Raw genomic sequence first — 57,523 nt, forward strand, 5'->3', positions numbered from 1 at the left:
GTCTGACATAGTGCGGGAATCGACGCATCATGCGAGAACGAGCCGGGGCGAGAACGAGCCGGGGCGAGGGCGGGAGGGGCTAGTCCGCGGCGGTAACGGAACTGACGAGTCCCGCGAGGGAGGGCAGGGCTCCGACGAAGATGGCGATGAGTTCGTCACGGGAGACGACGGGATTTTCCAGCCAGCGAACAAGCATCTCTTCGACGAATGCCACCCACCCGGCGACGGCCAATTCGACGGCCGGAGTGCGTTCAAGACCGAGGAGTCCGGCTCGGGACAGGATCCGCTCAGACATCGCCGCACGCGTGCGTTCGGCGACTTCCCGAATCGCATCGTCGGCGCTCGCCGATCCCCTAATGACGCTGATAAATCCGCGCCCGTTCGCCGCTACGTAGTCGACGTAGGAGCCAACCGAGGCGTACAGCATCGCGATCGGGTCACCGAGATCTTCCTGCGGCTCGGTGCGCGCCAGCATCTCCTGGGCCTGCTCCGAAATCAGGCACAGGTGAAAGTCGGCTTTCGACTCAAAATAGTGAAAGAGCAGGCCTTTTGAAACGCCCGCAGCTTCGGCGACAGTCTCCATCGTAATGAGTTCCAGGGGCTGGTCCCGCGCCATTTCCACACCGAGGTCGATGAGCTGACGGCGCCGTGCAGCGGGGCTCATTCGCGTTCGAGGAGTGGTCATGTCTTCCAACCTATGCCCTTATTGACCAAGATTCAATTACCTATTGACTCATGGTCAACACGCCCTTATCGTGGTGACTATGACAACGCATGATGTAGAGATCGCGATCATCGGAGCCGGCTTCTCCGGCCTCGGCGCAGCTATCAAGCTGAGCCAGGACGGTATCGACGACTTCGTTCTGTTCGACCGCGGCGCCGACTTCGGCGGCACCTGGCGCGACAATGTGTACCCCGGTGCAGCGTGCGACGTCCCGTCACATCTGTACTCGTACTCGTTTGCCCTCAACCCCGACTGGTCCCGGTCGTATTCACACCAGCCGGAGATTCATCGCTACATCAACGACGTCGCCGACCAGTACGGCGTCCGTGACAAGGCGCGGTTCGGCAGTGACGTCACCCACGCGGAATGGGATGAGGCCGCCGGACATTGGCGCATCGACTACGTTCGCGACGGACAGAAGCAGTCCATCACGGCACGGACCGTGGTCGGCGGCATCGGCCCCCTGTGCGAACCAAACCTCCCCGACATTGACGGGATCGATTCGTTCCAGGGCAAAATCGTTCACACCTCCCGGTGGGACACCGACTTCGATTACTCCGGCAAGAACGTCGCCGTCATCGGAACCGGCGCCTCGGCCATCCAAGTGGTCCCGCAGCTCGGCAAGGTCGTGAACCACATGGATGTCTACCAGCGCACCGCGCCGTGGATCATCCCCCGCAACGAACGACCCTATCTCGGCGCCGAAAAGTGGGCCTTTAAGCACGTCCCCGGCCTGCAGTCCGCCATCCGCGGCACCATCTACTCCGGCAGCGAGTTTGTTGCCGCCGGCATGACCTACGCCCCGAAGGCACTCAAGCCCGTCGAGTTTCTCTCCCGCGGCAACATCTTCCGCGGCATCCGCGACCCGGAACTCCGCAAGGCGGTAACCCCAAAGTTCGCGGTCGGCTGCAAACGAATTCTGAAGTCAAACGACTGGTACCCGACCCTCGATCAGGACAACGTCGAGTTGGTGACCGACGGTATCGACCGCATCACTCCCACCGGTGTCGTAACCAAAGACGGTACCGCCCGCGACGTTGACGTTCTCGTCGTTGCCACCGGGTTCCATGTCACTGACTCACCGGTCTTCGACACCATCGTTGGCGCCAACGGACAGAGCCTCGCCCAGGTCTGGGCCCAGGACGGTATGCAGGCCTACAAGGGTTCGTTCGTTCACGGCTTCCCGAACCTGATGTTGCTGATTGGCCCGTCGACCGGTCTCGGCCACAGCTCGATGGTCTACATGATCGAATCTCAACTCAACTATCTCATCGACTATGTCCGCAAGACGCACGCACGCGGCATTGTTCGTACCGACGTGAAGCACGACGTCCAAGACGCGTACAACAGCGGCTTGCAGCGCACCCTCCGCAACAGCGTGTGGGTTACCGGCGGCTGCGCGTCCTGGTACAAGGATCACACCGGCAAGATCACCGCCCTGTGGCCGGGATTCACGTTCAGTTTCCGCAATGCAACACGGTCTTTCGACCTTGACGCCTACGAGACCGTGACTGCAGAGCAGCCCGCGGCGCCAGCCAAAGAATCTTCCGAGCCGGCCATCGCGACCGTCTAACTACTAACCTCAGGAGACAATTCATGAAGGACTTCAAGAACAAGGTCGTCGTCATCACCGGTGCGGGCTCAGGCATGGGCCGCGACCTCGCGGTGCAACTCGCCGAACGAGGCGCCAAGGTCGCCATCTCCGACGTCGACCCCGCTGGTCTCGCCGAAACCGAACGCCTCGTTGCCGCCACCGGCGCCCAGGTACACAGTCAGATTCTCAACGTCGCTGAGCGCGAAGCAATGCTCGAGTACGCCGACACTGTTGCCGCACACTTCGGCACGGTCAACGCCATTTTCAACAACGCCGGTATCGCTCATCATGGCGAGGTCGAAACCATGGAGTTCAAGGACATTGAACGCGTCATGGACATCGACTACTGGGGCGTCGTCAACGGCACCAAGGCCTTCCTCCCGTACTTGATTGCCTCCGGTGACGGGCATGTCGTCAATACCTCGTCACTGTTTGGCCTCCTGGCCGAGCCCGGTCAGGCCGCCTACAATTCGGCGAAGTTCGCGGTACGCGGTTTCACCGAGGCCCTCAACCAGGAAATGATCATCGCCAAACATCCGGTGAAAGTGACGTGCGTGCACCCCGGCGGCATCAAGACTGCCATCGCCCGCAACGCCACGACCTCCGGTGATCACGACCAGGCGAAAACCGCCGAATTGTTCGACAAGTACCTGGCCAACACCAGTTCCGAGAAGGCTGCCCAGATCATCATCAAGGCCGTCGAACGTGAGCACGCCCGCGTCCTCGTCGGTGCCGACGCCAAGGTCCTCGACCTCGCGGTTCGTGTTGTCGCCTCGAGTTACCAGGGCATCAGTGCCCGACTGACGGGCTGGGCCCTCAAGAAGGCCTAACCGCGCACAATCGACTGCGGCCCGCCGACGACGATTTCTTGTCGGGCGGGCCGCAGTTTTTCGTTTCAGCCTCCGGAATTCCGCACTCCGACCGTAAGTAAGTCGCCCGGGGCGCGCAGCCTTAGACGCCGTGCGTACTAACCCACTCGCTAGCGACGACAGCGGGATCAGCACCCTTCGCGACACGATTTGACATCGCAACCACATCGGCGGTCGTCAACTCGCCCGCGACGCGGCTCAACGCCTTCATCTGCGACTTTCCGATGCTCCCGCTCCGGAACACCGGCACCAGATCTTCGGCCATCGGTCCGGCATCGGCCGACCGGACGGCGACAACGGCGTCTTGGCCGGCCAGCGTACCCGCCGCCTCCAAGCCGGTCAGCGTCCCCAACGCACGCGAGTCGCGGACTGCGGCAAGCACCTGCGCGGGAGACTGCTGGTCGACAATCGACCCAAAGCGACATACCTCGAACGACCGTCGTTCCTCCGATGTCAGGATCCCGGTCGTCACTAGAGGTAGCCCGGCTGGCAGTACCGCGCAGTCGGAAAGGTCAGCCAAGCCGGAGGTACCGATGAGGTTCTCTGCGACGACGAGTTGCCGCCGGTTGCTGACCGATGCCGGATCGCCAATCGTGACTCCCTGCGGCAGTGCACGATTGACGGCCGTCGCTACGTCGTCCCCCGTGACGGCAGTCGGTGCGGGCGTCAGCGTCGTCAGCAGGTCCCCGGTGAAGGCCGGGAACAGATCCACCTCGCCTTCGGCAGCACGCTCCAGCAGTCGACGGTCTCCCGCGACCTCATCGGTGACGTCGACCCGAACACCGGTCCGCGCCAACGCCTTGGCGTACACCTGCGCCGCGACCCGCATGGAGACGGTGCCGTCGCTGCTGACACGCAAGGGCACTTGGTTATCGGACCCGCATGCGCTCAGCAGCGTTGCCGCGGTCGCGGCCGTCGCCACTAGTACGGCGGTACGTCGAAAGAATCCTCGAATAGCCATCACAGCCAGAATAGTCACCGACGGGGCAACCCCACGCACTCAAGCCGTCGCTGCGAAACCGATAACTGACGTGGCGATCAATTGGACGGCGATCGCTGCCAGCAGCAGGCCAGCAATCTTCGCCAGCAGGGTAATGCCACCAATTTTCAACACGCGAATCAACGTCGTCGAATAGAACAGCGCTAACGCGACCACCACGTGCGCGGTCAAGATGGCTGCGGCGATCGCGATGTAGGCACCCACATCGCCGTGACTCTCACTGACGGCCACGATCACCGCAGCGATCGCCCCCGGCCCGGCAAGGAGCGGAGTGCCGAGCGGCACGAGTGCGACGTTCACGTCGTCGGAGGCCTGACCAGCCGTCGAGACGCCCATACCCGTCAACAATTGCAACGCCACGAGCAGCAACAGGAGCCCACCGGCTCCCTGCAACGCGGGGATGCCGATGTGCAGGTAGCCGAGGATGGCACGACCACCAACGGCGAACAGACTGATCACGAACAACGACACCAGCGGCGCCTGCCACGCCGCCTTTCTCCGGTACTCCACCGAGCGTCGTCCCACCAGCGACAAGAACACGGGCACTTGGCCTGGCGGGTCCATAATCACGATCAGCGTGATCGCTGTCGCTGCATAGACGGTCATGTCGAAAGGCACGATGTCGAGTGTAAAGGCGCGGGTTAACACCGGTACACGCGTGCAGTAGCTATGGTCGATGGGTGCCATCGATGCCGAGAATGCTGCAGCCCGGAAACCGCGGGCCGGGAAAGGTCCCGCCAGCCAAGGGACCGGACTTCCCGACGCCCCCGGTACCGGTCTCGCAGGCAGTCGTCGACTGCGCCGTGTACGTCGACGGAGTGCGCCGCACCGAGTCGCATGATTTCCGCCAAGCCCTTGCCTGGGTTCGAGCCGAAGGAAGAGGCTTCGTGTGGCTGGGCCTGCATCACCCCAGCGACCAGCAGATGACCGACGTCGGCGAAGCATTCGGCCTGCACCCCTTGATGGTGGAGGACGCCGTCCACGCCCACCAGCGTCCGAAACTTGAACTGTACGACGACACCCGGTTCATGGTGCTTCGAACGCTCACCTACGTCGACCACGAGGACGACGATGTCGCCAATGACATTGTGGAAACCGGCGAAATCATGGTTCTCGCCGGCGACAACTTCGTCATCACCGTCCGGCACGGTGAACACACCCACCTCGCCGGTGTGCGACGCCTGCTGGAACACCGTCCCGAGCAGTTGAAGTTGGGTCCCGCGGCCGTGATGCACGCCGTCGCAGACCATGTGGTCGACGCATACCTGCGGGTCGTCGGTGAAATGGAATCCGATGTCGACGACTTGGAGGAGCGCGTCTTCGACGCACCGTCCGGCGACGTCGACATCGACGTGGTTTACCTGTTTAAGCGGGAAGTGCTGGAAATGCGGCGGGCGGTCCACCCGCTCGGTTTGCCGCTGCTGCAACTGTCGGACAACAAGTCGCCGATCGAATGGTCGAACCTCACCCAGGGCGGCAAGGAAATTCGCCGACACTTCCGCGACGTCGCCGACCACTTGACCACCGTCAACGACATGGTCACCGAATACGATGAGCGGTTGACTGCCCTGTTAAATGCCGCCGCCACCAAAGTCAGCATCCAAATGAACACCGACATGCGCAAGATCTCCGCGTGGGCCGCCATAGCGGCAGTACCAACGGCAGCTGCGGGCATCTATGGCATGAACTTCGATCACATGCCCGAATTGCATTGGCAGTACAGCTATCCGGTGCTTGTCGCCCTGCTGCTTACCGTCTGCTTCACGCTGTGGCGCGTGTTCCACCGCCACGACTGGTTGTAATCGTCAAGCTGGAGTGACTGCCGTTCGCTGCGGGTCCGTTGGGTCAGTGCCCGCCTCGGCCCACGCTTCGCGCAGTGCTCCGGCACCCTTAAGGCGGACCCACGCCGCCTCATTGGCAGTGATGGGGATGGCGCGGAGAAACTGCACGGGATCGTAGGGGTCGGCCAACTCGAGGTTCGCCACGTCCGGGTCTGCTTCCAAGAGGAACGCGGTACAGATGGCACCGACCCACAACGGGGCCTGGAGATCCACGAGCGAATCCTCGGCGAGGATCAGCCCCTCGATCGACGGGGCCGCAGCCAAGGTCGCCAGAGACTTGTGCAGTCCCTGCAATCCGGCCGTTGCCCGCATCGTCACGGTCACCTCCGCACGAGGTCCGCGCTGCGGATCCGGCGCGAAGTCGGACGGGTCGTGCATGGGATGCCGCGCACAACCGACCGTCGCGAATACCACGTCACGTTGGCGAACAAACCGCAACACGTCGATGGGTTCCACACCGAGGAACGTGACAGAGGCACGTTGAGGGTCGGACCCGAAGGTCCCCGTCAGGTGCTCGGCAACCTGATCGATGATAGAGCCGGCGGGCTTGGATCCGAAAGGCAAACTCACCTGTCCAGTCAAGCACGTCGGTTCGTCAGCCTTCGAGTAAGCCGGGCGCACTCAGTACGCCCGAGTCACCGAGAAGCACTATCGCAGGCTCTGACCGCTCGCGGTGTCGAAGACGTGGACGTGGCTCGGATCGAATCCCAAATTGATCGCTTCGCCGCGAATGACGCGTGACGCTGGCGACAGCCGAGCCACCTTCTGCCCGCCCTCGGTGGTGCTGCCAAGGTCGGCGGCAAGCTCGTTGAGCACGCCCATCGCCTGCCCCGGCGCATCGAGGCGGAAGTAGGCGAACTTGTCCGACCCCATCGATTCCATGACGTCCACGGTCACCGGGAACTCGACGGTTCCGCCGGGGTGCCCGGGCGGCAGTAGCGCGACATCCTCAAGGTGCTCGGGACGGATTCCCACCAGGACCTCGCCGTTACTGTTGATCTGCTGGGCACGGGCGGTGACGTTCGGAGCGTCAGCCAACGGGATGGGACCAATTACCGAGTCAATGCCATTGGCCGTCAGGCGACCGGGGATGAAGTTCATCGCGGGCGAGCCGATAAAACCCGCGACGAACAGGTTGACGGGATGGTCGTACAGGTCCTGCGGTGCACCGACCTGCTGAACGTCGCCAGCCCGCATCACGACGACGCGGTCGCCGAGCGTCATAGCTTCAGTCTGATCGTGGGTCACGTACACGGTTGTGGTGCCCAGTCGCTTCTGCAGCAACGCGATCTCGGTACGCATCTGCACACGCAGCTTGGCGTCAAGGTTCGACAGCGGCTCATCCATCAGGAATGCGTTCGGCGTGCGCACAATCGCGCGTCCCATCGCGACACGCTGCCGCTGACCACCGGACAGGTTCGCCGGCTTGCGATCGAGGTACTCGGTGAGGTCAAGCATCGTCGCCGCATCGTTGACACGGCGAGCGATCTCCGCCTTGTCGACCTTAGCCAAGCTCAGTGGGAACGCAATGTTCTCACGGACCGTCATGTGCGGATACAGCGCGTAACTCTGGAAGACCATCGCGATATCGCGGTCTTTCGGAGCCGTCTCGTTCATCCGCGTGCCGCCGATGCGCAATTCACCGCTGCTGATGTCTTCCAGACCGGCAATCATGTTGAGGGTCGTCGACTTACCGCACCCCGAGGGCCCCACCAAGATGATGAACTCGCCCTCGGAAATGGTGAGGTCGAAGTCGTGCACGGCTGTCGAGCCGTCCGGGTACTGCTTGGAAACGTTCTCCAGAACGATGTCGGCCATGGGTTATCCCTTCACCGCGCCGGAGGTGAGCCCGGCGACGATACGACGTTGGAAGAAGAGCACGAAGATGATGATCGGAATGGTGATGACGACGGCGGCGGCCGCGATAGCACCCGTTGGTTCCTCAAACTGAGAGCTACCGGTGAACTGCGAGATCGCCACGGGGGCGGTCATCGCATTCTCCGTCGACGTCAGAGACAAGGCGAGCAGCAGGTCGTTCCAGGCGAAAATAAAGACCAGAATTGCTGCGGTGACCACACCGGGCGCAGCCAGCGGCACGATAACGCGACGGAAGGCTTGCACGGGTGAAGCGCCGTCCATTTGCGCCGCTTTCTCCAGGTCCCACGGGATCTCGCGGAAAAATGCCGACAACGTGTAGATCGCCAGCGGCAACGCGAACGCAATGTACGGCAGGATCAAGCCCAACCACGTATCGAATAGGCCGAGGCGTCGCTCGATGTTGAACAGCGGTGTCACCAGTGAAATCTGCGGGAACATCGCGATCAGCAGGGCGGCACCGACCAGCAGCTTTTTGCCGCGAAATTCCAGGCGGGCAATAGCGTAAGCCGCCATGGTTCCCAGGATCACGGCGATGACGGTGGTGATGAGACCAATACCGATCGAGTTGATAAGCGCCGACGTGAACATATTGGTGTCGAAGATGCCCTTGTAGTTATCAAGGGTCCATTGCTTCGGAATGAAGTTGCCATCGGTAACACTGCCGGTCGGTTTAAAAGACAGGCTAATAATCCACCAGAGCGGAATAATCGCGTAGAGCACCACCAAAACATTGGCGATGGTCCAACCAACTTTGCGGCGAGAGTTTGCAGCCATGAGTGGTTACCTCCCCTCGTCGTCGGAACCGGGAGCGGCCGCGCCGAATCCCTTAATGAACAAGAACGCGATGATCGCCACGCAAATGAAGATCAAGATGCTGATCGCCGAACCAACGCCCAAGTTGAACGCCTTGAACAGGTTGTCGTAACCGAGCATCGACACCGACCCGGTTCCGTTCGACCCCGCGGTCAGCACGTAGATGTTGTCGAAGATGCGGAAAGCGTCAAGCGTGCGGAACAGCAAAGCCACCAGGATTGCGGGCTTCATCAGCGGCAAAATCACACGGAACAGTCGCGTCCATGGCCCCGCACCGTCGAGTTGTGCGGCCTTCAGGAGGTCGTCCGGGACCAGGGCCAGGCCCGCAAGGAGCAGCAGCGCCATGAACGGCGTCGTCTTCCAGACCTCGGCCAAGATGATGATGAACAGCGACGGCCACTGCTGGGTGAGCGGTGCCGACCCGTCGGGCAGCAGATTCGCGAGGTAACCGGTACCCGGCGTCCAGGCGTAGTACCAGGAGAAAGCCGCCGCGACAGTGACGATGCCGTACGGAATCAGCACGACCGTTCGGATCGTTCCGCGGCCAAAAATCGTGCGGTGCATGACCAAGGCAATGGCCATACCGAGCGCCAACTCGATGGCAACCGACACGACGGTGATAAACAGGGTGACGCCGAGCGCCGACCACCAGTAGCCGTCAGAAAGCACGGTTCCGTAGTTCGAGAGTCCGACGAACTTCTGCTCGCCGGGCGCGCTCAGCGTCGCATTGTTCAACGACAGCCAGAACGCGTAAATGATCGGGTAGCCGGTCACCAGCGCCATGACGATCGCGGCGGGGGCGATCAACCAATACGCAAGCTTCCGTTCGGAAGACTTGCGTCCCGATGCTCTTGCCTTGCCCGACTTTGGCACCGGCAGAGCAGGCGCCGGGCCGGTGTCGAGGATGTCCGACATGGAACCTCCATTCGTTGCAAGCCCGGCCGACGCCGCGCCGACTGCCACCGGTTCAGCTACTGGTGGTCGTGACACTTGCCTGATTGGTTCGGTCAACTGCTCCCGACTGGGCGCAGGTGACTGGATAGGAACGGTTTCCGGATGGTCAGCCTCCGGATAAAACGCCGGGGGTTCGTTGACCGGCGGTTCGACCGCTGGCGAACTTTCCGGGGCCTGCCAGACGTCCGAGTGGACGGACGGACTCGGGTCCGAAACAGTACCCGGTGCTGGCGTCGGAACCTCAGTGTCCTCGGCGCGGGCATGCTTGCCCGGCGATGGATCCGGGGCGGGCTGATTTGGCGTCAGACCGTAGTGGTCGCCACCGGGGGTTTCCGGATCGTCTGCTGCATCCCCGCCCGGGGTGTCGCCGGTCACGGGATAATTCCTTCACCGTCGATAGCCCGCTGGACCTGCTCGGCCAACTTGTCGACCATCGTCTCCGGATCCCATTCGCCGACAGGTGCCAGCGTGGCGGTCACCAGCGTCGAAATCGCCTGATACTGCGGGGACGCCGGGCGCGGCGCGGCCGCATCAGCTTCGAGTTGGTCGCGGATCACATTGCCCATCGGATAGGCCAGCTTGAAGTCGGGGTCGTCGTACAGTGACGCGATTGTCGGCGGCGTGCCACCGGAAATTGCGTACACCTTCTGCGCTTGCTCGCTGGTCATGCACTTGGCTGCTTCGATCGCCAACTCCGGCTGCTGCGAGGTGGTCGCCACACCAATGTTCAATCCGCCAAGGGTCGACTTGGCCGGCTTGTCGGGGAAGATGCCCGGGTAGCGGCTGAAGTTGAAGCGGGCGCGCATTTTCTTGTTGATCGGCGCCAGTTGGGCATCGGTTGGTGGGTTGTCTTCGTTCGTCAACAGATCCGCGTACGGCGCGAGGGTGTCCTTCAGGAAGGCCACATCGCCGGTTGCGCCGTTGGTCCGGGCCGACGCCCACACGAACGGCCAGTTGATCTCGAAGGCTGCCTTGCCTTCTTCCATTCCAAGACGAGCCGTACCTTCGTCGGACTGCGTGACGGACGGATCCTGCCCCGGAGCCTTCGCCACCGCCTTCATGACTTGAAGCGCCTTCAACGTCGCCGCCCGGTGTTCGGGGGTGTCGTTCAGAGTGACCTTCGATGCGTCGTCGGGGTCGAGCACTGAACCGCCAGCACTCGCGAGCAACGAGTTAAACCACACCATCAGGCCCTCGTACTGCTTGGCCTGCACCATGATCCAGCTCGGGCCACCGGCCTTTGCGATGGCCGCGGTATCGCTCAGGACTTCGTCCCACGTCGTCGGGGGCTTACGAGTGCCGATCGTCTTTTTCATCATGTCCGGGCGCGACCACAGCAGCTGGGTGTTGGTCCAGATCGGCATGGCGTACATGCGCTTGGCGGCATCGTCGGGTCGCTGCCACATTGCGGTTGCCACCGGGCCGGCGAGATTCGTCTGGTCAATCCCGGCTGCAATGTCGTCCGGAATCGGAACGAGCCAACCAGCATTCGCGAACTCGGCCGTCCACACCACATCCATGCCCATGAGGTCGAGCGTGCGGTCGTTGCCCGCCAATCGACGAGCCAACTGCAGTCGTTGGTCGTCGGCACCCTTCGGGAGGACGTTGGCTTTCAAGGTGTACTTGCCGCCCGACTCGTTGCTGCAGGTCTCGGCGAACTGCTTAATGAAATCGAAGCCGTCGGTCGGGGCGTAAATGTTGAGCACGCCCTTTTCGTAGCCCGTCGAGCAGGCCGCAAATAGGGGCACTGCGACCGCGGCCGCCATCGCTGCGGCCGTAACCCGCCTGACCAGTGACCGCCCCTGCCAAAGTGGTGATTTGCCTACGCGTTTACGTGGCGCGGAATAACCCTTGCTCATCTCGCTGCCAGCCTCCTGCCGTTCACCCACGTCTAAGAACCAGCTGTGAAAGCTGATGCGTCGCTTAGGTTATCCCACGACTGGGTGACACAGCGCACAGCTTCAAAGAATGCGTGTTGCGCGTGACTCAGAGGCGACGAACGCCCCTACTGAATGGCGAGGCGAGCGAGCATGTCGCGCGCCTGTTCCGCCGACCGCGGATCACAAAGAACGTCGTAGCGGCCCGCGACCAATTGCATCGTCGAGGTGAAATCACGCTGGCCGCGGGTCGCGGCATACGGGATGCTGGCGCTAACGAGCCCAAACACCATGCCTGCGATGACACCGAACAGGATGGGGGTCCATGTGGTTCCGACCACCAACGACACCAGCGCACCGAAGAAGAGGCCAAGCCAGGCACCCGAGCCGATACCGCCGGCGATCACCTTGCCCCAGGTGAGCCGACCCAGGACCTTCTCAACCTGCATCAGGTCAACGCCGACGATTGTCAGGTCTTCCACTTTGAACTGGTTATCGGAAAGGTGGTCGACTGCGCGCTGCGCCTGCGCGTAAGTGTCGTACGAGCCAACCGGCCACCCTTTGGGAGGTGTCGGCATGCCCGGCATTGGTCGCATTGGGTTCGTCACTTCTGCTCCTGAGGTCTGTTCGCTTTAGGCTTGGGGGCATGACGCCCGCCCTCAAGGTCTATGTGGCCAGACTAGTCGGACTTGCCGTGCTTGGGCCCGACGGCGAATCGATTGGCCGTGTCCGCGACGTCGTCATCTCGATGCCCATGCCCGGAAAGCAGCCGCGAGCCCTCGGCCTCGCCGTCGAGTTGACCACCCGCCGTCGGATCTTCGTCCCCATGCTGCGTGTGACACGCATTGAGCCCGACGCTGTCACCCTCACCACCGGACACGTCAACCTACGCCGTATCAGCCTGCGCCCCAACGAAGCCCTCGCCGTCGGCCAGATCCTCGACACGCAGGTCCGGACCGACGACCCGGACTGCGTTGAATTACACAACACCGACCTCGTCGTGGTGGACCTCGCCATCGAGCAGAACCGCAGTCGCGACTGGATGGTCAGCCGGGTTGCCCTCCGAACCACCCGCAAGGGCCTGCGGCGACGGGGCGAAACCGTCGTCGTGGAATGGCGTCACGTGCTCGGCCTCAACCACTTGGAATTGGCGCGGTCAGGTCAAGGAGTCGAGATGGCGCTCGCCCAGTTCGAGGACATGCGTGCCCCCGACGTCGCGAACGCCCTGCGCGAGCTGCCGATAAAGCGGCGCGACGAGATCGCCGCCGCCATGCACAATGAGCGGCTCGCCGACGTTCTGCAGGAAATGCCGACGGACGACCAAACCGCCATCCTCGGCAGCATGGATCCCGAGCGTGCCGCCGACGTCCTCGAGGCCATGGATCCCGACGACGTCGCCGACCTCATGGGCGAACTGCCCCAAGCTGAGGCCGAGGCATTTCTGGCTCGCATGGATCCCGAAGATTCCGAGTCGGTCCGACGCCTGCTCATGCACTCCCCCGATACCGCTGGCGGTGTCATGACGCCCGAACCCGTGATTGTGACCGCGAATGCCACGGTTTCCGAGGCCCTCGCTCGACTCCGCGACCCCGACATCAATTCGGCTGCGGCGAGCATGGTGTTCGTGGTGCGCCCACCGACAAATACGCCAACCGGCAAGTTTCTCGGCGCCGTCCACATCCAAGCGCTTTTGCGGGAGCCGCCCGCCAACTTGGTGGGTGGCATCCTTGACAAAGAAATGCCGCGGCTGCATCCCGACGATTCCCTTGAGGTAATGACGCGGTTCTTCGCCACCTACAATCTGGTGTGCGCGCCCGTCATCGACGACGCCAAGCATTTGCTTGGCGCAGTCGTTGTTGACGACCTCCTTGATGCCCTACTTCCTCGCGACTGGCGTGAGACCGACCCGGAAGGCAACGCTGTATGAGCCCAGCCGGCCGACACCTAGATACGCCCAGCTCGCGCCGCGGCCTCAACTTCAACCTCGACTCCGACGTTATCGGTGTCTATAGCGAACGCATCGCCCGTTTCCTCGGAACCGGCCGGTACCTGGCTATCCAAACCGTGCTCGTCGTGGTGTGGATCTTCCTCAACGTTGGCATTTTTGCTTTTGAATGGGATCCCTACCCGTTCATTTTGTTGAACCTCGCGTTCTCGACCCAGGCCGCCTACGCCGCACCACTGATCTTGCTGGCGCAGAATCGTCAGGAGAATCGCGACCGCGTCTCCCTTGAGGAAGACCGTGCACGTGCAGCCCAGACCAAAGATGACACCGAGTTCTTGGCGCGCGAACTAGCAGCTGTCCGGATTGCCGTGGGCGATACGGTCACACGCGACTACCTTCGTCACGAACTTGAGGATCTGGTAGACGAACTCGCCAAACGGCTCGCTGCTGCGCCTGGAAAATCCCAAGATACAGATCCAACATGACCGAAGGAATCGTGCCATGTATGCTGGCTCACAGTCACCCGGGGGGATGATCGCAAAGTCTCCCTGCAATTTGTCGGACCGACACGCGAGTTAAGTAGAGAAGGCTTATGGGGATGTCTTTCTGGCGGAATCACCCGAATCGGGTTCACATTCCGCGCCACGGCATGGCCGTCGGAACGACCGCCGTGGCTTTGGGGGCACTCGTACTTGGTGGCGCCGCTTCGAGCGTGGCTCCTGAACCGTCATCGACTACCGCATCCGGCCAAGCTGCCGTCGCCCTGAGCGGCGATCACACTTCGGTCATCGCCGCCGACCAACAGACCGTCCCGACGCGCAGCACCCCCCTCATTGGTTTTGCTCCACCCGCCGATCCCGCCGTGTCCGGCGATGACGCTGCCCAATTCCGGCTCGCAGCCAACCTGCCGCCCGGCCCGCTCGGCATTCCCGGCATGGTCTTGAAGGCCTACAAGCTAGCGGCAACACGCGTGGCGGCCGAGACTCCCCAGTGCAAGCTCCCCTGGTTCCTGCTCGCAGGCATTGGCCGTATCGAATCCGGGCACGCTGGCAACGGCAACGTCGATGCATCCGGCAACACTCGCACGGCGATCCGCGGACCGGTGCTGGACGGTTCGCTCGCCGGTAATGCGGTCATCCACGACTCCGACGGCGGCAAACTCGATGGCGACCTCGGCCACGACCGTGCCATGGGTCCGATGCAATTCATTCCGAGCACGTGGGCCTCGTGGGGTTCGGACGGCAACGGCGACGGTCAGGCCAATCCGGACAACATCTTTGACGCCACCTACTCCGCGGGTCGCTACCTGTGTGCGGGTGTCAGCGACATCATGTCGGCCCAAAACCGAGTGAATGCGGTGCTGCGCTATAACCGCTCGGTGGCGTATGCGAACAACGTCCTCGGCTGGGCGGGCGCCTACTCGACCGGTGTCATGCCGACGACCCCGATCCCGGAAATGTCGAACGCACCGGCTGATGACAAACCGGACAAGAACAAGACGAAGAAGAAGGACGAGGCCGACAGGACCAAGCCGTCGACCCCGAAGTCCACTGCGCCGTCAACGCCAAAGACTTCCAAGCCTGCACCGAAGCCGCCGCAGAATTGCCTCGGCGTCATTTGCTTGCCTCCGGGAGTTGGTCCGGCACCGGCCCCGACCCCCAAGCCGCAGCCGACTCAGCCAAAGCCTAAGCAGCAGGCGCCGACCGCCAAACCGACTGCACGCTAGTCGTTGTCGCGGCTCGAACGGCTAAGCCGATCGGCCGGGACTGTCGTCGCAAGGATATGGTGGAGGCGTGAGCACCGTCGCCAGTCCCACTGAATCCGCTGTCCGCTCCGCGTTGAGCAAGGTTATGGACCCGGAGATCGGGAAACCGATCACCGACCTCGGCATGGTGAAATCCGTTGCCGTCGCCGATAACGGCAGCGTTGACGTCGGCATCTATTTGACGACCGCCGGTTGCCCGATGAAAACCAAGATCTCCGAGAGTGTGGAGAACGCGGTCGCCGATGTTCCCGGTGTCGGCACCGTGCGCGTCGAACTCGACGTCATGAACGACGAACAGCGCACCGAACTCCGCAAGAGCCTCCGCGGCGATCGAGCGGAGCCGGAAATCCCGTTCGCCAAGCCCGGCAACCTAACTCGCGTGTACGCAATTGCCTCGGGCAAGGGCGGGGTCGGCAAATCGAGCGTCACCGTCAACCTCGCTGCGGCCCTCGCCGCCCGCGGTCTGTCGGTCGGCGTGTTGGACGCCGACATTTACGGTCACAGCATTCCTCGCATGCTCGGCAGCGACGCGAAGCCGACCCAAGTTGAGTCGATGATCATGCCGCCGCAGAACCACGGCGTGAAGTTCATTTCGATCGGCCAGTTCACCGACGGGAACACCCCGGTCACGTGGCGCGGCCCCATGCTGCACCGAGCGCTGCAACAGTTCTTGGCGGATGTCTACTGGGGCGATTTGGATGTCCTCCTCCTAGACCTCCCGCCCGGCACCGGTGACGTCGCAATCTCGATCGCACAGCTGATTCCCGGTGCGGAGATCCTTGTTGTCACGACGCCCCAGCAGGCTGCAGCAGAGGTGGCAGAGCGTGCCGGTGCGATTGCGTTGCAGACACGCCAGAAGATCCTCGGCGTCGTCGAGAATATGTCGTGGATGGACCTGCCCGACGGCACCCGGATGGAGCCTTTCGGTTCCGGCGGCGGGCAACTCGTCGCCGACCGGTTGACGCGTGCAGTCGGCGCGACCGTCGAACTTCTGGGTCAGGTTCCGTTGGAGCAGGACCTGCGTGAAGGTGGCGACGCTGGCACTCCCGTCGTGCTGTCTGGCCCGGAAACGGGTTCCGGCGCGGCACTGTTGAAGATTGCCGATAAGCTCGCTGTCCGCCGCCGCGGCCTAGCGGGAATGAACCTCGGCATCGACACCACCCGCCACCAGTAGGCCCCGAATCCTGCCGCCCGCTCGGTCGGCCCCGGATTTCCCCCATTTCTGTCACATTTGACGACCGCAGACCGACCAGACCATCACCGGAAGCCTCAATCGGTGATGGTTTGGTCGTTTCGTGACGGAAAAGGGCCGGGCCGGAGGCCCAAAAGATTGTGGAAAAGCCGGGCGCGGGGCGCGGGGCTAGGTGGCGTCCCAGTCGGTGACGTCGTTGGCTCGGGGGGCCTTGGGCTCCTCCGGCGAAGTCGACGAGGTCGGCGGGGTCGGGGCAACTGGGCTGTCCCGGTTCGTCAACGACGATTTACCGAGGTCCAAGGTATCGCGAACGTTCTTCGTCATACCGTCAATCGCCGACGAGTCCCCGTCGAACAAGTGCTTGGTGACCACCGACTTCGGGGTCATCTGTCGCAGTTCGTTGAGTTGGCTCAGCGGCTCACGGATCTGATCGAACTCCGGGCCCAATTCATCGCGCAGTTGCGAACTCGCCCCCGTGGCGTAGTCGCGGGCCTTGCGAATGGAACCCATTACCCACGACACCGCACCCGGCAGCCGCTCGGGACCAAGGATGATCAGCGCAGCAAGCAACAGGATGAGCAACTCGCCCCAACCCACACTGGCAAACATGCTTCCTCGTCAATCTCGCAGCAACAACGTCAATCTCGTAGCAACAGCCACACGGCGACGCCCTCGACGAACACCTGTGGAAAGCGCCGTTCGCTAGTCGCTGACCGGCGTCATCTCGCCATCGAAGTACCGGCCGTCACGCCAATAGGTGAACTTAACCTTCTCACCAATCTTTGACGTCCGCACCGCGACCGTCAACTCGTCGGCACCCTCAATTTGATGGCCGTTGAACTTGGTGATCACATCCCCCTCGCGAACACCGGCCGCAGCAGCCGGGCTACCGGCAGCCACGTCCTTGACGTTCGCGCCGAAAACCCGGTCGTTACGGACCGTCGCGGCCGAGATACCAATCGCCGGATGCTTTACCTTGCCATCCTTGATCAGGGCGTTCACGATCGGAATGACTTCATTGACCGGGATGGCGAAACCGAGTCCGATCGAACCACCAGCAGTCATCGCGCCCGCAGTGTTGACGCCGACAACCTGGCCATCATCGTTGAGCAGCGGACCGCCGGAGTTACCGGGGTTGATCGACGCATCCGTCTGGATGGCATTAATCACAGCATCGGTATCAGAGTCGGCGTCGGGTCGCAATGGCACTGCGCGGCCCAGGGCGCTGACAATTCCGCTCGTCACCGTCTTGTCCAGGCCCAGTGGCGAACCAAACGCGATGACTTCCTGGCCGATTTGCAGCTTGTCGGAATCACCGAGCTTTGACACGGTCAAGCCGGCAACATCGTCGACCTTAATAACCGCGAGATCGGTCTTAATGTCGCGGCCGACCAGTCGCGCTGGAACTCGCTGCCGATCCGAGAAGACCACCTCGAGCTTGGCCTTCGAGTCGTTCGCCGCCTTCGAGATCACGTGGTTATTGGTGACAATGTAGCCGCGCTTGTCCACGATGAATCCGGAACCAGAGCCACCGTCGACTGCCGTCCGAACTTCAATCGTCACAACCGAATTCTGGACGGCCTTCGCGACCCGAGCCACATTGGTGCTCGCGCTATCGGAATTGGGGGCTTCGCCTTCCAACTGGACGCTATTGGCATGCAGCGGTGACACCACCTCGGCGGTCCACCGTCCGATGAGACCACCGAAGAGGCCGATCAACAGGGTCAACAGGCCGAGGGTCGCCAACGCCCACCAGTGGACACGCCCACCGAAGAGGAGTTCGCGGATCCCAAGTTTGGGGCCCTCGCTGACCGCAGTTACCGCATCCTCGGCGACGGCCGGGGCAGACAGCCTTGCCGCACTGTCCGGGTCGCGCCACGGGTCGGGTTCCACCTCGGGTTCGACGTCGGGCTGAGCATAAGGGTCGCGTTGGAGCGTGTCGGTTTCGCCGACGGGACGACTGAAAGCCTCGGCGAGCACCGGGTCGGGCGGTGCGATCTCCGGCTGCGGGCCACGCACGGGCGTGGCATCGGAGGCAAAAGAGCCGCGGACACCGTCGGGCCGACCAAATGTGGCGGCCACTTCCGAGGGCACGGAAACTTCCGGACGAACAGGGGCATCGGGACGCGTAGCAAGGTCAGAAGATACAGAACTGTCGGTCACGAGTCAGCGGCCCCAGCGGTTAGTGCGACGATCACGACGCAGGTCGATTTGTTGCGTCGGAATTTGGCTCAACTGAGCCCGCAGCGACTCCGGTGCATTGACTTTGCCTTGGCAGCCTTGCAGGATTTTGCGGGCCCGAGCCTGCGCGGTGACCTCGCGTGAACAGTCGGGGCACAGTGCCAGGTGGGCGTCTGCGCGCGACGAGGCGGAAGCCGTGAGTTCGTTATCAACGTAGGCAACGACGGCTTCCGGATTCAAGTGTTCCGTCGAGCCGAATCCCACCGGCGCTCGGTAGTCGGGCAACGGGGTAGGGATCGCCTGCGATGGCAGCCACCGGCTCCCCCGGGAACGGCCTTGCTGTCCTAGGCCCACGGGCGTCACCCCTTTCGTTGCAGTACGTCCTACGTCTAGCTCACATTATCGCAACTGCCGAGGGTAGCCGAAGATGCGCTGCACCGACGCCGGTGTGCGTGGCGGTGTTTAGTCCGCCATGGAAACGGAACGACTGTCCGTGTAGCCCCGGTTGACGAGGAACTCACGAATCCCTTGGCGCCCGCGATGGATTCGGCTGCGAACCGTGCCCATTTTGACTCCGAGGGTGGCACCAACTTCCTCGTACGACAGTCCTTCGATGTCGCAGAGAACGACGGCAGCACGAAACTCCGGTGCCAGCGAGTCAAGCGCGGCCTGCAGGTCGGGGTCGAGGTTGGCGTCCGCGAAGGCCTGCTGCGGGTCCGGCGTGGTGGTCGGAATCCGTTCGTAGTCCTGCTCGAGGGCTTCCATGCGGATCTTGCTGCGGCGACGAACCATGTCGAGAAACAGGTTCGTGGTGATGCGGTGCAGCCAGCCTTCAAAAGTGCCGGCCTTGTAGTTTGTCAGCGACCGGAAGACGCGGATAAACGTTTCTTGCGTGAGGTCTTCGGCGTCGTGCTGATTACCGGAGAGACGGAAGGCTAGGCGGTACACCCGGTCGGCGTGTTCAGCGACGAGCTCATCCCACGATGGCATCAGGGTCCGATCGCCGGTGGCGTCGAATCCTGCAGTTCCGCGGAAGGCTCCTGCCGAACTGTCTTGTGCTGCACGCTCTTGTGCCGCTTTGCCAATCTCAGGGACGGTCATTGTTGAAGTGCCAGTTCCTTTCCTCGCGGCGGCATCTTTCACTGGGAGGTTCGTTTCCCGTACAACGCCACCGACGCGATCGATATTCCGGACTACCAGGCTCTACCCTGTCCCATCTGAATGTGGGTGACCTATTACTGGGCTGAGCGTTACCTAAGGATGAAGGCGACGGGCCAGAACCGGCCCATTCGGCGTGCCAGCAGGCCCAGGTCAACTGCACTGTGGCAACCTCGTTGTCATGACTGACACCGCAGGCGCATCCCAATCGATCAGCGACTATGCCGAAGCCGCCATCGTCGAAGATGATGCACTCACGGGTGCCCGAATGCGGGCCGAGGAGTTGGGTGCCGGTGCCATCTCTCCGGCAACGGGTGCGCTGCTGTCATTGTTGGCGCGGGTGGCGGGCTCCAAGCACGTCGTGGAGATCGGCACCGGGGTCGGGGTGAGTGGACTGTGGCTGCTGGCGGGAATGCCTGAAAATGGTGTCTTGACCACGATCGATCCCGAATCTGAGCATCATCGTGCGGCCCGCGAAACGTTCGCAGAAGCACATATCGCACCGGGGCGGACGCGCCTGATTAACGGTGCGCCGACCGATGTCCTGACCCGGTTGGCCGACGAAACTTACGATCTCGTATTTATCGATGGTGCTCCGCTGAGCTATCCGCTTTTCGTCACCGAGGCGATCCGAATTCTTCGGCCCGGTGGCCTCGTCGTCGTCAACAACGCCTCCGCTGACGGCACCATCGCCGACCGCAATGCCTCCGATCCGCGCACCCTGGCCGCACGCGAGGCAGCGGTCATCATCGCCGAAGACGACCGACTGCTGCCCGCGGTGATTCCCGTTGGCACCGGCTTGTTGGCAGCAGCAAAAGCCTAAGGGCTAGACGTCGGTCGAGAACCGGATCCCGCTCTCGGGAATCTCAACGCCCGGCCACACTCGAGCACCGCGGAGAAGTTCACAGCGAGCGCCGACGATCGCGCCGTCGCCAATCACGGTGTCACGGATCAAGGCGTTGGCACCGACCTTCGCGTCGAATCCGACGATGCTGCGCTCCACCACGGCCCCGGCCTCCACTGTTGCGCCGTCGAAGATGACGGCACCGTCGAGTCGTGCACGCGCGCCGATCTTGGCACCGCGCCCCACCACGGTCCCGCCGATCAGCACGGCCGAACGGGCAACATCGGCACCGGCAAGAACCAGCGACTCTCCGCACGGCTTGGCGACGGCCGGCGACGGCGCGATACCGCGAACGAGGTCCGCCGAGCCCCGGACAAAGTCCTCGGGAGTACCCATATCGCGCCAGTAGGCAGCGTCCACGTGTGCATGGATGTGTCTGCCTTGAGCCAGCAGCGACGGGAACACCTCCCGCTCCACCGACACTGCACGACCGGCCGGAATCTCCCCAATCACGTTGCGATTAAAGACGTAGGTGCCCGCATTGATCTGATTGGTCGGCGGATCCTGCGTCTTTTCGAGGAAGGCTGTAACACGGCCATTGGCGTCGGTCGGAACGCAGCCGAATGCCCGGGGATCGCCGACGCGTACCAAATGCAGCGTCACCTCGGCCTTCGACTCCTCGTGCGTCGCGAGAACATCGCGAATATCGGTGCCACCCAATACGTCTCCGTTGAAAACGAGGACGGTGTCGGCGGTGAGATGGTCGTACACGTTGCGGATACCGCCGCCGGTCCCCAACGGTTCAGTTTCGGTGACATAGGTCAGCTTGAGTCCGAGGGACGAACCATCGCCGTAATGCTCGGCGAAAACTTCCGCCTGGTACGACGTCCCGAGGAGCACATCGGTGATACCTGCCTCGCGGATACGCGAGAGCAGATGCGTCAGAAACGGGGTGCCCGCTGTCGGAAGCATCGGCTTCGGGGCCGACAGCGTCAGGGGGCGCAGTCGGGTGCCTTTACCGCCGACGAGGACGAGCGCCTGCACAGAAGAGGTCACGGGGTTTCCTTCCCAAGGTGATGTGCGTGCTTCTGCTCGCGCAGAGCCGCGGCGACGGCGATCTTGGAACGAACGGCCAGCCCGGCCCGCAACGCCAATCGGATGGGTGCGCGCAACGGTCCCGGATTCCGGTCGGCGTTGAAACGGTAGGCGCTGGCATGATGCGCCGGGATCATTTTCTCCGGATGCTTACTCACCGAATGGCTCTTGGCGTGCATCACGCGGGCGCTCGGGACAAACACGTTGAGCCAACCGGACTTGGCGAGACGGTCACCGAGGTCGACGTCTTCCATAAACATGAAGTAGCGGGAATCGAAGCCGCCGATGTTGTCGAAAGCATTGCGGCGCAATAGCAGACACGATCCCGACAGCCATCCGACCGGCCGCTCGACGTCCTCATTCTGATCCTCATTGAGGTAGGCCACAGTCCACGGATTCGACTTCCAGACGGCGCCAAGCAGGGCGTGCCCGGTTCCGGAAACCAGGTCGGGGACGCGGCGAGCAGACGGATAGATTGAGCCGTCCGGTTCGGTGATCAGTGGCCCGAGGCTCGCCGCCCGCGGCCAGCGTTCAGCTGCTGCGAGAAGTTCATCAATACTGCCGGGCGACCACTCAATGTCGGGGTTGGCCACCAGCACAAACTCGACGCCCGGATCGATTTCAACCACGCCACGATTAACGGCACCGCCGTACCCAATGTTGCCGCCGGTATGTACCAGCGTCACGTTGTCGTAGTCGGCTGCCGCCTGCTCCGGCGCACCATCCGTCGACCCATTGTCGGCAATGATGACCTGAGGCGTTGAGGTCGATGCCGCGGTGAGGGTGCGGAGAAAATTACGCAGGTAGTCGCCCGATGAATACGTCACGGTTACGACGGCGAAGCTGACAGTCACCGGCTCAGACTATCCGAGCGAGTTGCCGTCCCCCGACCTGGCGGTCATCGCTTCGCCGAGGGCCGCACGCCAATCACGCAACGGCGCAAGCCCGGCACCGACCCAACTCTTTGCCGAAAGCACCGAATACGACGGTCGCGGCGCTGGCCGTGGAAACTCCGCGGTAGTGCACGGTTGCACCCGCTCCGGTTGCGCCCCAAGATTGTCGAACACTGCCCGGGCCACGTCCCACCACGTCGCGGAACCGGCATTGGTGGCGTGCACGACCGCACCGCCGCGCAGCGCCGGTTCATTCAGCTGATCGACAAGGTCCCACAGGGCCCGCGCAAGATCGGGCCCATAGGTCGGCGATCCGGTCTGGTCGGCGACGACTCGGATCTGCGGCCGCTCTGCTTCGAGTCGGCACATGGTAGCGACAAAGTCGGCATCCTGACGCCCACCGGTGAAAACCCATGCGGTGCGCACCACGACGGTCGCCGGATCGGCTGCCTGCGCCGCCCGTTCCCCCGCCAGTTTGCTGGCCCCATAAACGGTCTCCGGCACGCCGTCGACGTCGTCAGGCTCGAACGGCCGAGGCGCACCGTCGTCACCAAGGACGGGATGGGCAAATACGTAGTCGGTAGACAGGTGCACCAGGCGCGCCCCGGACGTACTGGTCACGGCCGCCAGATTCGCTGGCCCGTCCGCATTGACGGCATAGGCCGCAGCCCGGTCGCTTTCGGCGGCGTCGACCGCCGTGTGGGCGGCAGTGTTGATCACGACATCGCCGGCAGAGAGATTGGCGAGCGCACTGCGGGTCGACGTGGGATCGGTGATGTCGATATCCGCAGAGGTCAACGGAATCACCGCACGACCGTCGGAAGTCGCCATCATCGCCGATCCCACCTGCCCGGCAGCACCGATCACATAGATTTGGCTCGCACTCATAACGCACCATCTTGGTCCATCTGGCGGGGTGACCGGCACCCGGTGGGCGATATCACCGCACCCCACACCGGTAGCGCCTCCCTCATTCGAGTGCCTTCCATCAGTATTCTTGCCGAAAGAGGCAGTGGTGGTACGACAGATCGGATAGCACGACAGGTGGATTCACGACGCGAAGGCCCTCGGGACCCCGAGGACGCGAATGACGGCACGACCTCCGGTGAGGCGACGAATGATCGCCCGCGGAAGGCACGGCCATCTCGTCCGGCGCCCGCCCACACGGGTTCCGACGCCCACCGTCGCAATTCAGAAGAGATTCACACCCCTGTGCGCCGCCAGAGGCCCGACGGACCGGACTCGAAAGCGAAGGGTTCCCGACCCCAACCGGCCGCAAACAACCGCAGTTCGACGGGCAACCGCAAGTCGACGGGCAACCGCAAGTCCGCAGGCAGCCGCAAGCCAGCCGCCGCAAGATCCGCCCCGCGGAAGGCGACTCCGCCCGGTAGCTTCCGAGACACCGTCAAAACGTGGACTACCCGCCCTATCGCCGGGGTCGCTCCGAAAAACATCGGTCGCAGTCTCGTTGCCGTGTTGACTGTCCTGACGCTGGCAGTCACCGGAATTGGCTGGTCCAAAGTCCGTGACCTCAACAGTGCAGTGACACTGCTCAGCGATTTGGGTCTCGGCGGCGGCGACGACGGAGCCATCGACATTCTGCTCGTCGGTACCGACTCCCGCGTCGACGCCAAGGGAGATCCGCTGTCGGAGGAAGAACTGAAATGGCTGCGCGTTGGCGGCGACGTCACCACCAGCACCGACACGATCGTCCTGATCCGCGTCCCCACCGATGGCTCACGGGCAACGGCCATCTCGATCCCCCGCGACGCGTACGTCAACGTGCCCGGTATCGGGATGAGCAAGATCAACGCCGCCTACGGCGCCACGAAGGAAGGCGTCCGCCTCAAGGAAGTCGAGGCTGGCGGCGGCGAGGCACAGGCCGAGAAAGACGGCACCAAAGCTGGCCGCAAGGCGCTGATTGATAGCGTCGCCGAGCTGACCGGGATAACCGTCGACCACTATGCCGAGGTGGGACTGCTCGGCTTTGCCCTGCTCACCGATGCTGTCGGTGGCGTCGACGTTTGCCTCAAGCAAAAGGTCAACGAGCCGCTGTCCGGTGCCCGGTTCCGTGCGGGCCGCCAGACGCTGACTGGCCCCAAGGCACTGAGTTTTGTGCGGCAGCGACACGATCTGCCGCGCGGTGACCTCGACCGCATCACTCGCCAGCAGGTGTACATGGCTTCGCTCGCACAGAAGATCCTCTCGACCCAAACGTTGACGAACCCCGGCAAGTTGCAGGAATTGCAGGACGCGGTGTCGAGGTCGGTGGTGATCGACGACGGTTGGAACATCGTCACGTTCGCGGAGAATCTCAAGGATCTGACCGGCGGCAACGTCAAGTTCACGACCATCCCGATCGCTGACGATCAAGCGTGGAGCGACGACGGCACCCAGAGTGTGCTCGGCGTGGATCCGTCGACCGTGCAGGCATTCGTCAACAAACAGCTCGGTAACGACGCGCCAGCCAAGTCCACCAATCCCCGCACCGGATACACCGTCGATGTCGTCAACGCGGGAACCGTCGATGGTCTCGCATCCAACGTCCTACGCTTGCTCGGCAACCTCGGTTATCAGGAAGGCAAAACGTCAAATAAGCCGATGGACGAGTTCGATTCGCTGGTCTTTGCCAAGTCCGCCGACAGTGACGCCGCGAAGAAACTCGTCAGCGACTTGAAAGCCGGGCCGATCGAAATCCGCGAAGACTCATCCCTTCCGGACAACAAACTGCGTCTGGTCCTGACGAACACCTACAACTTCGGCCTGGGTGCCATCTCCAATACCGGAAGCGACGACGACCCGGCGTCGCAGACCGCATCGACTCCGGCACCGAAGCCCAGCACATCGGTCATCAAGGCCAATTCCAACGGTCCAGTTTGCGTCAACTAGCTAGCGCAAACTGGTGAAAGGCACTCCTCGATGAGCCAAAGCACCATCACCGGCGCAATTCTTGCCGCCACCCCCGACTCTGCACGCCCCATGCTGACCTATTACAACGAGTCAACCGGCGAGCGGACCGAACTGTCGGCGGCGACCCTCGGTAACTGGGCGGCCAAGATCGGCAACTACCTGCGCAACGACCTCATGCTGGCACCGGGCGACCGGGTACGCGTGGACCTTCCCGAGCATTGGCAGACCGCGGCCATCCTGCTGGGTGCATGGTGGGCCGGCGTGGCCGTGGACCTGAACGACGACGGCGACGACGGTCGTGCCGCGTTTACCTCCAAGGATGAACTCAACAATCATCACGCCGACGAGGTCATCGTGGTGCCGCTCGACCCCTTCGCCATGGGCGTGCGGGACTTGCCGATCGGCGTCAACGATTTCGGTGAAACTATCCGCGCCCACGGCGATCAGTTCATCCCCGGCGGTGCCGGAGTCGACGCCGTCGGCCAACTGAGCGTCGCCGACGTGCTAGCTGCCGCCGATCCGCAATTGACCGCCCACGACCGACTCCTATCGACCCGGCCGTGGCGAACGGCCGCCGATGTCGTCGAGAACTTTGCCGCGCCCCTACTGTCGGGTGCCTCGCTGGTGTTTGTCGCTGGCGATGCCGACGATGTTCGCCTGGCGAAGATCGCCGAAACCGAGAGGGTCACCGTTCAGCGCGGCTAACGGCCCCGCTTCCAGTCTGGCGGCTTAAGCAGCAAAGATCCGCGCGACCTCGGAGGCCGCGCGGATCTTTGCTGTCTAACGCTTACGGGATCAGCGCAGGAGCGCGCGGCTCATCACGACACGCTGAATCTGGTTGGTGCCTTCGTAGATCTGGGTGATCTTGGCATCGCGCATCATGCGCTCGACCGGGAAGTCAGTGGTGTATCCGGCGCCACCGAACAACTGCACGGCGTCGGTGGTGACCTCCATGGCGACGTCGGACGCCATGCACTTGGATGCCGAGCTAATGAATCCCAAGTTCGATTCGCCACGCTCGGCGCGAGCCGCAGCGGTGTACACCATGAGGCGTGCCGCTTCGACCTTCATCGCCATGTCGGCGATCATGAACTCGACGCCCTGGAACTGGCTGATCGTCTTACCGAACTGCTTGCGGTCCTTGACGTATTCGATCGCTGCGTCAAGGGCACCCTGGGCCACACCGACGGCCTGTGCACCGATGGTGGGACGCGTGTGGTCGAGCGTCGCGAGCGCCGTCTTGAAGCCGGTGCCCTCGTCGCCGATGATCCGATCGTCGGGGATGGTGCAGTTCTCGAAGTACAACTCAGCGGTGGGGCTGCCCTTAATGCCGAGCTTGTGCTCGAGCGGTCCCACGGTGAAGCCCGGGTCGTCCTTGTGGACCATGAATGCCGAGATGCCGTTGGCGCCCTTTTCTGGGTCGGTGACGGCCATGACGGTGTACCAAGAGGACTTGCCGCCGTTGGTGATCCAGCACTTGGAGCCATTGAGAACCCAGGTGTTGCCGTCTTTGCGGGCGCGGGTCTTCATCGATGCGGCATCGGAGCCCGCTTCGCGCTCGGACAGGGCGTACGACGCCATGGCCTCGCCCGACGCGATCGACGGCAGCACCTTGCCCTTGAGTTCGTCGCTTCCGGACAAGATCAAGCCCATCGTGCCGAGCTTGTTCACGGCGGGAATCAACGATGCCGAGACGTCGACGCGTGAGACTTCCTCGATGACGATGCAGGCCGCGACCGAGTCTGCGCCCTGACCGTCGAATTGCTCGGGGACGTGCACGGCATTGAAACCGTTGGCGACGAGAGCGGCGCGCGCTTCCTCCGGGAAGCGGGCATTCTCGTCGACGTCCTTGGCGTGCGGCGCAATCTCCTTCTCAGCGAGGGCACGGATGGCCTCGCGCAGCGCCTGATGCTCTTCCGGGAGCTGGAAGAGGTCGAAACCGGGGTTTCCGAACTTGCCCATCATTTCTCCTTCGCTGCCGCGCAGCTTCAAGACACCCGCTTGTCACTGAGTGCCGCATTTTTATTCTAATTCAGTTGACCACGGCACTGAGTGCCGCGTCAATTGGTTTCGCACCGCTTCGGCAATCTCGTCGGGTGTCGCTGCCGCCGGGAACGTCACGACGGCGACCTGCGACGACAGGTCGGGCGTCGTCGGCGGCGTCGGCCGCGGCCCGATTGCGGTGGCGTGGATCGTCAACAGCTCGCGGTGCAGGGTTTGCGCCGTCGCTTCCTTCTCGCCGCGCACCATCGACCGCAGCAGGAAGTTGTGGACACCTGTCACCGCCGAAGCAAATGCCACGATCCGCACCCGCGGCACATCGGGCAGGCAGCGCCGCAGATAGTCCTCGAACACGCGTTGGTACCGGTAGGTGGTCACGAGTTCGCGATCGCGCAGAGCCGGAACCTGGGCGACGATCCGGTACCGACGAACAGCCAACTCCCGAACCGCGGCGAAGTGGTCGAAAACCAATTCCGCCGCCGCACACACCGCCCACCACGGATCCTCGCCAGCAGCTTCCGCGAAGCTCAGGTGTTCGTCGACCTGAGTCAGGAGCGACTCATGGTCGGCAAAAATCAGGTCTTCCTTCGACCGGAACTGCCGAAACAGGGTTCGACGCGAGACGCCAGCGGCCGCCGCGATGTCATCGACCGGGGTGGCTTCGTAGCCGCGCTCGGCGAAAAGTCGAATCGATTCGGCGACGACATGCATGCGAAATTCCGCCACATCGGTGGATACCTGGTCGGTCGTAGCCATGGCGTAAGTATGGCGCAGAACAGTTCTGAATGTGCGCAACGCTGCCAGTGATTCCGCCCCGGCTACCTCGCCCCGACTGTCCCAATGGGGCAAGCTGGAACCATGAAGGTTCCGCACATGGTCGCCCGCGCCAACAAGTACGTCACCAACCCGATCCAAGGCCTGTGGGCCGGCCGGATCGCACCGTGGGCGATTGTCCATCACGTCGGGCGCCGGTCGAATCGCGCGTACACCACCCCCGTGATCGCCTTTGTTAAGGACGGCCGCCTGAGCATTGCGCTCAACTACGGCGAGAACTCTGACTGGGTCAAGAACGTGCTGGCAGCAGGTGAATTCACACTTGAACAAAGCGGCAAGAAGATTGAGATTGCCGGCGTTCGCGTGATTCCCTCCGACTCCCCCGACATCGTCAAACCCGCCCGCATCCCAGCAATGCTCGCCGACTCGGTCCTGTATGGCCGCGTCGTCGGAAACTAAGGGCGGTCTCCCGTGATCCACGGCCCGCTCGACGGGTTCGAGCGCGGCGAGTTCACTGAGAACTCCGTCAGCCATCACTACTATCGGCGCGGATCGGGCCCGGCCGTCATCGTGATTCCGGAAATCCCCGGACTGACCCCGAAGGTCGCCGACTTTGCCCGACGTGTGAGCGACGCCGGATGCACGGTCTTCGTACCGTCGCTGTTTGGGGTCGACGGCGCCGAACCGCAACCAACCGGCCTTAGCGACGCTCCTCGCACCGGAGCGCTCATGGTTCGCTCACTCGGAAAAGTTTGTGTCAGTAGAGAATTCACGATCTTTGCCACCGGGAAGACCTCCCCCGCCGTCGCCTGGCTCCGTGCCCTCGGCCGCCACGCACATGCCGAATGCGGTGGCCCGGGCATTGGCGCGATCGGAATGTGCGTCACCGGCGGCTTTGCGCTCGGGATGGCGGTCGACGACGCAATGCTGGCCCCAGTTTTGTCGCAGCCATCCCTTCCGTTGGGTATCACGCCCGCGCGGCGTCGCACCATCGATATCTCCGATGACGACCTGACCGTGGTGAAAGCCCGCTGCGCCAAGGGCCTTCAGGTGATGGGTGCGCGATTCGCGGATGATCTCTTAGTGCCAGGTAGTCGCTTCGACTTTTTGCGCGACCAACTCGGCGACGCCTTTATCGGGGTTGAACTCCCCAATTCGGCAGCCAATCCCGCTGCCCTCATCCCGCCCCACTCGGTCGTGACCGAGCACCTGATTGATCGGCCCGGCGAGCCGACCCGGGACACACTCGACGCCATCATCGACTTCTTCCGACAGAAACTGGAGGTCGCGTGAGCGACTCGCTCGACTACCGTTCGCTCGGTGACCCCTTCAACGTGGCCCTCAACGGCCTGCAGTCGGAGTTCGCCCGCAGCCGCGGTCGCATCACCAGTTTCACACCCGACGTTTCCGTCTTCTACGGGCATCCGCGCGTGATGACCGACACCGACTGGGCGGACATGGCTGCGCTCGCCGGCCCCGGCCGCACGGCGAGTGTGCGGGATTGCCAAACTCCCGTGCCTGCCCACTGGGATTCACTCGACACCATCGACCTGGTCCAATACTCGGGCGAAAACGTGGTCCCCGAAGCCAGTGACGACTTCACCGTGCTCGGTGTCGAGGATGTGCCCGAGATGACGGCGCTCGTCGAACTGACCAAACCCGGTCCGTTCCTGCCGCGCACCATCGAGATGGGCACGTACCTCGGCTACCGCGAAGGTGGTCGGCTGCTGGCCATGGCCGGGCAGCGACTCCACCTTCCCGGATGGGTCGAGATCAGCGCCGTCTGCACCCATCCCGATGCCCGCGGGCGAGGGTTGGCACGACGGTTGGTGGCTGCCGTTGCCCAGGTGATCGTTGACGGTGGCGAAACTCCCTTTCTACACACCTCCGGCGACAACCCGGCTCGGCGCCTGTACGAACGCATGGGTTTTGTGTTGCGCAGCAATGTCACCCTGGAAATAGTTCGAGTCCCACAGGAGGCCTGACGTGTTTAGCTTTGACCAATTGTCTGTCCCGATCGCTGGCGCACCCATGGCTGGCGGCGTCAGTACCGCCGAACTGACCGCAGCCGTCAGCAACGCTGGCGGTATCGGCATTCACGGCGGTGCATACCTATCGGGCGACCAACTCGGTGCCGCCATCGCCGAAATCAGGGCCCTGACCGACGCTCCTTTCGGAGTGAATTTGTTTGTGCCGGAGGAGATCGGATTCGACGCGGCGGCATTCGCCACGTTCCGCGATCACCTCCTACCGCTCGCTGCGGAGTTGGGGGTCGACCTCCCCGAGACTGTTGCTTACACCGATGATTCATTCGACGACAAGATCGAGGTGCTGATTGCCGAACAGGTGGCGGCGGTATCGTTCACCTTCGGTTGTGCCGACGCTGCCACAGTTGCTCGCTTGCACGCGGCAGGTACGGCCGTGATGGGTACCGTGACATCGGTCGAGGAGGCGCTGATCGCCCAGCGTGCGGGCGTCGACGCCCTCTGCGCCCAGGGCGTGTCGGCAGGCGGCCATCGCGCCACCTTCCACATCACCGGCGAAGACCCCGAAATCGATACGATCCCACTGGTGAAAACCGTCATCGAAGCGACCGAACTGCCAGTGGTTGGTGCCGGCGGCATCACCTCGCGCGCGGATGTACGCGCTCTGCTCGACACCGGTGCCGTCGCCGCAAGTGTGGGAACGCTGCTGCTGCGCTGCCCGGAGGCAGGCACTCGGCAGGCCCATCGGGATGCACTCGTCGACCCCCGATTCACCGAGACCGTCACCACGCGGGCCTACTCCGGCCGATTGGCCCGCGGCCTGGTCAACGCGTTCATCACTTCGTACACCGCGACAGCGCCGCCTGTGTACCCGCAGATCAACACGCTCACCGGGGCCATCCGCCGGGCGGGTTCGGACAATGCAGACGTCATCAACCTGTGGGCCGGAGCGGGCTTCCGCGCCGCCGAAGCCATTCCGGCTCGCGAGGTCATCGCGCGCCTGGCCCCGTAGCCGGTCGGTTCAGGCCCTCTCAGTCCTCGAAAAGGCTGCGGCGCAGGTTCTCGTCCTTCTCCAGGACCATTTCCTCCAGGCTCGCTTGGAACGCCGACATAGCCTCCTGCAAGCGAGGATCGGAAGCACCGAGGATGCGTGCGGCGAGGAGACCGGCGTTGCGCGCCCCACCGATCGAAACGGTCGCCACCGGTACCCCGGCCGGCATCTGCACGATCGACAGCAGCGAGTCCATTCCGTCCAGGTACTTCAGTGGCACCGGTACCCCGATCACCGGTAGCGGCGTGGCCGAGGCGACCATGCCCGGCAGGTGCGCGGCACCGCCCGCACCGGCAATGATTACCGAAATTCCGCGCCCGGCAGCGGCTTTCGCGTAGTCGAGCATTCGTTGCGGGGTGCGGTGCGCAGACACGACACCCACCTCGAACGGGATACCGAACTCGGCGAGTGCCTCGGCGGCAGCCTTCATCGTCGGCCAATCGGAGTCGCTGCCCATGATCAGGCCAACGCGCGGTGCGGGCGGGGTCGGTGCGGTCATTCTTTGCTCCAAATCTGGTGAAGGTCGGGCATTAAGTCGGTGCGGCTACGCTGCGTGCGGATCCCAGCCGTCGGTCCACTCCGCGTGGCTCATCCAGTGCGCGGCACGCTCGGCGCGCTCGCGGACGTCCGTAATCGTTTCGCCCGCCAGCCCCACAATGTTCACGTGCCCAATCTTGCGGTCGGGCCGCTCTCCCTTGCCGTACATGTGAACCTTCGCCTCCGGCATCCGGGCAAACAGGTGATGCAGGCGCTCGTCCATCGACATACTCGGAGCCTGTTCAGCGCCGAGAACATTGGCCATGACGACCACGTCCGAGCGTGCCGACGTCGCACCCAGCGGATAGTCGAGAACCGCGCGCAAGTGCTGCTCAAACTGCGAAGTCACCGCACCATCCATGGTCCAGTGGCCGCTGTTGTGCGGGCGCATCGCAAGTTCGTTGATGATGAGCGTGCCGTCAACGGTTTCAAACAATTCCATGGCCATCGCGCCGACAACGCCGAGTTCGTCCGCCAATCGCAACGCCATCTGTTGCGCTTCCTCGGCCCGTTCGGCGCTCAATCCGGGAGCCGGGGCCACGACGACGGCGCACTGGCCTTTTCGCTGAACAGTTTCGACGACGGGCCACGCCGCACCCTGCCCATAGGGCGACCGCGCGATCATGGCAGACAGCTCGCGCACCATCGCCACTTTTTGCTCCACCATCAACACGGCGTCGCCGCCAACCTGCGCGTCGAAAACCTCAAGGGCTTCCGCGCGCGAATCCGTCAGCCACACCCCACGACCGTCGTAGCCGCCGCGAACCGCTTTGAGGACGATCTGCCAGTCGTGGGCGTCGCCAAAGGCGATTAGCGTCGCGCGAGCCTCCGACGAATCGCCAGAAAGGTCAGCAAAGTCGGGAATCGGCAGACCCAGTTCCGATAGGCGCAACCGCATCGCAAGCTTGTCTTGCGCAAAGTGAAGCGCTGTCGACGGCGGTCGGACGTTAACTCCCTCGGCTTCCAGAGCCTGCAGCAGATGCAACGGGACGCCCTCGTGGTCGAAGGTCAACGCCACCGCCCCCTCCGCTGCCGCACGGAGCGCGTCCAGATCATTGTGCGAACCCAAAACCACATTCGCACTCACTTGCGCGGCTGGTTCATCGGCACTGCCAGCCAAAACCCGCAGGCACTGACCGAGAGCGATCGCTGACTGGTGCGTCATGCGAGCCAGCTGTCCACCACCGATCATGGTGACGGTAGGCATGGCGGGAGAACGACGATCTGGGCGAGAAGTCACCCGTCAATGGTGTCATGCCGGGCAGGTCTCGCGCTCACTGCCACCTGCCGGTGCTTACCATTCGGACCGGATTAAGTAGACTCGGCGCTTGTGCCAACCATTGACGGGGTAGTGAAGAGCTTGCCTGAACCCGTGCGACGTCTGGTGTTGAAGCACAGCGAACTCATCAAGTTTGCGATCGTCGGCGGTACCACGTTCGTGGTCGACACCGTCATCTACTTCATCCTTGCGTTCACTGTGCTGGAGACCAAGCCTGTGTTCGCGAGGATCATTTCCGGTGTCATCGCCGTCATCTTGAGTTACGTTCTGAACCGCGAGTGGGCGTTCAAGAACCGCGGTGGTCGCGAACCCACCCACGAAGCAACATTGTTCTTCATGATCAGCGGCATCGGCGTTTTGTTAGCCGCCGCACCGATCTTCGTCGCCAACAATATTTTCGACTTGCGCACCAATATTTCCGGTTTGGAGTTGGCAGTCGTCGACTTCCTTCTCGGTTTTATTCTCGGCAACATTCTCGGCATGGGCTTCCGATTCTGGGCACTGCGCCGATTCGCGTTTCCCGAGGAGCAACCCCGCGGCGGCGAGGGCGGCTCCACCGATATCAATCCGACGGCCGGCGAACTCAACGATGAGGAACTCGGACACGCATAAGTCCGTCGTCGGATCCGTCGTCGGCTGAACTCTCCGAAACGACCGGATGCATCGGCGAGACCAGCGAAAATACAGCTGGCCGTCGCGAGACCAGTTCCAATCGCCCACCGTCCGCTTCGACGAGTGCCCGCGCCAGCGACAATCCGTACCCGCTGCGACTACTTCCGGACACTCCGCGGCGGAAAATGTCGGCTGCCAATTCGTCGGAGACACCGGGACCGTCATCGGAGACAGTAATCCGCACCATTTCGGTGCGAGGCAACATGCCGATGCGCACCACACAGGTACCGGCACCATGGATGAGCGAGTTGTCGACGAGGACGCTCAGAGCTTCACGCAACCGTCCGGGCCTCCCGTAAGTGCGCTCCACCGAGTCGGCGACCTCCATGCGGAGTTCCCGGTCTTGCGCCGCGAACGCCGGTTCCATGTCCTGGATCAGGGTGCCGATCACGTCGGCGACATCGATCGCTACGCGCGCTTTGGAGTCCGCCCGCGATGCGGTCACCATTTCGTCGAGCTCATTCGCCAGCCGTTCAACCTGCTCCATACCCGCTTCAGCTTCGGAAACCACAGCGGGATCGGCATGCAGGGTGAGTTCGTCGAGACGCAGATGAATGGCCGTCAGGCGACTCCGCAACTGATGCGATACGTCCCCAACGATGGCGCCTTCGCGTTCAAGTCGCTGCAGGATTTCCTGGTTCGCGTCGGCGAGCGCCGAGGACACCCGGTCAAGTTCGTCAATCCCGTAGGTCGGCCAGTCCGAGGAAAAATCGCCACGCGCCATCGCCCCGGCACGCTCGGCAACGTCGGTCAGCGGTTCTGACAGCCTCCTGGCAGTAATCACCGCGACGAGCGCTCCGCCAATGACGGCGATCAACACCGCGGCCAGCAGGGTCAACACGGCCAAGAGTTGGGTTGGTCGAATGTCTGATTGAGGGACAGCCAAGGTGAGGTCGGCGTTCGGCCCAAGGTTGACCGATTCGGAGGTCGACGCACCGTCGAACGTCGAACCGATCTGGTTTGTCCCGCGCAGGTATGTCCCGGGATGCTCAGGATCGGGAATCCGGTACGACAGCGTGAGCCGACCGTTCCTCGGCACCAACAGTCGAAACTGCTCCAGATTCAGCTCTTGAGCGGGCACGGCACGGCCAGCCGCTTCCTCGGCGAGGACGTGCTCGCTCATGCGTTTAAGTCGCCGAGACAAATCCTGGTGCGACGTGGTGGCGAACCAATCCCAGGTAATGATCGTCATCGGGACGCCAAACATGACGCCCATGGCGACGAGCGAAGCGATCATCATCTTCAATATTCGGCGGCGCACGGGGAAAGCCTACGGATCGAAGCGAAAGCCAACGCCCCGGACGGTGACGATGTGCTTGCGCTTCTTCGGGTGGTCGTCGCCGATCTTTCTGCGGATCCAGGAAATATGCATGTCGAGGGTCTTTGACGATCGCAGGTCTTCCGAGCCCCAGACCGCGGTCATGATGTCGTCGCGCGAGACGAGCTCGCCGGGCCGCTCCATGAGGAATTGCAAAAGGTCGAATTCGCGATTGGCGAGCGTCAGGTCTTCCCCGTCGACCACGACACGCCTGGCACGCGGGTCGAGTTGGATGTCGCCGGAGTCGAGGATTTCGGCTTCCTCTGCGGTGGCTACGCTGCGTCGCATCAGGGCGCGGACACGCGCCAACAGTTCCGCGAGGCGGAACGGCTTCCCGACGTAATCGTCGGCACCGGCGTCGAGTCCGACAACGAAATCCACTTCGTCGGTCCGTGCGGTCAGCATCAGAACGGGGAGCTGCGGGCGTTCGGCACGAACCCGCCGGCACACCTCGAGGCCATCCATGCCGGGTAAGCCGAGATCCAAGATCAACAGCCCGTAATCGCCCGATAGAGCCTGCTCCAGCGCATCGGGGCCGGTCGCGGCGATGTCGCAGTCATTGCCCTCCCGCGTTAGCGCCCGGGCGAGCGGTTCGGCAATGGCCGCATCGTCTTCGGCGAGCAGCACTTGACGGCTTCCAGTCATCGCTGGCCTTCCCCTCGTAGGTCGGACCGATGCGGGTCGTTCCGATTCCGATCACCCCGGAACTGGTCGCCTCGCGAGTCGAAGAGGCTGTCATCGTCGCGCTCGTCGAGCAGTTCCTGATACAGCTGAGCGTGCACGCTCTCGACGTTCGGAATGTCGTGGAACTGCAGCGGTTCGTCGGATGCCGACTCGATCATGAGGGTGCCGGTGCGCAGGATCCGGTCGACGAGGCCGTGCCGGAATTCCACGGTGTTGATTCGCCGGATCGGGATGTCGATGCCCGACCGAGTCAGGATCCCATTGCGGTAGATGACGCGTCGGTCGGTCACCACGAAGTGCGTCGTCTTCCACGACAGCAGCGGTCGTACCAGGAACCAGCCGACCAGCACTACCCACAGGACCGCAATCACGATCGTGACCCAGAACTTCACCGCATCCGAGGCGCCCGACGACCGCAGGTAGCCGACCGCAGCACCTGCGACCGCAGTGCCCAGCCAGAATGCCAAAATCGGCACAACCAGGCTCTTCCAGTGTGGGTGCCGATGGATGACAACGACCTCGCCGGGTGCCAGATTCTCGCGGGGGTAGCCCATGCTGACTTACCTTAGTGCCGGAACCTTAAAGGGAGCCGATAACAGCGCTACACTGGCCCGATCGGGGGCCATCGGCATCTAGACGGCACCCACCGAGCGAGCATAGGGACCATGACCTACAACGATCCGCGCGACCCGAACTACCGCCAACCGCCTCGTACGCAGGCCTACAGTCAGCCGGTCGACTATGGCCAAGGCTACGATCAGCAGGCACAGTACGACGACCAGTACTCTCCCGCCCCGGCTAAAGCACCCCGCCGCGGCCCGGACATTGATCCGTTGATGTTCTGCGGCGGCGTCCTGATGACCGGCGTGGTGACCGGTCTGGCCGCATGGCTCGTCGCCTGGGTGATGCAGGCGATCGTCCAGAAGATCAACGATTCCGGACAGTTCGGCGTCTGGAACCCCCTAGCGCAAAGCGAGCTGTGGTTTGCGCTGGCTGGTTTCGTCACCGCGATTGTCGCGGGCGCATTTTGGTATCTGCTACAGATTTCTACGCCCGCCCCAGACAAGTTTTACGGCTGGGTGGTCGGTCTACTGATTGCCGCCGCAGTCCTCCTGCCGTTGCTGCTGTCGGCACAGATCTCGTCGGGCATCGGCACGGCCATCGTGCATCTGGTGATCGGCCTGCCGATCTTGACGCTGATCCCCACGATGGGCCGCAGCAGCCATCGCAAGGCCTAGGGTCAACGCTTAAACGGGTCGCAGGTGCGTCACGTCGCCCGCCGAGGCGGCGATGACGCCCGCTGGCCCGTCGACGAGGATGCGGCCTTCGTCGTCGATGTCGACAGCAGTCCCGATCACTTCCACTTCCCCGGGCAGGATCAACCGGACACGCGACCCCAGCGTCGAACTCACCGCACGGTAGCCCTCTGCGAGGCCCGCAATGTCGGCAGGCCACGAGGCCAACCGATCCGACAGCGCCCGCAGGTAGGCCACTGCCACAGCAGTTTGGTCGACGGGCCTGCCCACGACAGTGCTGATCGATGCCGCCGTGTCCGGGGCACTCCCAGCGGGCAAGTCGAGGTTGAGTCCGGTCCCGATCACCGCGACTCCCCCACCACCGGGAAGCTGCCGAAACTCCGACAGGATGCCCGACAGCTTTCCGCCCTGCTGACCGTCAACACCCGGTGCCAACACATCGTTGGGCCACTTCAATTGTGGTGCGGCACCGTCCATCGCGGTGACGGCGTCGTGCACGGCCAGCCCCGTCAACAACGACAACCAACCCAGGTGCTCCACGCCAGCCGAATCGACGGTGACGGCCACCGAGATCGCGAGCTGCCCGGGCGGGGTTTCCCACACTCGCGCATGCCTGCCTCGGCCCGACGTTTGGCGCGCCGCGATCAAAACTGTGCCGTTGATGTCATCAGCGGATACCGGTTCTTCGGCGAGCCGGGCCATGAGGTCCGCATTCGTCGAACCGGTCTCGGCGACCACCTCAATCCGCCGCCACGCGGTGCCACTCAACTCGACAGTGAGGATGTCCTGGTCGGGGACCTCGAGACGCGGATCTGAGCTGTTCATAGGAGGGCAGTTTACGGATCCGGGTGTTGGCCCTCACACGAGGATGTTGAGAGTGATTTCAAATGTGAGGCTTTTCTCATCTTCTGGCCGCGATTGACCGGGGTGGGGTGGAGATAGTTAGCATCGATGGTCATGACCACTGCTTCACGCGATGAGGGCACCGCACCTGACATCCACACAACGGCCGGAAAGCTCGCCGACCTCCGCAACCGGCTCGCTGAAGCCGAGTTCCCCGTAGGCAAGGCTGCTGCCGATAAGGCGCACGACAAAGGCAAGCTGACCGCTCGCGAGCGCATCACGCACCTGCTCGACGAAGGTTCCTTCGTGGAACTCGACGCGCTGGCCCGTCACCGCTCCACCAACTTCGGCCTCGCCGATCGTCGCCCGATGGGCGACGGCGTGGTCACCGGCTACGGCACCGTCGATGGCCGCGAGGTCTGCGTCTTCAGCCAGGACGCTGCCGTCTTCGGTGGCAGCCTCGGCGAGGTGTACGGCGAAAAGATCGTCAAGGTCATGGACCTGGCCATCAAGACCGGCCGCCCGCTCGTCGGCATCAACGAAGGCGCTGGCGCCCGCATCCAGGAGGGCGTCGTCTCCCTGGCCCTGTACGGCGAAATCTTCGGCCGCAACGTCCGCGCCTCCGGCGTGATCCCCCAGATCTCGCTCATCATGGGCCCGAACGCTGGCGGCCACGTCTACTCCCCCGCACTGACCGACTTCGTGGTCATGGTCGACAAGACCAGCCAGATGTTCGTCACCGGCCCCGACGTCATCAAGACCGTCACCGGCGAAGACGTCACCCAGGAAGACCTCGGTGGCGCGTCGACCCACATGACCAAGTCCGGTGTCGCCCACTACGTGGCAGCTGACGAAGAAGACGCCCTCGACTACGTCAAGGAACTCCTCGGCTACCTGCCCAGCAACTGCCGCGCCGACGCCCCCCGTCTGCCCGCCCCGCAGCGTGACGGGTCCATCGAGGACAACCTCACCGAAGAAGATCTCGAGCTCGACACGATCATCCCGGACTCCCCGAACCAGCCGTACGACATGCACGAGGTCATCCGGAACATCCTGGACGACGACGAGTTCCTCGAAGTGCAGGCTGAGCGCGCCATGAACGTCATCGTCGGCTTCGGTCGCGTTGACGGTCGTAGCGTCGGCATCGTGGCGAACCAGCCGACCCAGTTCGCCGGCTGCCTCGACATCGACGCCTCGGAGAAGGCCGCCCGCTTTGTTCGCACCTGCGATGCGTTCAACGTTCCGATCGTCACCCTCGTCGACGTCCCCGGCTTCCTGCCCGGCACCGACCAGGAGTACAACGGCATCATCCGCCGCGGCGCCAAGCTGCTGTACGCCTACGGCGAAGCCACCGTCGGCAAGATCACCGTCATCACCCGCAAGGCTTACGGCGGCGCGTACGACGTCATGGGCTCCAAGCACATGGGCGCAGACGTCAACCTGGCTTGGCCCACCGCCCAGATCGCCGTCATGGGTGCCTCCGGTGCTGTCGGCTTCGTGTACCGCAGCAAGATCAAGGAAGCTCAGGCCAACGGCGACGACGTCAACGCACTGATGCTCGAACTGCAGCAGGAGTACGAAGACACCTTGGTGAACCCGTACGTTGCGGCCGAGCGCGGCTACGTGGATGCGGTGATCCCGCCGAGCCACACCCGCGGCCAGATCGCGAACGCCCTGAAACTACTCGAGCGCAAGCTGGTTCAGCTTCCGCCGAAGAAGCACGGCAACATCCCCCTGTAGTTGCCCGTGCCAGAACTGTAGTTTCGCCCGAGAACAGAAAGGCGAGTCCGCATGAGTGCAGACGTCACCTCGGCAACCGGCGACGATAAGCCGGCCGCACCGTTTTTGACCATCGTCGACGGCAACCCCACCGACGAAGAACTGGCCGTCCTGGTCGGTGTCTTCGCATCCGCCGGCGGCTCGGGCAACACTGAGCCGCCAACCCGGAACGACTGGGGTCGCCCCATCGACATGTTCCGCGTCAACTGGGGTCAGCCCGGCAGTTTCACCAACAGCGGTAGTTGGTGACGGGCGTTCCCGCTTTACCTTCGACGACCGTCGTCCTCGGATCGGCCTCGCCAACCCGCTTGCGGGTATTGCGAATGGCCGGTCTGCGGCCGACGGTCGTCGTTTCGGATGTGGATGAAGACGCCCTCCTCGACGAGTTGGCCGGTGCCCCATCCGACGAGATCGTGACACGCCTTGCCGAGGCGAAAGCCGATGCGGTGGTCGCGGCGGTCGTAGCGGATGGTCGTGCCGTCGACACCGTGGTCCTCACGTGCGATTCCATGCTCCTCATCAATGGCGAGCTGGCGGGAAAGCCGCATACCCCCGACGTCGCGGTGGAGCGGTGGAAGGCGATGCGCGGCAGTACCGGACATTTGCTAACTGGGCATTGCGTTCGGAAAATCGTCGAAGGCGAAACGGTCGCCTCAACGAGCCGCTGCGAGTCGACGGCGATCCATTTCTCTGATGCCCCCGATGAGGTCATCGAGCGCTACGCCGCCACGGGCGAGCCACTTGAAGTGGCGGGTGCCTTCACCCTCGACGGCTACGGTGGCTGGCTCATCGACGGCATCGACGGCGATCCCTCATCCGTCTTGGGCATCAGTCTGCCGCTGGTGCGCAAGCTGCTCGCTGAGATCAACATCAACGTCACCGACCTCTGGATCGCTCCGACACCGTCTTCGTAGGCCACCGTCTTCGTAGGCGGTCGTAGGTTAATTCGCTCCGCGAATTAGCCCTGCAAGACCTCTGGCCAATATTGCTTCAAGCAGTCACCGGGCTGGCCCTGCCGCTTCAAGTTTTCACTGAAGCCACGCCAGAGGGCGGTCGCGCGGGCAAAGGAAGTTCCGTGGCCCTGACCGGACTTCGCATCTCCGACGCTGATGATGAGTGCCGCGGCCTGTGCCATTTCCTTGAACGACAGGTCCTTGCGCTCAAAAACGGTGGCCGCCCAGTTCCCGGCGAAGCAGTCGGCGATGAGTTCGCGGTTGTCACCGGTCGGAACGCCGTTGTCACCCAAGCCGTACGCCTGGTTGAGGCGGAACACCACGTTGTGCCCGTACTCGTGGGCGATGATGGTTGCCGCCGTGAAATCACCGAGCATGATGCCCGACGACCCCATCAGTTTTCCATTCCAAATGTCGGTGAAAGTCTGCTCCGGCAGGATGATCGTGCCGTCGCGCTCGGTGCCACTCCCGTCCGGCTGCGTGTCGATTGGGCAGAAAAAGGCGTTCGGGAAGTCCGACGGAATCCCCTCGGGCATCTCGTCTTCCAAGCACTTGCTGACGAACGGCTGATTCGCCGGAATCAGGGCGCGGCCCGCCGAAGTCCGTTCGATGTTGAGCTGAGCGAACCAGTCCTGCCAGACGGCATCGAGGTCGTCAAGCACCTCGCTCATGTAGGCGGGAGCTGCCGTGGCTTGGTTCGACGCATCGACACCCGACGGTGCGAGCCGCTTCGACGAATACACCGGGAGCTCCGGGCAACTGGTGGTTGAGCAATGCTGCGGCGGCTTCACCGCCACCCGCTCAGGCGTGCCGTTTGTCCCGCACGCGGCCAACGTCGCCGCCGTTGCAAGGGCCACCACGGCCGCGAGCGTCGCTCGCCAAGTCTCACCAGTCCTGCGAGGCACCACTGCACTCCCCCTCCGCATCATGGGAAGAACGCTAACATCGGCAACGAATCCTCGGACAACAATGTCATTCACCCGATCTCAGCGTCATTCACCCGATCTCAGCGATCGAATTGATCGAATTGACCGAATGGAACCGGGCCCAAATCGATCCTGCGCAAGTCGCTATCGAACTCGTCAGTATGCTAGAGGGGGCGGTCAAACTTGGCCGCGTTTATGCACTTGCAGCGGCGGGAGACCTTCAGTGACTGTGGAATTCGATCCGAATCCAGCATTCGCCAACTTTGCACACCCGGAACGGCTGGTGACCACCGAGTGGTTGTCGGCGCACCTGGGGGCTCCCGGCCTCAAGATCATCGAGTCCGACGAAGACGTCCTTCTTTACGACATCGGCCACATTCCCACCGCCCAGAAGGTCGACTGGCACCTTCACCTGAACGATCCGGTGACCCGCGACTACATCAACGGTGAGCAGTTCGCCAAGCTGATGAGCGAAAAGGGCATCAACCGCGACGACACCGTCGTCATTTACGGTGACAAGAGCAACTGGTGGGCCGCATACGCACTGTGGGTATTCACCTTGTTCGGCCACGAAGACGTACGACTGCTCGACGGTGGCCGCGATGCGTGGATGGATGAGCAGCGCGAGACTTCCTTCGATGTGCCGATCTACCCGGCCACCGATTATCCCGTGGTCGAGCGCGATGACTCCAAGATTCGCGCTTACGCCGACGCGGTGATTGCCGAACTCGGCAGCACCCCGCTGATCGACGTGCGGTCGCCGCAGGAATACACCGGCGAGCGCACCCACATGCCCGACTACCCGCAGGAAGGCACGCTGCGCGGCGGACACATCCCGACGGCCGTTTCGATCCCGTGGGCGAAGGCCGCCGCACCCGACAGTCGCTTCCGCTCGCTGGAAGAGTTGAAGGAGGTCTACTCGGGCCTCGACCCGAAGACCCCGACGATCGCCTACTGCCGTATTGGCGAACGCTCGAGCCACACGTGGTTTGTGCTGACGTACCTGCTCGGCTTCGACAACGTTCGCAACTACGACGGTTCGTGGACCGAGTGGGGCAACCGCGTTCGCGTTCCGATCGCGGTCGGCGAAGAGCCCGGCACCCTCGCTGCGAACTGAGTGAGCGAAGGCCCTCATGAGCTTGCCTGCCCCGCTTGCCGAAATCGTCTCCGACTTCTCGGAGATGGTCGATTCCGACAAGGTGACCCTTCTGTTGGAGTTCGCCAGAGATCTGCCTGATCTGCCGGAGACGTTAAAGGTCGAGGCCATGGAACCGGTCCCCGAGTGCCAGTCGCCGATCTTCTTGTCGGTTGACGCCTCCGACGCGTCGGCCGTGCGCCTGTATTTCAGCGCGCCGCCGGAGGCACCGACAACGCGTGGTTTTGCGGCGATCCTGCACGAGGGGCTCGACGGTGCCAGCGCGGCGGAGATCACCGATGTCCCGAACGATTTCTTCCACGATTTGGGCTTGGCAGCGGTCGTCAGCCCGCTGCGCCTGAACGGAATGGCTGGAATGCTGGCCCGCATCAAGCGTCAGGTCAAAGAGCAAACCGCAGGCTGAAAGCCAGCTCACCGGAATGGACTTCATCCAGATTCTTGATGCGCCAATTCGACCGGGCGGCCTCGTCGAATGGATTCCAGCAGTCGCTGGCGGCCTCGGCAGTTGGCGACGCGACGACCGCGAAACCTCGCACAATCACGAGGAGCATCTCCGCTCGGCCTTCGAATATCGTGCCCGAACGCACCGCGAAGGCGGGCGGGAGTCGTGGCTGGGACTGTCCGTCGAATTCGACGAGCCAATGTCGGTGCCGTCCGTGCGCGCCGCGGTAGCCGCCTACATCAACCGTCACGAAGTGCTGCGCTCGCACGTCGTCCTGAAAGCCGATCACGACGCTAACTACCTGACGGAACGCTACACAACTGCGCCGGAAACCGTGCAGCTCAAGATGGCGCGCATCGGTTGGTATACCGAGACACCGCTGCTGTTGGAGCAGATTGCCGGTTCCTTCGACCGCGCCACCGCACCTCTGCATTGGCCGGCCTACCGGTTCGCAACGGTCGCCCGACCCAACAGTTTCACCTTGCTGTTCGCCGCCGACCACTCGCTCGTCGATGGCTATTCGCTGGTGACCGCACACCACGAACTGTCGGAGCTGTACCGGGCTGCTCGCGATCGTCGCCCGGCACAGCTTGAGTCGTCGGGAAGCTACCTCGACTTCAGCGACGCGCAGCGACGGGAAGCCGAGGCCGCCGATATCGACCATCCGGCAGCGCAGACGTGGGCCCACTTTGTTCAGCGCTTCGACAATCAGATGCCAGCCAATCCCCTGCTGAACCCATCGGCCAAGGTGGCCTCCACGTCGTCGCTCCGCGATCTGCGCCCGGGTGTCGTCACCGCCGACGATGCGCCACCGATGCCGGTCCAACCATCGCGGACTGCCCTCCTGCTCGATGAATCCGCCGCGGTCCGGTTTGAAGACTTCTGTGCCGCGGCCGGGGCCTCCCTCGTCGGTGGCCTTCTCGGGGCCTTGGCCGTCGCCTTCCGCGAGGCGTGCGGTGCCGACGAGTTTGCCGTCGTAATGCCGCGCCACACGCGGACCGATCGGACATGGCTACATTCGCTCGGCTGGTTTGTCGGACTGGCACCGATGGTGATCGACGTGTCCGACGACCCAACATTGGCCGTCGCCGCGTGTCGAAGTACCGCCGAACTAACCAATTCGAGACATGGGGCCGACCTCCCGTTCCTACGTGTGGCAGATCTCATTGGCGTCACCGGATCACCGCACATGGTGTTCTCCTATATGGACACGCGGGCCAGCCCTAAATCCGACATCGGCGATGCGGGTGCAGCCCGAGTTCTGCGGAGCCATTCGTACGCTGACGACGAAGTTTACGTGTGGGCCAACCGAACTCCGGGCGGTCTGCGGATGCACGCGCGATATCCGGCGACGGGCGCTGAGAACGTGCCAACCTTCCTTGACGATTTTGCCTCCCTACTCGCGCGTACAGCGAATGGGAGGTAGACAGTTTCCATAGTTGTGCGACATGCCACGTACCGAGCAATCGCTCGGTGCGATAATCTAAGTCGCGGAAATCACGTTGGTCGCCCAAAGCGACGTACGTGAGAGAACTACGCGCGGGAAACGTCCCGCACGAGACGCAGCCCGTCGACCCCGGATGGTGAACGCCGTCCCCGACAACGGCCCGCCGAGCGGTGGGCCACAGGAGTGCCAGTGACCAGTTCCGCTGAGATCAGCCAGACGACCATCAAGAAGGTCCTCATCGCCAACCGCGGCGAAATTGCCGTCCGCGTCATTCGTGCCGCCAAGGATGCGGGCATCGCCAGTGTTGCCGTTTACGCCGAGCCCGATGCGAACGCCATGTTCGTTCAGCTTGCCGACGAGGCCTTCGCACTGGGTGGCCAGACTTCCGCCGAGTCGTACCTGGTCTTCGACAAGCTGCTCGACGCTGCCGCTCGCTCCGGTGCTGACGCCATCCACCCCGGATACGGCTTCCTTTCGGAAAACGCTGACTTCGCACAGGCTGTGCTCGACGCTGGCCTCACCTGGATCGGTCCGTCACCGCAGTCGATTCGCGACCTAGGCGACAAGGTCACCGCTCGCCACATCGCTGAGCGCGCCAACGCCCCGATGGCCGCAGGCACCAAGGACCCCGTGCAGGGTGCCGACGAAGTCGTCGCCTTCGCCAAGGAATACGGCGTTCCCGTTGCCATCAAGGCGGCATTCGGCGGCGGCGGTCGCGGCATGAAGGTCGCGCACACCGTCGAAGAGATCCCCGAACTGTTCGAGTCCGCCACCCGCGAGGCTGTTGCCGCCTTCGGTCGCGGCGAGTGCTTCGTTGAGCAGTACCTCGACAAGGCCCGCCACGTTGAGGCCCAGGTCATCGCCGACCAGCACGGAAACGTGATCGTTGCCGGTACCCGCGACTGCTCGCTGCAGCGTCGTTTCCAGAAGCTCGTCGAGGAGGCCCCGGCGCCGTTCTTGACCGACGACCAGCGCGCCCGCATCCACAACTCGGCCAAGGCCATCTGCAAGGAAGCAGGCTACTACGGTGCAGGCACCGTGGAATACCTCGTCCAGGGCGACACCGTCTCGTTCCTCGAGGTCAACACGCGCCTCCAGGTGGAGCACCCTGTCACCGAGGAAACCGCAGGCATCGACCTGGTTCGCCAGCAGTTCGCCATCGCCGAAGGTAAGGCGCTGACCCTCACCGAGGATCCCGCACCGCGCGGCCACTCCTTCGAGTTCCGCATCAACGGTGAGGACGCCGGTCGCGGCTTTCTCCCCGCCCCCGGCCCCGTCAGCACCTACCGCGAGCCCTCGGGCCCCGGTGTCCGCGTTGACTCCGGCGTCCGCGAAGGCGACGTCATCGGCGGCCAGTTCGACTCGATGCTCGCCAAGCTCATCGTGACCGGCGAGGACCGCAACCAGGCCCTCGACCGCGCACGCCGTGCGCTCGCTGAGTTCGAGGTCGGCGGTCTCGCAACCGTCATCCCGTTCCACCGCCACATCGTCTCCAACCCCGCCTTCATTGGCGGCGAAGACGGTTTCGACATCTACACCAAGTGGATTGAGACCGACTGGGACAACACCATCGAGCCGTACACCGACGGCGAAGCCATCGAAGATGACTCAGCCCCACGACAGAAGGTTGTCGTCGAGGTTGGCGGTCGTCGTGTCGAGGTCTCGCTCCCGGGCGACCTCAACTTGGGCGGCGGCTCCGGTAACGGTGCAACCACCCGCAAGCCGAAGGCACGCACCCGCAAGAAGGGCGGCGCGGCCGCTGCTTCGGGCGACGCCGTGACCGCACCGATGCAGGGCACCGTCGTGAAGGTTGCCGTCGCTGAGGGCGACACCGTCGAAGAAGGCGATCTGGTCTTGGTGCTGGAAGCGATGAAGATGGAGAACCCGGTCACCGCGCACAAGGCTGGCACGATCACCGGGCTGTCGGCTGAAGCTGGCGCTGCCGTCACCCAGGGCACCGTCCTGCTGGAGATTAAGTAGTCTTATCCGCTTATGCCGTACTTTGGGCCCGCTTACTGGGCCCAAAGTACGGCATAGCTGTTTTTAGGAGTCGAATGTGGAAGCTGTCGAGATCAATGCGGGTGCTTGGTACTTGCGTGCCCTCCGGGACGACGATCGGCTCTCGGACGTTCCGGCCTTGACGCTTCTCGGTATCGACGACCCCGCAGGCTATGTTCGCGACACCGATGCGGCGTGGGCCGACGAATCCAGTCTCACCTGGGCGATTTGTGTCCCGACGACGGGCGAACTCGCGGCCCTCATTGGAGTCGACCGCGACGGCACGTTCCGTGGCCTGAGCCGCGACGGCTTCGGCGACGCGCTTTCCGCCGCCGCCGACCCTGCCGCCCGCTGCGCCACAGCGTTGCTCGACGTGACACCCGCCCCCCTGACCGTCGGCGTCCCGAACCGCACCTAGGCCGTTCCCGCATGATGCGTTGATTCCCGCACCACGTCTAACGTAGTGCGGGAATCAACGCATCATGCGAGAACAAGTGGGGGCGCGTTATGGGGAAGGCCGAACGGTTCGGCCTACAGCACCGAGTTGGCGGGGTTCCCCAAGTCGGTGCAGTCGACGCCCACAACGTCGTTGCGGTGATCGATCAAGTAGCGGACCGTCGTGAGGCCGGCGCCCGCCTGCTCGATCGCCTCGCGGATCCGATCCGCACCTAAATAAACGGGCTGGGCTGGCTTCCCTGCGAACTCGGCACGGCAAATCGTGTTCGGCCCCTGCGCGGCCACCGCCAACACTCGAGACACCGCGCTCGGACCAGGATCAGGACTATCGAGGGTCTGCAGGACCGCGCCGTCGAGCGCCGGATGCTGGTCCACGAAACTCAGCGCCGCCCTCACACAGGCGTCAAGACTGTCGTACCACTCGGGCAAATACAGGGTGGTTGAGATGGTGTCAGGTGCTGGCACCACGCGTGCCCCAAGCGCCACGTAGACCGAATCACATCCGCCAGCGCCAAGGCTTGACACCGCAGCCATCAGTCGTTCAACGCCAGGTACGTCGCTCTCACCTGCGGGAATGCGCTCATCCCCGCGAGCAACGAGGACAATTCCAGCGACAGATCCAGCCGGCGACCCTGAATTAAAATCATCGCCAAATCCCATGACGCCCAATTCTACTCGTTTGAATAGTATTGAGATCGCAACTGGTTCGCCCGAACGAGATACTCAAGGAGCCCCTGCTTCTCGACCCCGGGCGTCGACGCGACGACACCGCCACCGTGCAGTGTCCGCCCGTGAAGAGGGAATCCGGTGAGAATCCGGAGCTGACCCGCAGCGGTATGTCGGAACGACCGCCGTCACCTGCACTGGGAATGTGCTGCACTCGCAGCTCCCGGGAAGCGACGGCCACTAGAAGCGGGCTCCCTTACGGCGAGCACGCACGCCGACCAGCCCGAAGACCTGCCTGATGCATCGGAAGCACACGCTCCCGATGGTTGTCCGCCTCGCGGAAGGGCTCGAAGTCTTCGTTTCTTCTGTGCCCGTACATGGCGGCAACCCGTTAACTACTGATGCAGGAGAGAAGAAACGTCATGTCCAACGACAAGGCCCCAAGTCCACACCGCGGCACCTTCACGACGACGGTCCCCGGCGTCGCCCGAATCGGCGCAAATCGGGAACTCAAGCGCGCCGTCGAAGCCTATTGGGCGGGCCGAACCGATGCTGCCAACCTCAAGCAGGTTGCCGACAGCATTGCGCGCGACAGCTGGAATCAACTGGTACGCAATGGCTTTGACTCCGTTCCGGTAAACACATTCTCGTACTACGACCACATGCTCGACGCCGCCGTGATGGTCGGCGCCCTGCCCCCTCGGGTGGCGTCAATTACCGATCCGTTGGACCGCTACTTTGCCGCGGCCCGTGGAAACGACACCGTGGCCCCGTTGGAAATGACCAAGTGGTTCGACACGAACTACCACTATTTGGTCCCTGAGATCGGTCCGGAGACCAGCTTCGCGCTCGACGCGAGTACCGTGCTCGGCGCGGTCGCAGATGCCCAAGCTCTCGGCATCCCGGCACGACCCGTGATCGTCGGCCCGATCACTTTCCTGGCCCTGTCGAAGACGGTCGGCGACGATGCCGAGGCGGTCTCGATCAGCCCGCTGGCGCGGATCGACGAGTTGCTCCCCCTGTACGTCGACCTGTTGGCGCAGTTGGCGGCCGCGGGCGTCGAGTGGGTCCAACTCGACGAGCCCACTCTGGTGACCGATCAGGCCGAGGGTCTCGCCGACTTGGCAGAGCGCGTCTACCGCGCCCTGTCGGAATCGACAGATCGTCCGAAGCTGTTGGTGCAGACCTACTTCGGCGATGCTCGCGACCGGTTGGCAGCCCTGGGTCGCACGGGAATTGACGGCGTTGGCGTCGACCTCATTGCTGGCTCGGCCGATTCAATTCGCGACGCCCAGCTAACCGGCAAGCATGTCGTTGCCGGCGTCGTCGACGGTCGTAATATCTGGCGGACCGACCTGCACGCAGCGTTGGAAACCCTCCGCGAACTACGACCACACGTCGGATCACTGGCGGTTTCGACGTCGTGTTCCACGCTCCACGTGCCGTATACGCTGCGCGGCGAGTCGCAGATCGACGACGCCCTGTACGGCTGGCTCGCGTTCGCTGAGGAAAAGTTCGCCGAGGTTGGTGCGCTTTCCCGGGCCTTGTTGCATGGCGAAGCAGACCAAGAACCGCAGTTCACGGCATCGCGCACGGCTCTGCTGTCGCGAACCACTGACCCTCGCCTGCACGTGCCAGCCGTTCGTGAGCGCCTGACCGGCCTCTCGTCGTCGGATTGGACACGCGCCGACGCCGCTGTTCGGCGGGAAGCGCAAGATGCGGCTTTGCCTCTACCTATTCTCCCCACGACGACCATCGGCTCGTACCCGCAAACCGTCGAAATCCGCAGGGCCCGGTCGGCACTGAAGAACGGGACCATCGATGCGGCCACGTACCGCGCGCGGATGGAGCAAGAGATCGCCCAGGTGATCGCCTTGCAGGAGAAGGTTGGCCTCGACGTGCTGGTTCATGGGGAACCGGAACGCAACGACATGGTGCAGTACTTCGCCGAGCAACTCGACGGTTTCGCCGCCACCGCCAACGGCTGGGTGCAGTCGTACGGTTCCCGGTGCGTGCGGCCGCCGATCCTGTTCGGTGACGTGGCACGACCCACCCCGATGACAGTCGGCTGGACCACTTACGCGCAGTCGTTGACGAACCGGCCGGTCAAGGGCATGTTGACCGGTCCGGTGACGATCATCGCGTGGTCGTTTGTCCGCGACGATCAGCCGCTCGCCGTGACGGCAAACCAGGTAGCGCTGGCGATCCGCGACGAAACCGTCGACCTGGAGCGGGCCGGGGTCCCGATTATTCAGGTCGACGAGCCGGCACTCCGCGAACTCCTGCCGTTGCGGACCGCTGATCGAGCCGCCTACCTCGATTGGGCGGTACGTGCCTTCCGCCTGTCGACCGCGGGCGTCGAAGACACCACCGCGGTGCATACGCACCTGTGTTATTCCGAGTTCGGCGATGTCATCGGGGCAATCGCGGCGCTTGACGCCGACGTGACGTCCATCGAAGCGGCGCGCTCGCACATGGAGGTGCTCGACGACCTCAACGACGCGGGCTTCGCTGCCCAGGTGGGTCCCGGCGTGTACGACATTCACTCGCCTCGCATCCCGAGTATCGACGAGATCACCACGTCGCTCCGCGAGGCACTGGGTGCCGTGTCGGCTAATCGCCTGTGGGTGAACCCCGACTGTGGGCTCAAGACGCGTCGCACGGACGAGGTCGTCGTGGCGTTGAAGCGCATGGTCGCCGCAGCGGTCGCGGCCCGAGCCGAGGTGGCCGCGCCCGTCGCCTAACGCTTTTCGGCCCGGAAAGCCCGTCAAATTTCCTCATTTCTGTCACAAAATCGCTCAGCGACACGACAGTTCCGTCACCGATCACGGCGTGTCGTGACGGATCGGTCGAATCGTGACAGAAATGAGGAAATTGGCCGGTAGGCCCGCGGGGGCGCCAAAGCCGGTTTTATCCCGCCTGTGAGATCGGCGGCATACATTACAAGGCAAGGGATGTCGCCGATCGAAGGGTGGGGCACGCTATGCGTTGGCTAATCGTTGTCGGGATCGCGGTGGTGAGCGGGCTGTCGTTGCTGTTGGTGTTTCTTGTTTCACCCTGGTGGTTGTTTCTAACCGTGCCGCTGGCGCTGCTTGCACTGACCGGCGTCTACGACCTCACCCAGCGTCGACACTCGATCCTGCGCAACTATCCGATCATTGGGCATATGCGGTTCCTGATGGAAGTGATGCGTCCGGAGATTCAGCAGTACTTCGTCGAACGCAACACCGACGGCACACCCTTCGACCGCGATACCCGCACCACGATTTATGAGCGGGCTAAGGACGTCAAAGACGTGGATCCGTTTGGTACCGAACGAGATCCGAGCGCTATCGGCTACGAGTACGTGCAGCATTCGATCGTCGCGCAGCCGGCTCCGGAGGGATCACCGCGAGCGCGGATCGGCGGACCGGCATGCACGCAGCCGTACGACATCGCAATGTACAACGTGTCGGCGATGAGCTTCGGCGCGCTGTCGGCAAATGCGATCCTGGCGCTCAATACCGGAGCCGCCAAGGGCGGCTTCGCCCACGACACCGGGGAGGGTGGCCTGAGCCCATATCACCTGCAGCCGGGTGGGGATCTCATCTGGGAAATCGGTACCGGCTACTTTGGTGCACGCACGCTCGACGGCCACTTCGACCCCGAGATGTTTCGCAAGAAGGCGGCGACACCTCAGGTGAAATGTATTTCCATCAAGCTCTCGCAGGGCGCGAAGCCCGGTTTGGGTGGGGTGATGCCCGGCGCCAAGGTGACGGCCGAGATTGCTGAGATGCGCGGTGTGGAAGCCGGCAAGAGCGTCGTTTCACCGCCTTCGCACAATGCTTTTCACACCCCCATTGGCCTGTGCCAGTTCATCGGCCAACTTCGCGAACTATCTGACGGCAAACCCATTGGGTTCAAGCTGTGTGTCGGTTCGCGCAGTGAACTGCTCGGGATCTGCAAGGCCATTCTGGAAACGGGCATCGCGCCCGACTTCATCATCGTCGACGGCGCCGAAGGCGGAACCGGGGCGGCACCGATCGAATTCGAGGACAACGTCGGAATGCCACTGACCCAGGGTCTGATGACCGTGCACAATGCGCTGGTCGGGACCGGTCTGCGCGACCAGATCCGGATTGGGGCATCCGGTAAAATCACGAACGGCATCGACATCATTAAACGAGTCATCCAGGGTGCCGACTTCACCCTCGCCGCGCGCGCCATGATGATGGCCGTCGGGTGCATCCAGGCGCAACGCTGCCACACCAATCACTGCCCGGTAGGTGTGACGACGCAGGACCCCAAGCGTCAGCGGGCACTGAACGTGCCCGACAAATCCGAGCGCGTCTACAACTTGCAGCGCCACGTCGTCGACAACGCCAAACAATTCGTGGCTTCGATGGGCCTGCGAACGTTCGACGACCTTCACCCGTCCATGCTGATGCGGACCGTCAGCGCGAATACTTCTCGGTCCTACGCCGAAATTTACGAGTGGCTCACGCCCGGTCAATTGCTGAGCAATCCTCCGGAGTCGTGGCGCGAGGACTGGGAGTTCTCCAGCGCCGAGGCCTTTGTGCTGACCAGCGCTCACGTCCCGGACCCGTCACGTCGGCCGCCGACGCACGGCATCACCACTCACCACCTGGCGGTATAGGGCGGCTACTGCCACGCGAAGACCGGTTGCTCCAGGTCGTAGACGCGGGTATCGCGGCCGGCGAGGACCACTTCGGCGAACTGGTAGATCACTGCGGCAGTCGGCGCGTGCACCACTGTGCCCGCGATCTGCAGCGCTACCAGGGTTCGGGGCGACTGCGGGATGGTGCTGAACAGTGGCGGCCGCCGGAGTTCGTCAAAGGTGACGAAGAACAGTTCGCCGATCTCGTCGGGGCTGGGCGCAATGGCCGGATCCTCGTCGACCCAACACACTACGGGCGTCATGAGGTAGCCGGACCGAGTCTCATAGTCGTCTAGCACCCCGATCACCGCATCTTGCGTGAGTTCGACGCCGATTTCCTCGTGCAGTTCGCGCAATGCCGCTTCGATCGCGGTTTCTCCCGCATCACATCGTCCCCCTGGAAGAGCGAACTGGTTGGCGTGATTACGCATCGTTTTGGGGCGACGGGCAACCCAAATCCCGTACATCTCCCCTCGCCGGACCACGGTGATGGCGACGGCTGACTTGCGTAGCTTCCCGTCGACGTCGTCGATGACGCGACGATCCCAGCTTTGTAATCGATTTGCCGCCATCTCGCGCGTAGTTTCCATACCTCTATCCCTACTGCATATCGACGCGGCCCGAGCGATGGGCGGCCCGTCGCTCACGGACTGCCAAGGTGATGGCGGTGAGGAGCCGATCGTCGGGGTCGTCGAGTCTGAGGCCAGACAGTTGTTGGGCCCGATCTATCCGATAGCGGAGGGTGTTGGCGTGAATGCCCATTGCCGCGGCGGCATCCCGCACTCGCCCCGCCACCGCGAGGTACGCCGACATAGTCGGTACCAGTTCGGTGGCGTGTTCGGCGTCGTAGCGGGCAATGAGTTCCACGCGCGGGTCAATGAGGTCGGCCCGTCCGGCCAACGTTTGAAGGATCTCGCCGAGCAGGACTGCCGTCCGGGATTCGGCCAGCGTCGTCACCCGTGTCTGCTCGACGTCGGGGGTCGTTGCCGACAAAACTCGGTCCACCTCGGCACGCCCGGCTGGTGCCTCGGCCAACCCCGCCAGCGGCATGACGATCGCTGCGCGAAGCACCGCACCGCCGAGCGCCGGGTCACCATCGAACCGCCGAACGAGACCGCCAACCCACCGGGTAATCGCGTCGGCACCAGCCGCAGGGAGCAGCAGGTAGGCTCGTCCATCCATGACCGAGGTCAGGGCGGACGGAGCAAAAGCACTGGCGTGCAACCGAAGCGAACCACCCACGGACGTCATGGCATCGGCATGGGCGGCTTCATCCCCACCGACCGGCACCACGCCGATAACGGCGATCGGCTCATCGACCGGCCAGGCCAGATAGGCCCCGGCAGATGTCGCGTCGACGCCACCGTGCGCGCCGAAAACCCGCTGCACCAGTTGCGACTCCGCGGTGGGTGCCTGTAGTTCGCGGGTCAGGATGCGGGCGGCAATAGCGGCCGCACCTCGCAGCACATCGACTGCGTCCGAAGCCAGCGGCCCGAGACCTTCCTGAACCCAAATCGACCCGAGGTGGCGCCCGGCGCGAGAGTGGATTCCCACCACCAGGCGACGCCGCATTCCCTGCTCGGGATGCTCGGGAACGTCGACCACCTCGTTGCCGCGCCGGATCGCATCGAAGACTCCCCACCGTCTGAGCAAGTCCAAGTAGGCTGGCGGGCCCGCGCGGCCCAAAATCGTCTCCACCCGCAGATCGTCAGCTTCGCCTTTCGACGGCGAGTACGCAAGCACTCGGGCACTCGTCGCATCTTCGATCGAGACCAAGCCGCCCGTACCGTGCGCAATGAGACCCACGAGGCCGATGAGGTCCACATCGACTCCGGCGGTGAGCGCGGTACCGAGTTCATCATCGTGGTGACGGTCCAGACTCGCCTGCACGGTGGTCAACACCCGATCCCACCGCGCGCGCGGATCGATCACCACAACCGCCACCCCCGACGCGGCGGCTGCCTCATCGAGTTGCGGTGGGTCGGACTTCACCAAGACCACTGCCGGTCGTCGCCCCGCGGCGGCAGGCTCCCCGAGACTCCGGAGCCACTGCAGCAGGTCGGCATCGGCGATCCCCACCAGCAGGAGCGCTTCGGTCACCGCCTCGGGCAGCGTCGCCAACTCCGTGGAATCGATTACCGCGACCGAATCAACCTGACCGGTGTCGGCGACGGTCGACATCGAAGCCACTCGAACGACCGCCGTGTCGAGTGCCCCAATCACCTCCGCGACCGATATCGGGGATCTATCCACCATGGTTTTCAAGTCTTCCACCACATCTGGACGATCGCACAACAAAAGGCGTTTTGATTCGTAGACATCAACGACGACCGCATCGACGCTCCTGTCGTCTACTGGCAACATGACCGCAGTACACGCCACTAATCCGTCCGCAGACCTCCCTGCAGGCTCGCCGGTCGACGCGACCGCAGAATTGCACGACCTTGCTGACCGTGCCGAAAGCCTTGTGACGCAATGGTTGCGGGCTGCGGCAACCTCGGACGTTGAGCCGCATCCGTCCGCCCAGCGCCTCGCCGCCGTCCTCTCCGACCCCAACGGACTGGACTTCACCGTCGGCTTCGTTGACCGCGTGATCGGCACCGAGGACATCGACGCCGCCGGGGAAGCCCTCGCCGAACTCGCCCGTAAGATGCCCTCAACGCTTGGCCGTCTTGACCGTCTCCAGATTGCCGCTGGCGGCGTGCTGGCCGACAAACTCCCGCGCGTTGTCATCCCGGCCGCACGCTCGCGCATGCGCGCCATGGTGGGGCACATGATTGTCGATGCCCGCGACCGCCCGTTCCGCAAGTCGGTCGCCAAACTCCGCGAAACCGGTCACCGTCTCAACATCAACCCGCTCGGCGAAGCCGTCCTTGGCGATGCCGAAGCCGATAACCATCTTGCTGACGCCCGCGCCCTGCTGCGGCGCGACGATGTCGACTACGTGTCGATCAAAGTCTCGTCGGTCGTCTCACAGATCTCGATGTGGGCGTTCGACGAAACTGTCGAAGAAGTTCTGAGCCGCCTGACACCCATGTTCCTCGAAGCCGCAGCCGCTCCACGCGGCACCAAATTCATCAACCTCGACATGGAGGAGTACCGGGACCTGGACCTCACCATCGAGGTGTTCACCCGCCTGCTGAGCCGTCCCGAACTGAAGAACTTCGAGGCGGGCATCGTCTTGCAGGCGTACCTACCCGACACTCTCGGTGCCATGCAGCGACTGTCGGAGTTCGCCTCGAAGCGGGTTGCCGATGGTGGGGCCAGCATCAAGGTGCGATTGGTCAAGGGTGCCAACTTGGCGATGGAGACCGTCCACGCCGAGGTCGCCGGCTGGCCGAAGGTGACGTGCCCGTCGAAGTCCGCGACCGACGCCAACTACAAGCTGGTCTTGCACTGGCTGCTGAACCGCGACCACATGCGGGGGCTCCGTGTCGGCGTCGCCGGACACAACCTGTTCGATATTGCCTTTGCGCACCTGCTGGCCGACGACCGCGGCGTTGCCGATCGAGTCGAGTTCGAGATGCTGCAGGGTATGGCCACCGAGCAGGCCGAGGTGCTCAGCGCTGACGTCGGCACGCTGCTGCTGTACGTTCCGACCGTCAAGCCGCAACAGTTTGACGTTGCGATCTCGTACCTCGTGCGCCGGTTGGAGGAGAATGCTGCCTCCGAGAACTTCATGTCGAGCATCTTCGACCTGACGCCCGGTAGCGCCGCTTTCGCCTTGGAGGCCGGTCGTTTCCGCACCTGCGTCGACCAACTTGCTGAGATCCTGATTCACGATGGTCATCGTGCCCCGCTGGGCAACGATCGCCAGGATCGCGGTGCAGAGCAGGCGGCATCGCTGTCGTCGGACACCGCCATTCCCGCTTTCGCCAACGAGCCCGACACCAACCCGGCCGTTCCCGCCAACCAGGCATGGGCACGCGAGGCGATCGCCACCGCTACTCCGGAATGGCTTGCGGCGCAGACGGTTCCCGCGAAAGTGGCAGAACACGAAGTCGATGCCCTGATCGCCCGTGCCCGCACTGCCGCAATCGAGTGGAGCGCCCGTCCGGCGGCCGAACGCGCCGCGATCCTGTACCGCGCCGCCGACATCATGGCTCACCGCCGAGGGCACTTGGTGTCCCTGGCCGCCGCCGAGGCAGGCAAAGCAGTCGCCCAGTCCGACCCGGAAATCTCCGAGGCCATCGACTTCGCCCGCTACTACGCTCACCGCGCGCTCGAACTCGACACCATTCCCGGTGCCAAGTTCGTTCCAGATCGCGTGGTGGTCGTCACTCCGCCGTGGAACTTCCCCATCGCGATCCCGGCGGGCGGCACCTTCGCTGCCCTCGCGGTTGGCGCATCCGTGATCCACAAGCCGTCGAACCCCACTCCCCACTGCTCAATGGCCATCCTCGAAGCCCTGTGGGAGGCTGGCGTCCCCCGCGACGCGTGTCAGGGAGTGTTCCCCGACGAAGGCCCGGCTGGGCGTCGGTTGATCAGCCACCCCGATGTTGACCGGGTAATCCTGACCGGTGCTTCCGAGACTGCCGCCCTGTTCTCGTCGTGGCGACCGGAGCTGCGGATCAACGCCGAGACCTCCGGCAAGAACGCCCTGATCATCACCCCATCGGCGGACCGCGACCTGGCGATCGCCGACCTAGTCCACAGCGCGTTCGGTCACGCCGGCCAGAAATGCTCGGCGGCCTCGCTCGGCATTCTCGTCGGCAGCACCTACACTTCCGAGCGCTTCCGCCGCCAGTTGGTCGACGCCGCCTCGTCGATGGTCGTCGACTGGCCTGCGAACTTGTCAGCAACCATCGGCCCGCTGACCGAAGACCCCAGCGACAAGCTGCTGCGCTCCTTGACCACCCTCGAACCCGGTGAGTCCTGGCTGTGCAAGCCACGTCAACTCGACGGCTCCGGCCGTCTCTGGTCGCCAGGCATCAAGGACGGCGTCGCACCCGGCTCGTTCTTCCACCTCACCGAATGCTTCGGGCCAGTTCTCGGATTAATGCGCGCGGAGTCCCTCGACGAAGCCATCGACCTGCAAAATGCCACCGATTTTGGTCTGACTGCAGGCCTGCATTCCCTCGAAGTCCGGGAAGTCCGCACCTGGCTCAAC

The 57,523-nt window shown here is 63.5% G+C and carries 56 protein-coding genes and 1 riboswitch (1 of these 57 cut by a window edge); of the genes, 27 read left to right on the forward strand and 29 right to left on the reverse strand.

All coding sequences use genetic code 11. The annotated features are described in order from the left end of the window. Positions 1-79 precede the first annotated feature (79 nt). Positions 80-685 carry a TetR/AcrR family transcriptional regulator gene (locus tag WBA38_RS15365; protein WP_424296006.1) on the reverse strand — a complete coding sequence of 202 codons (606 nt, stop codon included), beginning with the start codon at positions 683-685 and terminating at the stop codon, positions 80-82. A gap of 79 nt (positions 686-764) precedes the next feature. Here WBA38_RS15365 and WBA38_RS15370 point away from each other — a divergent pair, with 79 nt between their 5' ends. Further along, a complete protein-coding gene (locus WBA38_RS15370) occupies positions 765-2,297 on the forward strand; it encodes a flavin-containing monooxygenase (RefSeq protein WP_424323055.1) in 1,533 nt (510 codons plus the stop codon). 23 nt (positions 2,298-2,320) lie between these two features. Beyond that, positions 2,321-3,148: an SDR family NAD(P)-dependent oxidoreductase gene (locus WBA38_RS15375; protein ID WP_424296002.1), complete on the forward strand. Its 828-nt coding sequence runs from the start codon at positions 2,321-2,323 to the stop codon at positions 3,146-3,148. 121 nt (positions 3,149-3,269) lie between these two features. Here WBA38_RS15375 and WBA38_RS15380 read toward each other — a convergent pair whose 3' ends face one another. Beyond that, positions 3,270-4,148, reverse strand: coding sequence for a glycine betaine ABC transporter substrate-binding protein (locus WBA38_RS15380; protein ID WP_424323056.1), 879 nt, complete (start codon positions 4,146-4,148; stop codon positions 3,270-3,272). 39 nt (positions 4,149-4,187) lie between these two features. Then, positions 4,188-4,805 (reverse strand): MarC family protein, encoded by a 618-nt coding sequence (locus tag WBA38_RS15385; protein ID WP_424323057.1) that lies wholly within the window; start codon positions 4,803-4,805, stop codon positions 4,188-4,190. A gap of 80 nt (positions 4,806-4,885) precedes the next feature. Here WBA38_RS15385 and WBA38_RS15390 point away from each other — a divergent pair, with 80 nt between their 5' ends. Next, the gene (locus WBA38_RS15390; RefSeq protein ID WP_424296012.1) at positions 4,886-5,989 is read left to right on the forward strand and encodes a magnesium and cobalt transport protein CorA; all 1,104 of its coding nucleotides are present in this window, start codon (positions 4,886-4,888) and stop codon (positions 5,987-5,989) included. A 3-nt stretch (positions 5,990-5,992) separates the two neighbouring features. On the opposite strand, the gene WBA38_RS15395 is transcribed toward WBA38_RS15390, so the two are convergent. The 6 genes from WBA38_RS15395 to WBA38_RS15420 form a co-directional block, all read right to left on the reverse strand. Next, positions 5,993-6,562: a suppressor of fused domain protein gene (locus tag WBA38_RS15395; RefSeq protein WP_424296010.1), complete on the reverse strand. Its 570-nt coding sequence runs from the start codon at positions 6,560-6,562 to the stop codon at positions 5,993-5,995. 114 nt (positions 6,563-6,676) lie between these two features. Further along, positions 6,677-7,846 (reverse strand): ABC transporter ATP-binding protein, encoded by a 1,170-nt coding sequence (locus WBA38_RS15400; protein WP_424295996.1) that lies wholly within the window; start codon positions 7,844-7,846, stop codon positions 6,677-6,679. 3 nt (positions 7,847-7,849) lie between these two features. After that, positions 7,850-8,680 carry a carbohydrate ABC transporter permease gene (locus WBA38_RS15405; protein WP_424295994.1) on the reverse strand — a complete coding sequence of 277 codons (831 nt, stop codon included), beginning with the start codon at positions 8,678-8,680 and terminating at the stop codon, positions 7,850-7,852. 6 nt (positions 8,681-8,686) lie between these two features. After that, positions 8,687-10,048 carry an ABC transporter permease subunit gene (locus WBA38_RS15410; protein WP_424295993.1) on the reverse strand — a complete coding sequence of 454 codons (1,362 nt, stop codon included), beginning with the start codon at positions 10,046-10,048 and terminating at the stop codon, positions 8,687-8,689. Beyond that, entirely contained in the window at positions 10,045-11,439 is a 1,395-nt protein-coding gene (locus tag WBA38_RS15415; RefSeq protein WP_424295992.1) for an extracellular solute-binding protein, read from the reverse strand. Before WBA38_RS15415 ends, WBA38_RS15410 begins: the two co-directional genes overlap by 4 nt. Positions 11,440-11,678: 239 nt before the next feature. Continuing rightward, positions 11,679-12,158 (reverse strand): general stress protein, encoded by a 480-nt coding sequence (locus WBA38_RS15420; RefSeq protein ID WP_424295990.1) that lies wholly within the window; start codon positions 12,156-12,158, stop codon positions 11,679-11,681. A gap of 38 nt (positions 12,159-12,196) precedes the next feature. On the opposite strand from WBA38_RS15420, the gene WBA38_RS15425 reads away from it, so the two are divergent. The 4 genes from WBA38_RS15425 (at position 12,197) to WBA38_RS15440 (ending at position 16,434) form a co-directional block, all read left to right on the forward strand. Next, complete coding sequence (locus WBA38_RS15425; protein WP_424295988.1) at positions 12,197-13,477, forward strand: magnesium transporter MgtE N-terminal domain-containing protein; 1,281 nt, start codon at positions 12,197-12,199, stop codon at positions 13,475-13,477. Beyond that, the gene (locus WBA38_RS15430; protein WP_424295986.1) at positions 13,474-13,980 is read left to right on the forward strand and encodes a DUF1003 domain-containing protein; all 507 of its coding nucleotides are present in this window, start codon (positions 13,474-13,476) and stop codon (positions 13,978-13,980) included. Before WBA38_RS15425 ends, WBA38_RS15430 begins: the two co-directional genes overlap by 4 nt. 113 nt (positions 13,981-14,093) lie before the next feature. Beyond that, on the forward strand, positions 14,094-15,221 hold the full coding sequence (locus WBA38_RS15435; RefSeq protein WP_424295985.1) for a lytic transglycosylase domain-containing protein: 1,128 nt from the start codon (positions 14,094-14,096) through the stop codon (positions 15,219-15,221). Between the two features lie 67 nt (positions 15,222-15,288). Continuing rightward, complete coding sequence (locus WBA38_RS15440; RefSeq protein ID WP_424295984.1) at positions 15,289-16,434, forward strand: Mrp/NBP35 family ATP-binding protein; 1,146 nt, start codon at positions 15,289-15,291, stop codon at positions 16,432-16,434. A gap of 186 nt (positions 16,435-16,620) precedes the next feature. Here WBA38_RS15440 and tatB read toward each other — a convergent pair whose 3' ends face one another. The 4 genes from tatB to sigE all read right to left on the reverse strand — a co-directional run bounded on the left by tatB (position 16,621) and on the right by sigE (position 19,734). Next, the gene (gene tatB, locus WBA38_RS15445; protein ID WP_424295982.1) at positions 16,621-17,061 is read right to left on the reverse strand and encodes a Sec-independent protein translocase protein TatB; all 441 of its coding nucleotides are present in this window, start codon (positions 17,059-17,061) and stop codon (positions 16,621-16,623) included. Positions 17,062-17,154: 93 nt separating this feature from the next. Then, the gene (locus WBA38_RS15450) at positions 17,155-18,615 is read right to left on the reverse strand and encodes a trypsin-like peptidase domain-containing protein (RefSeq protein ID WP_424323058.1); all 1,461 of its coding nucleotides are present in this window, start codon (positions 18,613-18,615) and stop codon (positions 17,155-17,157) included. A gap of 3 nt (positions 18,616-18,618) precedes the next feature. Continuing rightward, entirely contained in the window at positions 18,619-18,897 is a 279-nt protein-coding gene (locus WBA38_RS15455; RefSeq protein ID WP_424295980.1) for a zf-HC2 domain-containing protein, read from the reverse strand. Between the two features lie 198 nt (positions 18,898-19,095). Then, entirely contained in the window at positions 19,096-19,734 is a 639-nt protein-coding gene (gene sigE, locus WBA38_RS15460; RefSeq protein ID WP_424295978.1) for an RNA polymerase sigma factor SigE, read from the reverse strand. Positions 19,735-19,972: 238 nt separating this feature from the next. On the opposite strand from sigE, the gene WBA38_RS15465 reads away from it, so the two are divergent. Next, a complete protein-coding gene (locus WBA38_RS15465) occupies positions 19,973-20,614 on the forward strand; it encodes an O-methyltransferase (protein WP_424295977.1) in 642 nt (213 codons plus the stop codon). A gap of 3 nt (positions 20,615-20,617) precedes the next feature. Here the strand turns inward: WBA38_RS15465 and WBA38_RS15470 are convergent, their stop codons facing one another. The 4 genes from WBA38_RS15470 to WBA38_RS15485 all read right to left on the reverse strand — a co-directional run bounded on the left by WBA38_RS15470 (position 20,618) and on the right by WBA38_RS15485 (position 24,026). Continuing rightward, positions 20,618-21,691 (reverse strand): sugar phosphate nucleotidyltransferase, encoded by a 1,074-nt coding sequence (locus WBA38_RS15470; RefSeq protein WP_424295975.1) that lies wholly within the window; start codon positions 21,689-21,691, stop codon positions 20,618-20,620. Beyond that, entirely contained in the window at positions 21,688-22,584 is an 897-nt protein-coding gene (locus WBA38_RS15475) for a glycosyltransferase family 2 protein (RefSeq protein WP_424295973.1), read from the reverse strand. The genes WBA38_RS15470 and WBA38_RS15475 overlap by 4 nt, the downstream gene beginning before the upstream one ends. 9 nt (positions 22,585-22,593) lie before the next feature. Next, the gene (rfbD, locus tag WBA38_RS15480) at positions 22,594-23,511 is read right to left on the reverse strand and encodes a dTDP-4-dehydrorhamnose reductase (RefSeq protein ID WP_424323059.1); all 918 of its coding nucleotides are present in this window, start codon (positions 23,509-23,511) and stop codon (positions 22,594-22,596) included. 314 nt (positions 23,512-23,825) lie between these two features. After that, a complete protein-coding gene (locus WBA38_RS15485; RefSeq protein WP_424323060.1) occupies positions 23,826-24,026 on the reverse strand; it encodes a hypothetical protein in 201 nt (66 codons plus the stop codon). A gap of 70 nt (positions 24,027-24,096) precedes the next feature. On the opposite strand from WBA38_RS15485, the gene WBA38_RS15490 reads away from it, so the two are divergent. Continuing rightward, entirely contained in the window at positions 24,097-25,512 is a 1,416-nt protein-coding gene (locus WBA38_RS15490) for an LCP family protein (RefSeq protein WP_424323061.1), read from the forward strand. A 30-nt stretch (positions 25,513-25,542) separates the two neighbouring features. After that, a complete protein-coding gene (locus tag WBA38_RS15495) occupies positions 25,543-26,238 on the forward strand; it encodes a TIGR03089 family protein (RefSeq protein WP_424295967.1) in 696 nt (231 codons plus the stop codon). A 90-nt stretch (positions 26,239-26,328) separates the two neighbouring features. On the opposite strand, the gene WBA38_RS15500 is transcribed toward WBA38_RS15495, so the two are convergent. Then, positions 26,329-27,495 carry an acyl-CoA dehydrogenase gene (locus tag WBA38_RS15500; protein ID WP_424296008.1) on the reverse strand — a complete coding sequence of 389 codons (1,167 nt, stop codon included), beginning with the start codon at positions 27,493-27,495 and terminating at the stop codon, positions 26,329-26,331. Positions 27,496-27,555: 60 nt separating this feature from the next. Next, the gene (locus tag WBA38_RS15505; protein ID WP_424323062.1) at positions 27,556-28,290 is read right to left on the reverse strand and encodes a TetR/AcrR family transcriptional regulator; all 735 of its coding nucleotides are present in this window, start codon (positions 28,288-28,290) and stop codon (positions 27,556-27,558) included. A 102-nt stretch (positions 28,291-28,392) separates the two neighbouring features. On the opposite strand from WBA38_RS15505, the gene WBA38_RS15510 reads away from it, so the two are divergent. The 4 genes from WBA38_RS15510 to WBA38_RS15525 are packed head-to-tail and all read left to right on the forward strand — an operon-like array spanning position 28,393 to position 31,305. Beyond that, on the forward strand, positions 28,393-28,767 hold the full coding sequence (locus WBA38_RS15510; RefSeq protein WP_424296587.1) for a nitroreductase family deazaflavin-dependent oxidoreductase: 375 nt from the start codon (positions 28,393-28,395) through the stop codon (positions 28,765-28,767). A gap of 15 nt (positions 28,768-28,782) precedes the next feature. Then, positions 28,783-29,601: a dienelactone hydrolase family protein gene (locus WBA38_RS15515; RefSeq protein WP_424323094.1), complete on the forward strand. Its 819-nt coding sequence runs from the start codon at positions 28,783-28,785 to the stop codon at positions 29,599-29,601. Then, a complete protein-coding gene (locus WBA38_RS15520; RefSeq protein WP_424296586.1) occupies positions 29,598-30,293 on the forward strand; it encodes a GNAT family N-acetyltransferase in 696 nt (231 codons plus the stop codon). The genes WBA38_RS15515 and WBA38_RS15520 overlap by 4 nt, the downstream gene beginning before the upstream one ends. A gap of 1 nt (position 30,294) precedes the next feature. After that, positions 30,295-31,305 (forward strand): NAD(P)H-dependent flavin oxidoreductase, encoded by a 1,011-nt coding sequence (locus tag WBA38_RS15525; protein WP_424323063.1) that lies wholly within the window; start codon positions 30,295-30,297, stop codon positions 31,303-31,305. Positions 31,306-31,324: 19 nt separating this feature from the next. On the opposite strand, the gene purE is transcribed toward WBA38_RS15525, so the two are convergent. Both purE and WBA38_RS15535 read right to left on the reverse strand, forming a co-directional pair. Next, entirely contained in the window at positions 31,325-31,843 is a 519-nt protein-coding gene (gene purE / locus WBA38_RS15530) for a 5-(carboxyamino)imidazole ribonucleotide mutase (RefSeq protein WP_424293726.1), read from the reverse strand. Between the two features lie 45 nt (positions 31,844-31,888). Beyond that, the gene (locus tag WBA38_RS15535) at positions 31,889-33,121 is read right to left on the reverse strand and encodes a 5-(carboxyamino)imidazole ribonucleotide synthase (RefSeq protein ID WP_424293727.1); all 1,233 of its coding nucleotides are present in this window, start codon (positions 33,119-33,121) and stop codon (positions 31,889-31,891) included. A 90-nt stretch (positions 33,122-33,211) separates the two neighbouring features. Here WBA38_RS15535 and WBA38_RS15540 point away from each other — a divergent pair, with 90 nt between their 5' ends. After that, positions 33,212-33,772 (forward strand): GtrA family protein, encoded by a 561-nt coding sequence (locus tag WBA38_RS15540; RefSeq protein ID WP_424293728.1) that lies wholly within the window; start codon positions 33,212-33,214, stop codon positions 33,770-33,772. Here WBA38_RS15540 and WBA38_RS15545 read toward each other — a convergent pair. Genes WBA38_RS15545 through WBA38_RS15555 form a run of 3 tightly spaced genes read right to left on the reverse strand, consistent with a single transcriptional unit; the run spans position 33,744 to position 36,388 of the window. Continuing rightward, positions 33,744-35,093: a sensor histidine kinase gene (locus WBA38_RS15545; protein WP_424293729.1), complete on the reverse strand. Its 1,350-nt coding sequence runs from the start codon at positions 35,091-35,093 to the stop codon at positions 33,744-33,746. The genes WBA38_RS15540 and WBA38_RS15545 overlap by 29 nt on opposite strands. A 9-nt stretch (positions 35,094-35,102) precedes the next feature. Further along, positions 35,103-35,795 carry a response regulator transcription factor gene (locus WBA38_RS15550; protein ID WP_424293730.1) on the reverse strand — a complete coding sequence of 231 codons (693 nt, stop codon included), beginning with the start codon at positions 35,793-35,795 and terminating at the stop codon, positions 35,103-35,105. After that, the gene (locus tag WBA38_RS15555) at positions 35,792-36,388 is read right to left on the reverse strand and encodes a PH domain-containing protein (RefSeq protein WP_424293731.1); all 597 of its coding nucleotides are present in this window, start codon (positions 36,386-36,388) and stop codon (positions 35,792-35,794) included. Before WBA38_RS15555 ends, WBA38_RS15550 begins: the two co-directional genes overlap by 4 nt. Positions 36,389-36,499: 111 nt before the next feature. On the opposite strand from WBA38_RS15555, the gene WBA38_RS15560 reads away from it, so the two are divergent. Beyond that, on the forward strand, positions 36,500-37,072 hold the full coding sequence (locus WBA38_RS15560) for a hypothetical protein (protein WP_424293732.1): 573 nt from the start codon (positions 36,500-36,502) through the stop codon (positions 37,070-37,072). A gap of 9 nt (positions 37,073-37,081) precedes the next feature. Here WBA38_RS15560 and WBA38_RS15565 read toward each other — a convergent pair whose 3' ends face one another. Beyond that, positions 37,082-37,915, reverse strand: coding sequence for a biotin--[acetyl-CoA-carboxylase] ligase (locus tag WBA38_RS15565; RefSeq protein ID WP_424323064.1), 834 nt, complete (start codon positions 37,913-37,915; stop codon positions 37,082-37,084). Between the two features lie 132 nt (positions 37,916-38,047). Here WBA38_RS15565 and WBA38_RS15570 point away from each other — a divergent pair, with 132 nt between their 5' ends. Genes WBA38_RS15570 through WBA38_RS15580 form a run of 3 tightly spaced genes read left to right on the forward strand, consistent with a single transcriptional unit; the run spans position 38,048 to position 40,626 of the window. Further along, on the forward strand, positions 38,048-39,673 hold the full coding sequence (locus WBA38_RS15570) for an acyl-CoA carboxylase subunit beta (RefSeq protein ID WP_424293734.1): 1,626 nt from the start codon (positions 38,048-38,050) through the stop codon (positions 39,671-39,673). A gap of 51 nt (positions 39,674-39,724) precedes the next feature. Next, the gene (locus WBA38_RS15575) at positions 39,725-39,961 is read left to right on the forward strand and encodes an acyl-CoA carboxylase subunit epsilon (protein WP_424293735.1); all 237 of its coding nucleotides are present in this window, start codon (positions 39,725-39,727) and stop codon (positions 39,959-39,961) included. Continuing rightward, complete coding sequence (locus WBA38_RS15580; protein ID WP_424323065.1) at positions 39,958-40,626, forward strand: Maf family protein; 669 nt, start codon at positions 39,958-39,960, stop codon at positions 40,624-40,626. The genes WBA38_RS15575 and WBA38_RS15580 overlap by 4 nt, the downstream gene beginning before the upstream one ends. A gap of 44 nt (positions 40,627-40,670) precedes the next feature. Here WBA38_RS15580 and WBA38_RS15585 read toward each other — a convergent pair whose 3' ends face one another. Next, complete coding sequence (locus WBA38_RS15585) at positions 40,671-41,525, reverse strand: neutral zinc metallopeptidase (protein ID WP_424323066.1); 855 nt, start codon at positions 41,523-41,525, stop codon at positions 40,671-40,673. Between the two features lie 289 nt (positions 41,526-41,814). On the opposite strand from WBA38_RS15585, the gene WBA38_RS15590 reads away from it, so the two are divergent. From WBA38_RS15590 to WBA38_RS15610, 5 genes are all read left to right on the forward strand, one after another. Then, the gene (locus WBA38_RS15590; protein ID WP_424295602.1) at positions 41,815-42,708 is read left to right on the forward strand and encodes a sulfurtransferase; all 894 of its coding nucleotides are present in this window, start codon (positions 41,815-41,817) and stop codon (positions 42,706-42,708) included. Positions 42,709-42,724: 16 nt separating this feature from the next. Continuing rightward, positions 42,725-43,150, forward strand: coding sequence for a SufE family protein (locus WBA38_RS15595; RefSeq protein ID WP_424295604.1), 426 nt, complete (start codon positions 42,725-42,727; stop codon positions 43,148-43,150). Positions 43,151-43,166: 16 nt separating this feature from the next. Continuing rightward, a complete protein-coding gene (locus WBA38_RS15600) occupies positions 43,167-44,615 on the forward strand; it encodes a condensation domain-containing protein (protein ID WP_424323067.1) in 1,449 nt (482 codons plus the stop codon). A 204-nt stretch (positions 44,616-44,819) separates the two neighbouring features. Beyond that, complete coding sequence (locus tag WBA38_RS15605; RefSeq protein ID WP_424323068.1) at positions 44,820-46,616, forward strand: acetyl/propionyl/methylcrotonyl-CoA carboxylase subunit alpha; 1,797 nt, start codon at positions 44,820-44,822, stop codon at positions 46,614-46,616. 76 nt (positions 46,617-46,692) lie between these two features. Then, positions 46,693-47,052 carry a hypothetical protein gene (locus tag WBA38_RS15610; RefSeq protein ID WP_424323069.1) on the forward strand — a complete coding sequence of 120 codons (360 nt, stop codon included), beginning with the start codon at positions 46,693-46,695 and terminating at the stop codon, positions 47,050-47,052. Positions 47,053-47,165: 113 nt separating this feature from the next. Here the strand turns inward: WBA38_RS15610 and WBA38_RS15615 are convergent, their stop codons facing one another. After that, positions 47,166-47,750, reverse strand: coding sequence for a hypothetical protein (locus WBA38_RS15615; protein WP_424323070.1), 585 nt, complete (start codon positions 47,748-47,750; stop codon positions 47,166-47,168). A 103-nt stretch (positions 47,751-47,853) separates the two neighbouring features. Next, positions 47,854-48,069: riboswitch (cobalamin riboswitch) on the forward strand. Positions 48,070-48,178: 109 nt separating this feature from the next. Between WBA38_RS15615 and metE the strand changes: the two genes are divergently transcribed. Then, a complete protein-coding gene (gene metE / locus WBA38_RS15620; protein ID WP_424323071.1) occupies positions 48,179-50,500 on the forward strand; it encodes a 5-methyltetrahydropteroyltriglutamate--homocysteine S-methyltransferase in 2,322 nt (773 codons plus the stop codon). A gap of 239 nt (positions 50,501-50,739) precedes the next feature. Further along, on the forward strand, positions 50,740-52,392 hold the full coding sequence (locus WBA38_RS15625) for an FMN-binding glutamate synthase family protein (protein ID WP_424323072.1): 1,653 nt from the start codon (positions 50,740-50,742) through the stop codon (positions 52,390-52,392). Between the two features lie 5 nt (positions 52,393-52,397). On the opposite strand, the gene WBA38_RS15630 is transcribed toward WBA38_RS15625, so the two are convergent. Both WBA38_RS15630 and WBA38_RS15635 read right to left on the reverse strand, forming a co-directional pair. Further along, a complete protein-coding gene (locus tag WBA38_RS15630) occupies positions 52,398-53,003 on the reverse strand; it encodes an NUDIX hydrolase (protein WP_424295547.1) in 606 nt (201 codons plus the stop codon). A gap of 10 nt (positions 53,004-53,013) precedes the next feature. Beyond that, positions 53,014-54,669: a PucR family transcriptional regulator gene (locus WBA38_RS15635; protein WP_424323073.1), complete on the reverse strand. Its 1,656-nt coding sequence runs from the start codon at positions 54,667-54,669 to the stop codon at positions 53,014-53,016. Positions 54,670-54,775: 106 nt separating this feature from the next. Here WBA38_RS15635 and WBA38_RS15640 point away from each other — a divergent pair, with 106 nt between their 5' ends. Then, positions 54,776-57,523, forward strand: partial view of a bifunctional proline dehydrogenase/L-glutamate gamma-semialdehyde dehydrogenase gene (locus WBA38_RS15640; RefSeq protein ID WP_424323074.1) — the 5' portion only. It continues 798 nt past the right edge of the window; only the first 2,748 of its 3,546 coding nucleotides appear in the window; it begins with the start codon at positions 54,776-54,778; the stop codon falls past the right edge of the window.

Source organism: Gordonia sp. (in: high G+C Gram-positive bacteria), from assembly GCF_049647785.1.
GTDB lineage: Bacteria > Actinomycetota > Actinomycetes > Mycobacteriales > Mycobacteriaceae > Gordonia.

What these genes read in the sequence shown, in the direction of transcription:
- WBA38_RS15570 (WP_424293734.1), top strand. Translation starts at nt 38,048, where the DNA reads ATGACCACTGCTTCACGCGATGAGGGCACCGCACCTGACATCCACACA.
- WBA38_RS15435 (WP_424295985.1), top strand. Translation starts at nt 14,094, where the DNA reads ATGTCTTTCTGGCGGAATCACCCGAATCGGGTTCACATTCCGCGCCAC.
- purE (WP_424293726.1), bottom strand. Translation starts at nt 31,843, where the DNA reads ATGACCGCACCGACCCCGCCCGCACCGCGCGTTGGCCTGATCATGGGC.
- sigE (WP_424295978.1), bottom strand. Translation starts at nt 19,734, where the DNA reads ATGACCGTCCCTGAGATTGGCAAAGCGGCACAAGAGCGTGCAGCACAA.
- WBA38_RS15495 (WP_424295967.1), top strand. Translation starts at nt 25,543, where the DNA reads ATGAGCCAAAGCACCATCACCGGCGCAATTCTTGCCGCCACCCCCGAC.
- WBA38_RS15365 (WP_424296006.1), bottom strand. Translation starts at nt 685, where the DNA reads ATGACCACTCCTCGAACGCGAATGAGCCCCGCTGCACGGCGCCGTCAG.
- WBA38_RS15430 (WP_424295986.1), top strand. Translation starts at nt 13,474, where the DNA reads ATGAGCCCAGCCGGCCGACACCTAGATACGCCCAGCTCGCGCCGCGGC.
- WBA38_RS15635 (WP_424323073.1), bottom strand. Translation starts at nt 54,669, where the DNA reads ATGGTGGATAGATCCCCGATATCGGTCGCGGAGGTGATTGGGGCACTC.
- WBA38_RS15415 (WP_424295992.1), bottom strand. Translation starts at nt 11,439, where the DNA reads ATGGCGGCCGCGGTCGCAGTGCCCCTATTTGCGGCCTGCTCGACGGGC.
- WBA38_RS15505 (WP_424323062.1), bottom strand. Translation starts at nt 28,290, where the DNA reads ATGGCTACGACCGACCAGGTATCCACCGATGTGGCGGAATTTCGCATG.
- WBA38_RS15565 (WP_424323064.1), bottom strand. Translation starts at nt 37,915, where the DNA reads ATGAACAGCTCAGATCCGCGTCTCGAGGTCCCCGACCAGGACATCCTC.
- WBA38_RS15630 (WP_424295547.1), bottom strand. Translation starts at nt 53,003, where the DNA reads ATGGAAACTACGCGCGAGATGGCGGCAAATCGATTACAAAGCTGGGAT.
- WBA38_RS15615 (WP_424323070.1), bottom strand. Translation starts at nt 47,750, where the DNA reads ATGGGATTTGGCGATGATTTTAATTCAGGGTCGCCGGCTGGATCTGTC.
- WBA38_RS15555 (WP_424293731.1), bottom strand. Translation starts at nt 36,388, where the DNA reads ATGGGCTACCCCCGCGAGAATCTGGCACCCGGCGAGGTCGTTGTCATC.
- rfbD (WP_424323059.1), bottom strand. Translation starts at nt 23,511, where the DNA reads ATGAGTGCGAGCCAAATCTATGTGATCGGTGCTGCCGGGCAGGTGGGA.
- WBA38_RS15375 (WP_424296002.1), top strand. Translation starts at nt 2,321, where the DNA reads ATGAAGGACTTCAAGAACAAGGTCGTCGTCATCACCGGTGCGGGCTCA.
- WBA38_RS15380 (WP_424323056.1), bottom strand. Translation starts at nt 4,148, where the DNA reads ATGGCTATTCGAGGATTCTTTCGACGTACCGCCGTACTAGTGGCGACG.
- WBA38_RS15510 (WP_424296587.1), top strand. Translation starts at nt 28,393, where the DNA reads ATGAAGGTTCCGCACATGGTCGCCCGCGCCAACAAGTACGTCACCAAC.
- metE (WP_424323071.1), top strand. Translation starts at nt 48,179, where the DNA reads ATGTCCAACGACAAGGCCCCAAGTCCACACCGCGGCACCTTCACGACG.
- WBA38_RS15550 (WP_424293730.1), bottom strand. Translation starts at nt 35,795, where the DNA reads ATGACTGGAAGCCGTCAAGTGCTGCTCGCCGAAGACGATGCGGCCATT.
- WBA38_RS15390 (WP_424296012.1), top strand. Translation starts at nt 4,886, where the DNA reads ATGCTGCAGCCCGGAAACCGCGGGCCGGGAAAGGTCCCGCCAGCCAAG.
- WBA38_RS15370 (WP_424323055.1), top strand. Translation starts at nt 765, where the DNA reads ATGACAACGCATGATGTAGAGATCGCGATCATCGGAGCCGGCTTCTCC.
- WBA38_RS15400 (WP_424295996.1), bottom strand. Translation starts at nt 7,846, where the DNA reads ATGGCCGACATCGTTCTGGAGAACGTTTCCAAGCAGTACCCGGACGGC.
- WBA38_RS15500 (WP_424296008.1), bottom strand. Translation starts at nt 27,495, where the DNA reads ATGGGCAAGTTCGGAAACCCCGGTTTCGACCTCTTCCAGCTCCCGGAA.
- WBA38_RS15405 (WP_424295994.1), bottom strand. Translation starts at nt 8,680, where the DNA reads ATGGCTGCAAACTCTCGCCGCAAAGTTGGTTGGACCATCGCCAATGTT.
- WBA38_RS15465 (WP_424295977.1), top strand. Translation starts at nt 19,973, where the DNA reads ATGACTGACACCGCAGGCGCATCCCAATCGATCAGCGACTATGCCGAA.
- WBA38_RS15560 (WP_424293732.1), top strand. Translation starts at nt 36,500, where the DNA reads ATGACCTACAACGATCCGCGCGACCCGAACTACCGCCAACCGCCTCGT.
- WBA38_RS15425 (WP_424295988.1), top strand. Translation starts at nt 12,197, where the DNA reads ATGACGCCCGCCCTCAAGGTCTATGTGGCCAGACTAGTCGGACTTGCC.
- tatB (WP_424295982.1), bottom strand. Translation starts at nt 17,061, where the DNA reads ATGTTTGCCAGTGTGGGTTGGGGCGAGTTGCTCATCCTGTTGCTTGCT.
- WBA38_RS15595 (WP_424295604.1), top strand. Translation starts at nt 42,725, where the DNA reads ATGAGCTTGCCTGCCCCGCTTGCCGAAATCGTCTCCGACTTCTCGGAG.
- WBA38_RS15600 (WP_424323067.1), top strand. Translation starts at nt 43,167, where the DNA reads ATGGACTTCATCCAGATTCTTGATGCGCCAATTCGACCGGGCGGCCTC.
- WBA38_RS15575 (WP_424293735.1), top strand. Translation starts at nt 39,725, where the DNA reads ATGAGTGCAGACGTCACCTCGGCAACCGGCGACGATAAGCCGGCCGCA.
- WBA38_RS15625 (WP_424323072.1), top strand. Translation starts at nt 50,740, where the DNA reads ATGCGTTGGCTAATCGTTGTCGGGATCGCGGTGGTGAGCGGGCTGTCG.